Below are 56,671 nucleotides of genomic sequence, written 5' to 3' on the forward strand. Positions count from 1 at the left end.
GCGCAACAAGATCACCGATCTGGCGGTGAAGCTCGTCTCCGCATCGCATGAAAGCGAAGCGTCAGAACGCTGGTGGTCTCTTTCAGGGCATCCGAAATTCTCGGAGGGTGGGAAATTCCTCGGCTATCGCGGCAGCGCGAAGGATATCACCACTGCCTATCGCCGGGCGCGCGAAGATTCGCGCTTGGCCGAATACGATTCGCTCACCGGTCTGGCCAATCGGCACCGAATGAACCGCAAGCTGGAAAGCACGCTGGCAGGCTTTCGCGCCGCCAAACGCGCTTGTGCGCTGTTGATGCTCGATCTCGACAAGTTCAAGCAGGTGAACGACACGATGGGGCACCAGGCAGGGGATGATCTCCTGCGCCAGGTCGCCGACAGGCTGAAGAGCATCGTGGGCGAGAAGGCAGAGATCGGCCGCCTCGGCGGTGACGAATTTCAGGTCATGCTTCCCGATCTCGACGACCGCGGCACGCTCGGAGACCTGGCCGACAAGATCATTCAGATGCTGTCATCGCCGTATCAGATCGAAGGCAAGCGCGCGATCATCGGCGCGTCTGTCGGCATCTCGATTGCACCATATGACGGGGTCGAGGCCGACGAGGTGATCCATGCGGCGGACCTCGCGCTTTACGCGGCGAAGAACAGCGGCCGCGGTACTTATCGGTTTTATTCGGCCGACCTAAGGGATGTCGAACAGGAAAGGCAGGTACTGCTCGACGATCTGCGTGAGGCGCTGGCCGTCGGCCAGCTGCAAATGCACTACCAACCCGTTGTGCGGACTAGCGACAACAGGGTGGTCGCGTTCGAGGCGCTGATGCGGTGGGAGCATCCCGAGCGAGGCAACGTCCCCCCGATGAGCTTTATCCCGGTCGCTGAAGAGACCGACCTCATCAATCGCATGGGCGAATGGGCCCTGCAGCAGGCGTGCAAGGACGCGCTAAAGTGGCCGGAGAATGTGCGCATCGCGGTGAATGTGTCGGCAAAGCAGTTCGTCAACAAAGGCTTCCCGGCGATCGTCACGCGGGTTCTGGCCGATACCGGCATCGCACCCGATCGGCTCGAGCTGGAACTGACCGAAACCGTCTTCATGGGCGATACCGAAACAACGACAGCGACATTCAAGACTTTGAAGGCGCTGGGCGTGCGCCTCGCGCTCGACGATTTCGGCACTGGCTATTCCTCGCTCAGCTATCTGCGCAACGCCCCCTTCGACAAGATCAAGGTCGACAAGAGCTTCGTAGATACCTGCACGCAGAAAGACGAAAACAGCGCGAAAATCATCACCGCGATCATCGGTTTGTCGGATGCGTTGGGAATGGACGTGACGGTCGAGGGCGTCGAAGCTTTCGACCAATTCAATCTCGTCTGCGCCAAAGGTGCGAAGTATATCCAGGGCTGGATCTATTCGAAGGCGCGACCGCAATCGGAAGTGCTTGAAAAGATTGCCAGCGGCGGCTTCGCAATCGAGCCGAGCGGCCCCGACACCTATCGGCCCGAGCGCCGCAGCGTGTTCCGCCGGATCGGTGTGATCCATGAAGATCACCGTTACGATGCCGTTATGCGGGACCTTTCGCAGACGGGATCGCGCATCGAGGGGCTCGTTGGCGTGCCGATCGGTGCCGGGCTGGTGCTTGATCTTGGCGGCGGTCAACTCGTCGTATCGACCGTCCGGCGGTCTGAAGGCGCGATGATCGGCGTCGAATTCGAAACGCCGCTGGTGAGCGATGGCGCCGGCGGTCTCGTCACGCGCAACCGAGTATCGCCCTACGCCCTGGCCAGCGCTGGCATGCCTCTGGCGGCTCTGCCGCCCGGCAATTATCCCAGCACGTTATTGGGTGGTGACAAAGACTCCAAGCCGCAATTCATGCAGGTACAGGTCCACCGCGGCTGACTGCGTGGGGAGCTATTACCGCAGGCTCACCACATTGTCGCTGGCGCGCGGATCGGGGCGATCCCCGCGATAGAGACTCGCCATCGGCTCGTCGGTGACGATCGCCGCTTCGGTTGCGCCGAAACCGTTGAATGCCGTCTTCATCGCAGCGCCGTACGCGCCGAGCATACCGATCTCGATATAGTCGTCGGCCTTGATGTCGTCGGGCAGCAGGAATGGGCCCGCCATGTAGTCTGCATCATCGCAGGTCGGGCCGTAAAAGGCGAATTCCGCTTCAGGTTTGATGAGATCGTCCTCCAGCGCACGCACCGGGAAACGCCAGGCGACATGTGCAGCATCGAACAGCGCGCCATAGGCGCCGTCATTGATGTAGAGTTCGTTGTCCCGCCGTTTCTCCACGCGCACGATGATGGATGAGTATTCGGCGCACAGCGCCCTGCCCGGCTCCGCCCACAGTTCTGCCGAATACGAGATCGGCAGCGCTTCGAAATGGCGATGGATTAATGCAAAATAGTCTTCGAGCGGTGGAGGCTCCATGCCCGGGTAGACGCTCGGGAAGCCGCCGCCGACATCGACGATATCGACCGTAACCGCAGCCTCGGCAATCGCGGCACGGACACGTTCCAGCGCCTGCACGAAGGCGAAGGGCGTCATCGCCTGGCTGCCGACATGGAAGCAGATGCCCAACGCATCGCAGTGCTGGCGAGTCGCCTGCAGCAGCGGCCTGGCATCAGTGAGATCGGTGCCGAATTTTGCCGCCAGGGAAAGCTGCGAATGCTCCGACGATACGCGCAGACGGACGAGCAAAGCGAGATCCTTTGCCGCCTTGCCAGACGCATCCGTGGTCGCCTCGACAATCTTCTCCAGTTCCTCGATCGTGTCGAGGCTGAATGTCTTCACGCCGTGCTCGAAATAGGCTTCGCGAACGGCGCGTGGCGTCTTGACGGGGTGCATGAAGCACAGCGCCGCGTCGGGCAGCAGGCCGCGCACGAGCCGAACCTCTCCTATGGAAGCGACGTCGTAATGCGTCACGCCACTGTCCCATAGGATCTGCAACAGGTCGGGAGACGGATTGGCCTTCACCGCATACATCGCCTTGCCCGGGAACTTCTCGACGAAGAAGCGGGCGGCGCGCGCTGCGGCGTGCGGGCGGGTGAGGATGACAGGTTCGTCAGGCGCGAGAGCGCCGACTACAGCCTTGGCATCAGGAAATTGGCGCAACTCAAGGGACCCCCTAGCTTCTCAACCGACAAGACACTGCCTTGCGGTGGGTGTCCCCTGGGGCAGCGAGGCCGCGCATATAAGCGCAGCGCGTTCAAGCGCAAGCGAAATCAGGTGAGCGGCGCACCTTTATCGATCTGCCCGCCAGGCACTTGTGCGACGGCGTCCTTCTCGTCTTCGTCGAGCCAACGCAGATCAGCTTCATGAAAGCCGACAAGCTCCGCGCGCATTGCCCGTCTCGCAAGACACACTAATGCGCGCGAAGCATCGACGGAACAGTGAGCGATCAGTCCTCTTTGGGCTGACGGAAGACGTTGACCCGCACAGGACCCTCATAAGAGAACGCGCTGGCAAGCTGAGCTTCGACGCCTGAAGTCCAGTTCGCTGCGCCGTAGCCATACCACATTGTGTTGGTGACGGTTGAAGTCGCAATGCCCTCGATAGCCGAGCCGATACGGGCAGGGTTGCTCGTGACGAGCACGTAGCGCTCGCCGTCCTGCGGCATGAACTGCACCGAATAGGTACGGCCGCTCATGTGGCTGCGCATGTTGTAGTGCTCGGGCGTGAAGCTGCGCATCTGCGAGCCATCCGCACCGAGGATTTCCACGTGCGGAGAGAATAGTGCCGCCGGGCCGACGACGGAGCCGACCTCGATCGGTGCGTTCCAGCGCGTTTCCGGCAGGGCGAACACCGCGTATGGCCCGCTTACGCCCGACATAGTGAGGCACGGAGACGTGCTGTCGAGCTGGTGATCGACCAGCCAGACGGCCTTATCCTTCTCCGGCACGACGCTGACTGCATTGGCGAAGCTCGGCGTTTCGGGGCACGCGGCAACCGGTGCATAGCTGGTAACCGGGCGCTGGATGGGCGGAGCGGAAGCGCAGGCGGCCAACAGCGACAAGACCGTCGCTGCTGCCGCGCTCGAACGAAGCGCGCGCTTCACCGGATCAGCCCGATTGCGGCATCGACCACAGTCGCCAGCGCATCGTCGATGCCTTCCGCGAGAAGCTGCGGATTGGTGACCATGTCTTCACGATTGGCGAAAGCGTAAGCCGGGTTCGGCGACAGCGCGATCACGCCGGCGGGCGAGTCTACCCAGTTCAACGCTATGCGGTTTTCTAGCAGCGTCGCACCTGTCGTCGCATCGACCATGCGCACGTCTGCCAGAACGGCGGGGCGCCAGGCATTGCCGCCCGCCTGCATATATCCGAACTGCTGGATGACGAGATCGAAATGCGCCTGCGTACCGGCCGGGCCGACCGGATATTCGACCAGGAATTCACGCTTTTCGCGGTCCGGGCCTTCCACCACGCTGGCGGTAACGCCGGTGCCGGCGAAGCGTTCGACGATCAGCGCTTCGAGCGTTTCTTCCGGCGTATAGCCGATGGTATCGAGCGCTTCGTTTACGGCGTCCTTGCGGCTCGCCTGCACGCCGGCATCGATGAGACCGCCGATCAGGCCGAAGTTCGACATGGTCGATGCGGCCTGACGCGCAATCACGTTTTCTGGCAGCGCGTCGTCGGCGACGGCAACCCGCGTTACCGGCACGTCCGGTGCGGTGTACGGCGTACCGACATAGGTGGACGCACACGCGCTGAGCGAGGCCATCGCGCCGACCGCGACAAGCAACTTCAATTTCATGATGGTATTCCCTCCAAGAACCTGCACGAGCGACCCCCTCGCCGCGCTCGGTATGAAATCGCAAATAAGCCGATTTTTGGGGCCGTCAATCGGTATCGAAAAGCTTGGCCCAGCGGCGCTTGTTGCGGGTCTTCCAGTGGCCGCGGTGATAAGCGTCGCTGGCTAGAAGCGGCATAACCGAACCGGCTTCCGCAAAGACCATCTGCTCGATCGCGGTCGAGACCTTGCCCCAGCTTGCCGCCTCCTGCAGCGTGGAGGAGGAGCACGCGCCGTCCCGCACGTCGGCAACGGTGACCTGCACGGCATATTTGTGGACAGAAACGTCCTCGTGGCCCAGGATCTCGGCACACACCACCGTATCCTGAATGAAGTTCTTGGGCACCCCGCCGCCCACCATCAGCAGGCCGCTTTCGCCGCCCTTGATCTTGATGTCGGTCAGCTCCCGGAAGTCGGCCACCGCGTCTATCATCAGATAGGGTTCGCCCGTCTCCATCTGATCGACCTGGTGCTTCACCAGGCCGAACCCGGCGGAGCTATCCACGAAAGCAGGGCAGAAGATCGGCACATCATGCTCGTAGGCGAGCTTGACGAGGCTGTTCTCCTTCTTGCCGTTCTCGACCAGGTACTTGCCCATTTCGCGAATGAAGGCGCGGCTGGAGTACGGCCCGGGCGGCAGGGCGTTGGCGATCTTGTTGATGGTGAAGTCGCAGTCCTGCAATTGCTCTTCGTCGATATAGGTGTCGTAGATGCGGTCGATATAGAGGCTGCGAAGCGTGTCGTCGTCGGGCACTTCGAGCGCCTGGTAGTGCTTGTGTCCAAGCCCTTCGAAGAAGTCCATGTCGACGATGGTAGCGCCGGTCGCCACCACGCAATCGACCATGTTGTTACGGATCAGCTCTGCATAGAGATCCATGCAGCCGCCCGCGCTGGTGCTGCCTGCGATGACGAGGAAGATGGTGCAGTCCTTGTCTTCCAGCATCTGGTTGTAGATGCCCGTCGCCTTGGCGAGATCGCGGCTGGTGAAGCTCATCTTGCCCATCTGGTCGATGATCGGGCGCGCATCGAAGCTGGTGATGTCGATATGCTCGACTTCGGTCGAAAGCAGCTCCGCCTTGCGCGTGTCGTTGATGGGCTGATCGGTCATGAGCGTGTGTCTCCTGTCGTGCTGTCCCGAGAACGGGCCGTGCCCGCCCCCGTTCCACCGATTGCAGCGAAAGCCAAGAGGCTTTCGGCCCGATCGACGGTGGGGGGTGTGACAAGTGTGACAGTGTCCTGGAGCAAATATTCGCAGCTCTCGCAGCTGGCCTCCGAAGCGCGGAGTTCTGCGGGTGCGAGGGAGATTCTCAACATGATTGCCGCCTGCCACGCGTGACAGGGTGTAGGAAAGCGCGATAGGCCGCACCGCATGGAAACGAGCCAACGCCAGCCGACCCGTGAAGGGGTTATCCGCGCCGCCGAAAAGGTCGCCGCGATCTTGCCGACGACCCCGCTGCTGCCCTTTGAGCACGAGCGTGTGACAGTGTTCGCCAAGGCCGAATGCCTACAACCGATGGGCGCCTTCAAGATACGCGGCGCGTGGCATCGCTTGTCCGATCTGTCGGACGAGGAAAAGAGACGCGGGGTCGTCGCCGTGTCGAGCGGCAACCATGCGCAGGGCGTCGCCTGGGCTGCACGCGAGCTGGGCATCGACGCCACCATCGTGATGCCGCAGGACGCGCCGCGCGTGAAGCTGGAGAGGACGCGCGGCTACGGCGCCCAAGTCGTCACCTATGACCGTATGACTGAGAACCGGGAAGCGATTGCAAAGGCGCTGTCGGAGGAGAATGGCGCGACCTATGTCCATGCCTTCGGCGATCCTTGGGTGATCGAGGGACAGGGCAGCACCGGAATAGAGATCGCCGAGCAGATGGGCCGCCAACCCTCCCGCATCGTCGCCTGCTGCGGCGGTGGCGGGCTGTCTGCAGGTCTCGCCCTTGCCTGCCCCGACGCCGCGATCGTGCCGGTCGAACCGGAAGGTTGGGACGATATCTGCCGCAGCCTCGAGATCGGCGAGATCCAGAACGTCGGCGAGAGCCCTCCGCCGACAGCTTGTGACGCCTTGCAGACTTTGGCCACCTTCCCGCTCAATTTCGGCGTCCTGAAAGAGCGGTGCCACGAGTGGGCGCGCGTGTCGGAAGCCGAAATTCGGAACGCGCAGCGCTTCGCCTTTGCGCAGCTTCGCCTCTTGCTCGAGCCGGGCGGCGCAGCAGCGCTGGCGGCGGTGTTGTCCGGCAAGGTCGCGGTGGATGACGCGACGGTCGTGATCCTGTCCGGCGGCAACACCGATGCGGAGGCCTTTGCGAAGGTGCTGGGGACGACGGATTAGGTTGCGATTGACAATCTAACCTCGCGCGCCAAGCGTACTCATGTCGTTTGGGGAGGAAATGTCGATGCAGGCCGCTATCATCACGCCCGCGCTCGTCCTGGTGCTGTGGTCCATCGTCATGCTGTTCTGGATGGCATTCACACGCTTTCCCGCGATGAAGCGCATGCGCGCCGAACGCGGATCGAGCGGCATGGTCAGCAGCAAACGCGCGGGCGGACGCGGACAGGATCTCGAAGGCCTGATCCCGGACCGGGTGAACTGGAAATCCCACAATCACACCCATCTGATGGAACAGCCGACGCTGTTCTATGCCGTGATCGCCATGCTCGCCATTCTCGGCCCGACCGCCGACACGGTTCTCGCGGCTTGGCTCTACACCGTGCTGCGCATCGTGCATTCGCTGTGGCAGGCTTTGATCAACACTATCCCGATCAGGCTGATGATCTTCACCGCGGCCAGTCTCGCGCTTCTCTACCTTACCGTCCGCGCGCTGATGGTGGCAGTGTCGTGAACCTGCTGCAGCCTGTCATCGTGCTCGCCGCATGGACGATGGTCATGTGGTTGTGGATGTATGTTACGCGCCTTCCAGCCATGTCGAAAGCGGGCGTCGATCCGGACAGTCTGGCCAGGGATCCGCACGCCTCGCTCGACACGGCTTTGCCGCCGAAGGTGCAATGGAAAGCACACAATTACAATCACTTGCACGAAGCGCCTACGGTTTTTTATGCCTTGGCGCTGGCATTGGCGCTGCTCGATCTGGCGGCTGGCCTGCCCCAATGGATAGCCTCCTCCGCAGTCGTGCTCGCATGGGCCTATGTGGTCTTACGTATCTTGCATTCGCTGGTGCAGGCGCTGATCAACAAGGTGGTACAGCGCTTCGCCATCTTCTCGCTATCCTCCCTCGTGCTCATCGCACTGGTCGGACTGGCGATAATTGCGGCCTTTTAGGGGTTACCGCCTAAGTAACCATTGAAGGATCCTCGACGGGCGGCATGCCAGAAAGGCAGTGCGCGCGAATACGAGGAGGCTTTCATGGCCTACATACTGGTTGTCGACGATGACGATATCGTCGCGGAATATGCGGCAAAGGTGCTGATCGGCGCGGGCCATGCCTGTGGCTGGGTAAGCGACGCCGAGGAAGCGCAGGAGCTTCTGAAGAAGCGTCGGCCAGACCTGATCCTGCTCGATCAGAACATGCCCGGCGAAAACGGCACCGCCCTGCTGCGCCGCATTCGCAATTCGCAGACGCATTTCGACGTGCCCGTCATCATGCTGACCGGCGTGCAGGGCGTGAAGGAAGAACAGATCGCCTATTATGCCGGCGCGCAGGATTACATCCGCAAGCCGTTCACCGACAAGATGCTGATCTACCGTGTGAGGGAAACCCTGCTATCGCGAGAGGGTCGGGCCCGGCAGAGCGTCCGGGCGAGGTTGACCGATTACGAAGACGATGCTGGCGCTCGCCAAGCGCGCTTCATCTGATCAACGCTCAACACCGGCAAGATCGCCGACGAAATTCTCCGTCCAGCGCTGCACATTCTCTTCGCGCACCGAAGTGATCAGCTTCTCGTAACGCGACTTGCGCTCTTCCAGCGGCATGTCGAGCGCGATGCGGATATTGTGAGCGATATCGTCGGCGCTGTGCGGATTGATCAGCAGCGCGCCCTCCCCATCGCAGTCGAATTGCTGGGCCGCGCCTGCAAACATCGACAGGATCAGCACGCCGGGATCGTCGGGATCCTGCGCCGCGACATATTCCTTGGCGACAAGGTTCATTCCGTCCCGCAGCGGCGTGACAAGGCCGATCTTGGACGCGCGGTAGAAGCCGAACAGCTCTTCCTGCGCATAGCCGCGGTTGACGTAGCGCACCGGCACCACATCGACATCCGATCGCGCGCCGTTGATCTGGCCCGCCTTCTGTTCCAGCGTCGCGCGGATCTGCTGATAGCTGCCGATATCCTCCCGGCTGGGCGGCGCGATCTGGATGAAGACGAGATCGCGCGTGCGTTCAGGATGACGGTCGAAGAAGCGGCTGATGCCGTCGAGCCTTTCGGGCAGACCCTTGGAGTAGTCGAGCCGGTCCACCCCGATCATCGCCGTGCGCCGCCGGGTGGACGCCATCAATCGCTGCTGCGCCTGGCGCGCCTCGCCCGTATCGCCTTTCGACATGAAGTGATCGAAATCGATACCGATGGGATAGGCGCGCGCGATCGTGGTCTTTCCCTCCAGCGTCACCGCGCCGGTTTCCGGGGCGACATCGGCGCCGAGCTCCTTGCCGCAATAATGCAGGAAGCTTTCGAGCCACGTGTTGTTCTGGAAGCCGAGCAGGTCGTAGTGCAGCATCGCTCGCACCAGCCGCTCGTGATAGGGCAGCGAGACGAACAGATTGGTCGGCGGCCAGGGCGTGTGGAGGAAGAAACCCATGCGGTTCTCGATGCTCATCGAACGCAGCCGCTCGCCCAGCGGCAGCAGGTGATAGTCGTGCACCCAGACGCTGTCTTCGGGCTCGATCAGCGGCAGCGCGCTTTCGGCGAAGCGTTCATTGACCCGCTCATAGCCCTTGCCGAATTCGCGTTCGTAGCGAGTCAGGTCGATGCGGTAGTGGAATAGCGGCCACAGCGTGCTGTTGGCGTAACCGTTGTAATATTCCTCGACGTCCTGATGCTCCAGATCGATCGTCGCGGTCGTCACACCTTCGGCCGAGCGGACGTAATTGATGCTGCCGGTGAATTTGTCGGTTTCCTCGCCGGACCAGCCAAACCATATACCTCCATTGGCCTTCAGTGCGGCATTGAGTGCGCCTGCCAAGCCACCTTGCGCGCCGGGAACCCCGCGCGCCTTGGGGACGGCGACGCGGTTCGATATGACGACAAGTCTCGGCACGGGGTCTCCCTTCCGGCCCGTCTTCAGCGAACCGTGTTCCAGCTCTTGGATAACAGGCCGGCGCAGTTGATCGTTCCGACAAGGGAGTAGGTCTGCGGGAAATTGCCCCACAGCTCGCCGGTCTCGAAATCCATATCCTCGCTCAGCAGGCCCGACTGCGTGCGATGGCTCATCATGGTGCAGAACAGCTCGCGCGCCTCGTCCTTGCGGCCCATCAGCGCGAGCGCCTCGATCAGCCAGAAGGTGCAGATATTGAAGGCGGTTTCCGGCGCGCCGAAATCGTCTTCGGCCGCGTAGCGCAACATGTGCTCGCCGCGCCTCAGATTGCGCTCGACCATTTCGAAGGTCTGCAGGAAGCGCTCGTCATCGGGAGCGACATATCGCAGCTCCAGCAGCTGCAGCAGGCTGGCATCGAGATAGTCGCTTTCGAAGCTGGCGCCGTAATGGCCACCTTCCCCGTTTTCCTTCCAGGCCTTGTCCTCGATCTTGTCGGTGATTGCCTGCGCCCGCTCCCGCCACAGTTTCGCCCGGTCAGCCTTACCCAGATGCTCGGCAACCTTGGCGAGCCTGTCGCACGCCGCCCAGTTCATCACTGCGGAGTAGGTATGGACCTCCTCGCGCGTGCGGAATTCCCACAGGCCCGCATCCGGCTGGTCGTGCATCGCCCAGGCCTGCTCGCCAACCTGCTCGAGGCTGGCGAAGTCGGCATCGTCGGCGATGCGAAGCAGGCGGCGGTCGAAAAAGCCCTGCGCCGTCGGCAGGACGATCTGACCATAGCAATCGTGCTGCACCTGCTTGTAGGCGGCGTTGCCGATGCGCACCGGACCCATCCCGCGATATCCGGCAAGATGCGCGGCGGTCGTCTCGTTCAGTTCGCCCTCGCCCATCACCGAATAAAGCGGCTGGATCTGCCCGCCCTTGCATCCGTCCACGATGTTGCGCAGGTAACCGAGATACTTCTCCAGCACATCCAGCGCGCCAAGGCGGTTCAGCGCCTGAACGGTGTAATAGGAATCGCGGATCCAGCAGTAACGGTAATCCCAGTTCCGCTCCGAATGCGGCGCTTCGGGGATAGAAGTCGTCAGCGCGGCGACGATCGCACCCGTTTCCTCGTGCTGGCATAGCTTCAGCGTGATGGCGCAGCGGATGACCTCGTCCTGCCATTCGAACGGCGTCGCCAGCCCGCGCACCCAGTGCTGCCAGTATCGCCGCGTGGACTGCTCCATACGGCGAATACTTTCGCGCAGGTTCCCGTTGAACGGCTCGTCCGGGCCGAGGAAGAAATGCGTGTCGTCCTCGATGCGAAACGTGCGCCCTTCCAGGATGTATCCGATCGGCGCATCCGTGGAGAGGCGCAGGGCCTGTCGTCCGACGAGATACCGGATGTGATTGGTGCCGCTGGTCGTTTCTGCCGGGGCCGCCCCGTAATCGCGCATCGGCCGCAAAACGATGCGGATGCGCGGATTGCCCGCGATCGGCCGCACGATGCGCGAAAACGCAACCGGGCGATACATCCGCCCTTTCTGTTCGAAGCGTGGCGCGAAATCGAGAATCTCGACCGCGCTGCCATCCTCCGCCTCCAGCGTCGTGACGAGGTTCGGCGTGTTGCGGATATACTCCTGCCGCGCGCTGATTTGGCCTTCCAACTCGAACCGCCAGACGCCGGCATCCTGCCTCTGACCATTGAGCAGCGCGCAGAACACCGGATCGCCATCCACACGCGGTACACAGCCCCAGACAAGCGCGCCCTGTTTGTCGATGAGGCCGGAAACCTGGCAATTGCCGATGGGCCAGAGTTCGAGATCGCTTTGCGGCGCGGTGCTATCGGAAGTGCTCACAGCCCCAACCATTGGTGCACTGCAGCAGGGTTCGCAAGCGCGTATTTCGCGTTCTCGCTCGGGCGCTCGCCCACGGCGATGCCAACCCCGCCGAGGTCGGTTGCGGCGCGCATCCCATCCTCGTCGGTGACGTCATCACCCACGAATACTGGATGCGAGCCTTTGAAGGGCTCGGTTTCCATGAACGCGCGCACCGCATCGGCCTTCCCCCCGCCCCGCGCGGTAAGCTCAATCACGCGCTTGCCGCGCTTCACCTGCAATTCATGCCGCTCGGCGAGCTTCTGTGCGAAAGCGAGGCCGCGGTTTTCCAGGCTTGGATCGCTGCGATAGTGAAGCGCCACGCCATGCGCCTTGTCTTCACGAGAGAAGCCCTCCGCAGCAGCGAAGTTCGAAACCTCGTCCAGCACGTCTTCCGCCAGCGCTCCGGGAACATCGCCCACAACACCGCCATCGGCATCGCGGCAATGGCTACCGTGAGAACCCGCACAGGCCAGTGTCACGCGCCCGAGATGCCCCTCCAGATCATCGATCGCGCGTCCGCTGACGAGCGCGACACGGCCATCGTGCCGCTCGGCCAGCGCGGCCAATTTGTCGAGCAAATCGGATGGCACCTCGATCGCATCGGGCGTGGGCGCAATATCGACGAGCGTTCCGTCGAAATCGAGAAAAAGGGATATCGGCTTGTCGGCCGCCAGCGTTTCCAGTCGAGGCGGCGAAGGAAGATCCTGCGTCATCGCGGCCTCGATAAGACAGCTTCGGGTCTGCGGTCAAAATGAGACGGCGTCAGGACGGTCGAAATTCCTCGATCAGGGCGCCGGGGCCTTCTAGCTCGTCCTTCTCCCGCCGGGCGATGAAAGGACATTCCCGGACCCAAGCGTCATTCTCCACGCAATCGAGCATAAAATGCGCCAGGTCCGCTCGGCGCGTGCGCAGAGTGCCTTCGGGTAGCCCGCCCTCCTCGACGTTGTAATCGCGCGTCAACTCGCGATCGAGCAGCCAGCCGGGGCGCACCGCCGTCCATGAGATATCGTCCGCGACGCGCAGCACGCGCTCCATTTCTGCCATCTGGCGAAAGATTCGACGCAGCGGCGTAACTGCGGCCTGAAACCACATCGGGATGTCGGTGTCGTGATCGGCGAAAGCGGCGGAGATAACGACGAGGCGCTTCACGTTTGAGCGGCGCATGGCTTGCACCATCCGCACCGCACCCTCCGTATAGATCGGCGGTGGATTGATCAGCGTCGCCGGGTCGCGCGGCACCCCGATCGCGGAAATCACCGCGTCGCAGCCATCCATCAGCGGATCGAGATCGGACTCGAGCACGTCCGCTTCGCGCCGCTCATACTGCATGTCGGGCGCGGGATCCTCGTCCCACGAACGCTCGGCCGCACGCATGTCCACGCCCGCATCGAGTGCCTGACGCAGAATATGCTGGCCGACACCGCCGGTCGGCCCGAATAGAAGATATCTTGCCATACGCCGATAACGGCGCAGCGCTATCTAAGTGCCAGACGAAAATGAATGTTTGTGAATTGGTAGCGGAGGAGGGACTTGAACCCCCGACACGCGGATTATGATTCCGCTGCTCTAACCACCTGAGCTACTCCGCCCCAAGGGCGCGCCGATACGCGATCGCGCGTCGACAGGCGGCGCATTTAGGCAGGGGCGCGGGCGCGGTCAACATGCGAATGGTCAGCCGCGGAAATTGAAGCTCCTGATGTGCTCCCACGGGCCGCCTTCGTACGAATACAGGCCTAGACCCTTGAACGCGAAATCGCGCGGCTGCACTTGCGGGGCGAGTTGCGCCTGCAGCGCCTTCGCCTCCTCGATACTGACCTTGTTCTGGATCGTCACATGCAGGCGCGGCTTGTGTTCGTCTTGCGGGGTCAGCATGCCATGAAAACGGTCTTGCAACTCACGCCACAGCGCAATCATTTCCTCGCTCTCCAGCTTGAGAGCAGTGCCTTTCCCCAGTTTCATGATGCCAAGCAAGCGGGCGGGCACCGGGGCGTGTTCCTTCGCCATAGACGCGAGGCATTGCTTCACCTCATCCTCGCAGCTCGGTGGCAAGGCGTGGAACAGCGTCACATGCGCTTCGAGATAATTGCGCTCCGCCGGGAAATGCGCATCGCGCAGGCGCGTCGCCCAGCTGTGCAGGTCGTCGGGAAGCAAAGCGGTTACGATGAGCGGAGAATCGGGCATTCAGCCTCACCAAAGGATTACGCCGCGAACAGTTCCAATTGTTCCTGTTTGGGCGCGAGCATCGCGCGAAGGTCTGTTCTGTCGGTAAGGGTGAGCGGCCGCCAATCCAGCGCGACGATGAAGGGCCGGACCTTGGTAATCGACACGGTCAGCTTCGCTACATCGTCCAGCCGCAGCGTGCGGTGGCGGCGTGAGGCGATGATCTGATTGACCGCTTTTACTCCTAGTCCAGGAACGCGCAGCAGCATTTCCCGGCTGGCGCGGTTCACATCGACCGGAAAACTTTCCCGGAATTTCAGCGCCCAAGCCAGTTTCGGATCGATATCGAGCGGTAGATTTCCATCCGCCTCCGTTGCCTGCATCACTTCGCGCGGCGCGTAACCGTAAAACCGCATCAGCCAGTCCGACTGATAGAGGCGGTGCTCCCGCATCAAGGGCGGGCGCTTGAGCGGCAGCACGGCGGACGCGTCTGGAATCGGGGAGAATGCGCTGTAATAAACGCGGCGCAGCTTGAAACTGTCATAAAGGCGACTGGCCTTGCCGACGATATCGGCATCGCTCGCTGCATCGGCGCCGACGATCATCTGTGTCGATTGTCCGCCCGGCGCAAAGCGTGGCGCATGTTTGAAGCGCTTCTTTTCGTCCTTTGCCTGACGGATCGCCATCTTCACACCGCCCATCGCGCCTTCGATCTGGGCGGCATTCTTGTCCGGTGCGAGGCGCGTAAGCCCGGCATCGGTGGGCAATTCGACATTGATCGATACGCGATCTGCGTAAAGGCCCGCCTGGTGCACCAGCTCGGGATCGGCCTCCGGGATCGTCTTCAAATGGATGTACCCGCGAAAGTCGTGGTCTTCGCGCAGAATGCGCGCCGTTTCCACCATCTGCTCCATCGTGTGGTTGGAGCTCTTGATGATGCCGGAGGACAGGAACAGTCCTTCGATATAATTGCGCCGATAGAAGGTAAGCGTCAGGTCCGCCGCTTCCTGCGGCGTAAAGCGCGCGCGGCGGACATTGCTGCTCTTCCGGTTCACGCAATAATGGCAATCAAAGATGCAATGATTGGTGAGCAGGATCTTCAACAGCGAAATGCATCGGCCGTCCGGCGCATAGGCGTGGCAAATCCCCATGCCCTCCGTCGAGCCGATACCTTTCCCACCGGTGCTGTTGCGCTTCGACGTGCCCGACGACGCGCAGGACGCATCGTATTTCGCCGCGTCGGCGAGAATTTCCAGCTTCTGCAAAGTGTCGAGCGCGGGCATCCGTTCGATATATGTTCTTTTGACCCGCGAGCCAATAGGATAATGTTAAGTCCGGAAATTCTTCGCGAGGTAATGCTTCGGTAACCACGCTTGCAAAGGCGATCTTAACCACGCAGCGGTGAAGCCTTTCGCCAATCACTTGGGGGGTCGTCAATTTCATGAAACTGTTCGCGCGTGCCAAGCAAGATGCGCTTCCCGAGAGGCGTTCGGGGCCGAGAACACGCGTGGATTGCCTGGCGAAGATGCTCATGCCGAGCGGGGATCGACCGGGCCGCCTGTTCGACATTTCCGCAAATGGCGCGCGCTTTCACACAGAAGTGCCGCCAGCCAAGGGGAGCAGCGGCATTCTCGACTGGACGGTGCACGAAGCGTATTGTCACGTCACATGGTCAGCACCCGGAATGTGCGGCGTGACTTTCGATAAGCCGCTGAATGCGAAAGCGCTTCGGGACACGATAGATGCCGCGGCGGCAGGCGCGCTCGGTGCCGCGTCCGCCGATAACGATGTCTCGCCGCATCCGAGCGGACAGGCCAGGCCGACACGCCTCCCCTGCTGATCGCGCCGCCGGGAACCCCCGGCTTCCAAACAAATTGTATGGACAAGCGGCGTGCGTGAGCGCGCCGTGCGTACCGGGCCCCTCTGGCGAGCTTGCGCTCGCGATGTCGGACGCAGATTGTGCGGATCGCTCGCGTTCCGCTGGTTCTATCGCGTGCAGGGGCCGGAACACGATCCTCCAACCTTGCATGCATCGAAGTGGAGAGAATTCATGAAATTGTCTACCTCGGCGGCCACCGCCCTCGCCCTGCTCACCGCGCCTGTAATGGCGCAGGACAAGGACTGGAATTTCAGCGATGGCGTCGATGACGAGCGCTGGTCCCTGCTCAACACCGATTACGCCCTTTGCGATGCCGGACTGAACCAGTCGCCGATCGATCTTGGCACGCCAAACGCCGTCGGCGACGTGCAGCTTTCTCACAATTACGGCCCTGCCAATGGCACGATGGCGCTCGGTGAAGAGAAGGTGCAAGTCAATTTCGGCGAAGGCATGGGCATGAATTCTGGCGGCACCATGTTCAATCTTATCCAGGTGCATTTCCATACGCCCGCCGAACACGCCATTGATGGTGAGCGCCAGCCGCTCGTTGCGCACTTCGTGCATGCCACGGATGACGGCAAGCTCGGCGTGTTGGGTGTAACCTTTGCCGAAGGCGCAGCCAATCCGGCGCTCGCGCAGATCATGCCGCATCTGGGCGATGCAAGCGTGCACAACGGCATGGAAGTGAGCTTCGACATCACCGACATGGTGCCCGAAGACCTCGGTGTCTATCGCTACATGGGCTCGCTCACCACGCCGCCTTGCAGCGAGGGCGTGAACTGGCACGTCGCCGAAACCGTGCTGAGCGCGAGCGCAGAGCAGATCCGCGCCATATACGACGCGCTCGGCCCGAGCGCGCGTTCGCTCCAGCCGCAGGGCAATCGCCTGGTGGTCGCTCCTGTCAACTGACGCATCACATGAATAACGAGAAACGGGGCGTGGGAAACCGCGCCCCGTTTTCGTGCCGGCCATCGATCGCGCAAGCTTCCGGCACCGTTCGCGGCTTTGCGCATTGAAGCGCCATGGACATCGTTGCGCTGCTTTCCGATCCCGCCGCCTGGCTGGCCCTGCTCACGCTCATCGCCCTGGAAGTCGTCCTCGGCGTCGACAACCTCATCTTCATCGCGATCCTTTCAAACAAGCTGCCCGAGCATCAGCAGCAGCGCGCCCGACGCATCGGTCTCTCGCTGGCGCTCATCATGCGCATCGGAATGCTGATGCTGATTGGCTGGATCGTCACACTGCAGGAGCCGCTATTCGATCTCGGCATCGTCGGCCCGCCCGTGGAGGGCACGAACAAGGCCAGTTTCGAAACGGCCTTCTCGGGCCGCGATCTTATCCTGCTGGCGGGTGGGCTGTTCCTGCTTTGGAAAGCCACAAAGGAAATCCATCACTCGATGGAGCCGGCGGACAATAGCGGCGATCTGCTCGACAAGACGCCGGACATGAAGGATCTTGCAAAAGCAAGCTTCGGCTCCGTTATCGCGCAAATCGTTGCCATTGATCTCGTCTTCTCGGTCGATTCCATCCTTACCGCCGTGGGCATGACCGATGAAATCCCGATCATGGTCACCGCCGTCGTGATCACCGTCGGCGTGATGATGGTCGCCGCAGATCCGCTCGCCCGCTTCATCGAGAAAAATCCGACGCTGGTGATGCTCGCCCTCGCCTTCCTCGTGATGATCGGCCTGGTGCTGATTGCCGACGGGCTCGGCTTCCATGTGCCCAAGGGCTACATCTACGCGGCGATGGGATTCAGCGTCGGCGTGGAATTGCTGAACATGGTACAGCGCAATCGCCGGGCGCGCATTGCAGCGGAGAAAAGAGCGGCGACCTAAGGCGCGGAACGGTGCCCTTTCTTGTCCGTTATTCGGGCAAAGGAGAACCCCATGAGTGACCGTGAAGAATTGAAGACCGACTTCTGGAAATCGCTGGCCGACAGCCCCTTCGTATTTCTGCAGCGCGACGCTGCGCCCGAAGATGCCATTCCAATGACTGCGCAGCTGGACAAGGATGCCGACAGCACGATCTGGTTCTTCACCACCAAGGACAACAGCCTTGCCCAGGGCGGCCCTGCCACTGTGACCTTTGCCAGCAAGGGCCACGACATGTTCGCACGCATAAAGGGCACTCTGAGCGAGGAACACAGCCGCGAACGGCTCGAGAAGCAGTGGAGCAAGCCCGTCGAGGCCTGGTACGAAGGCGGCAAGGACGATCCGAACCTGCTGATGCTGCGTATGGACCTCGGCAAGGCGGAGATCTGGGGCGACCTTGGCGCGGTCGACACCGTGAAAATGCTGCTCGGCTTCGACGTGCGCGAAGACGCCAAGGAAGAAAACATCGAGACGGTGCTCTGACACCGACTGAATAACGCGGACAAACGTATGCGTTCGTCACGCGCGTGAGAGCCGCCGCTCCGTAGGGAACGGTGGCTCTCTTCATTTGCGTCGTGTCAGTCGCCGAGCAAGCCGGGTACGAGGCCGAGGAGCAGCACGAGGCCGACGGCAATCGGGCATAGCCAGGCGACGAGGAAGCGCCACAGCATGAACATGCCGCCATCGAGGCCAGTCTGCTGTTCGATCAGGCGGCGGTCCGCCATCCAGCCGGTGAAGATCGCGACCAAGAACGCGCCAAGCGGCAGCATGATCTTGCCGGTCACGCCATCCAGCGCATCGAGAATGTCGTTCTCGGCAAATACGTCCCAAAAAGCCAGAGGGCGCACATCCGACAGGATATTATAGCCCAGCGCGCAGATGACGCCGATACCGAAAGCAACGAGGCCAACCATGATGGCAGCGATCGGGCGCCGGATGCGGAAACGGTCGATCACCCAGGCTGTCGGCCCTTCCAGCAGAGAGATCGAGCTCGTCAGCGCCGCAAAGAAGATCAGCACGAAGAAAACGAGGCCGATGAGCGATCCGGCCGGCATGGAGCTGAATGCGATGGGCAGCGTCTGGAAGATAAGCGCAGGCCCTGCCGCCGGGTCGAGCCCGACGGCGAAGACGATCGGAAAGATCATAAGGCCGGCCAGGATCGCGACAAGAGTATCGGCCACGGCGATCATAGCGGCCGTCGGCGCCAGATTTACATCGCGGGTAATGTAGGCGCCGTAAGTCAGCAATCCACCGGCGGCGAGGCTGAGCGAGAACAGTGCCTGTCCCAGCGCCTCGTTCAACGCGATCGGGTTAAGTTTGCTGAAGTCGGGGGTGAACAGGAATTTGACGGCCTGCGCAAACTCTCCCGTAAAAGCGCCGTAGGTCGTTACGATGACGAGCAATACGAAAAAGGTCGGCATCAGCCATTTCGCCGCTTTCTCGATGCCGTCGCTGACACCGCTGGCGACGATCCAGATCGTCGCGCCCATGAAAATCGCGTGCAGCAGGATCAGTTTGCCTGGGCTGGCGAAGAGATCGCCCATCCGACCGGTGATCTGTTCCTGCGTTTCTCCGGCGAAAGCCACCGAGAAGGGCGCACCGGAGAACAACGCACCGAACCAGTCTTCGCCTGCGACAAACACGTAATTGATAACCCAGCCTGCGACGACCGAGTAAAAGGACAGGATTAGGAAACCAGCCAGGATCTGCAGCGCGCCGACACCCTTCCAGAGCTCCGACCGCTTGGAGTGCACGGCGACATTTCGCACCGATCCGATTGCGTCCTCTCCACCGGCGCGGCCCAGCAGGATTTCCGAAAGAACTAGCGGCAATCCGAGCAGGATGACAAAACCGATATAGACGAGGACGAAAGCGCCGCCGCCATTCTCGCCCGCAAGTGTCGGAAATCGCCAGATATTACCGAGCCCGACAGCCGCTCCGACCGCTGCCAGAATGAAAGCGCTACGCGACGACCAGTGGTCGCCGGTCGATCCGGCTTGCGTGAGTGCCATGTGGTGTTTGTCCTCCGACCCCTTTGATTTCAGACCTTTTGCATCGAAAATGGAGTCGCGTCGAGGGGGCTGTCTGATAAAGAGCGCGCATGTCCACCACCTTCACGCTCGACACCGCCACCAGCCGCGCCAATCCCACCCCGCAGCCGATGCGGCGTCTCACCGTGCCGAAAATTCGCGCGCGCAAGTCGGATGGCGTCACGCAGGAGCCCGTGGTGATGCTTACGGCATATACGGCTCGCCAGGCGCAATTGCTCGATCCGCACTGCGACATGCTGCTTGTCGGCGACTCGCTGGGCCAGGTGATATATGGACTGCCCTCCACCATTCCGGTGACAATGGAGATGATGGCGAACCACGCTGCCGCCGTCGTGCGCGGTAGCTATCACGCCGTGGTCGTCGTCGACATGCCGTTTGGCGCGTACGAAGCCTCACCCGAAACCGCATTCGCAGCTGCCGCCAGGTTGCTGAAGGAAAGCGGCGCGGCCGCGGTGAAGCTGGAAGGCGGGGAGGCGATGGCCGAAACGGTCGCCTTCATGACCCAGCGCGGCATTCCGGTGATGGGCCATGTCGGGCTTACCCCGCAGGCGGTGAACGTGCTCGGCGGCTATGCAGCGCGCGGGCGCAGCGATGCAGAAGCGGACAAGATCGTCGGCGATGCGAAGGCCTTGGATGAAGCAGAAGCTTTCGCCATCGTGGTCGAAGGCGTGCTGGAGCCGATCGCCATTGCCATAACACAGGGCGTCTCCTGCCCCACCATCGGCATCGGCGCATCGGCGCAATGCGACGGGCAGGTGCTGGTGACCGAAGACATGCTGGGCATGTTCGAGCGGGTGCCGCGCTTCGTGAAGAAATATCACGATATTGGCTCGATCATTGAAGAAACCGCTGCCACATACGCCCGCGAAGTGCGCGAACGCAGCTTCCCCGGGCCGGACCAGCTTTACCAACCCAAGGGTTGATAGCGCGCCCCGCGCCCTTCCCGACCATCGACGACCCGCCTACGACGCTCCAATGGCAACGCTCCTGCGCTTTTACACATTTTCGCTCGTTTTCACGGCAGCCTGCTTCGGCCTCGGCCTGTGGTATGGCATCGCCACTGCTGACGATCTTGGCGACGTCCTGAAAGTCCTGTGGATCATCCTGATCCTCTCGATCCTCGAAATTTCACTGAGTTTCGACAATGCCGTCGTGAACGCGACAGTGCTGCGGGAGATGGATCCGGTCTGGCAGCAGCGCTTTCTGGTGTGGGGCATAGCGATTGCCGTGTTCGGCACGCGCATCGTCTTCCCGCTCGCCATCGTGGCTATCGCGGCGAATATCGGCCCGGTCGAGGCGATCGATCTCTCGCTCAACGATCCGGAGCGTTACGAGGAGATCGTGTCGGGAGCGCATATCGGGATCGCCGGATTCGGCGGTGCCTTCCTGTCCATGGTCGGCCTGAAGTTCTTCTTCGACAGTGACAAGAATGTGCACTGGATCGGCGCGCTGGAACGGCAATTGGTCAAGGTCGCAGCACTGCCCGCGCTGGAGATCGGCCTACTGCTGGTGGTGATTTGGGCGGTTGCGGCGCAATTGCCGGACGCCGAGGCGCTTACTTTTCTAATCGCTGGCGTGCTGGGCCTCGTCACCTTTATCGCAGTCGATGCGCTGGGCGAATGGCTCAACATGCGCGAAGAAGCAAAGCGGGCGAGCGGCGCCGTCGTGCGCTCGGGGCTTGGGGGCTTTCTTTATCTCGAAGTGCTTGACGCCTCGTTCAGCTTCGACGGCGTGATCGGCGCTTTTGCTCTTTCCAACAACATGGTCATCATCGCGCTCGGCCTCTCCATCGGCGCTATGTTCGTGCGTTCGATGACGATCCACCTCGTCCGCAAGGGCACGCTGGCGCAATATCGCTATCTCGAGCACGGTGCCTTCTGGGCAATCATCGCTTTGGGCGCGATCATGTTGACCTCGGCGATTTTTCACATCCCCGAGACAATCACCGGCCTCATCGGCGTGGTCCTGATCGGCCTAAGCCTCTGGTGGTCGGTCCGCCACAATCGCCGCGAAGGCTGTGCGGTGGAGACGATCACCGTCGACTAGCGCGCCACTCAGGTCTGCAGATCGTACTGTTTGAGCAGATCGTACAGCGTCGGTCGACTGATGCCGAGCATCTTGGCGGTGCTGGAAATATTGCCTTCGCTGCGAGCGAGAGCGTGGCGGATCATCTTGCGATCCGACTGTTCACGCGCACTTTTCAGATTGAGCGCTTCCGGTGTTTCATTATCGTCGCCGTTGAGGTCGAGATCCTCTGCTCCAATCAGCTTGCCATCGGCCATGATCACGGCGCGCTTCACGCGGTTTTCCAGTTCCCGCACGTTTCCCGGCCAGCCCCAGGCGTCGATCGCCGCCAGCGCGTCGGGCGCGAAGCCGGTCACCGCCGGATTCATTTCGTCGGCAAACCGTTTGAGAAAGGCTTTGGCGAGTAGCCCCGCATCGCCGGGGCGCTCGGCCAGCGAGGGGATCTTTATCACCACTTCGGCCAGACGATAGAACAGGTCTTCGCGAAAGCGGCCATCGCCGATCATCGCTTCCAAGTCCTGATGGGTGGCGCAAACGATACGGGTATCGACCGGAATGGATTTGCGGCCGCCGATCCGCTCGATCGTGCGTTCCTGCAGAAACCGCAGCAACTTCACTTGCAACGGCAGCGGGATGTCGCCGACTTCGTCCAGAAAGAGCGTACCGCCATCGGCCAGTTCGATCTTGCCTTCGGTCGTTTTCACTGCGCCTGTAAACGCACCCTTTTCGTGCCCGAACAGCTCGCTTTCAAGCAGGTTTTCCGGGATCGCCGCGCAATTGATGGCGATGAAGTTCCCTTCCCGCCGCTGGCTTGCATCGTGCAGACCTTGGGCGAGCAGTTCCTTGCCTGTGCCGCTCGCGCCAAGCAACATGACGGAGACATTGGTATTGGCGACCCTCTCGATAGTGCGGGCGACCTTCACCATCTCCGGCGCCGACGTGATCAGCCCGCCCAGCACGCGGTTGCCGTCACCCGACTTGGCCGCGAGCGTGCGGTTCTCTTCCTCGATTGCATGCAAGTTGAAGGCACGTTTCACAATCAGCCCGAGCTGCTCGATATCGACGGGCTTCTGGTAGAAATCATACGCTCCGCGTTCGACCGCCCCCAGCGCACTCTCGCGCGCGCCATGTCCCGAAGCGACAATGACCTTCGTATCGGGCTTGATGGCCATGATCTCGTCGAGGACGCGAAAGCCCTCGGTCGTGCCATCCGGATCAGGCGGCAGACCGAGATCGAGCGTCACCACGGGCGGCTCTTCGGCGCGCAATGCGGCAATGGCGCTGTCGTAGTCGCCGGCAATGCGCACGTCGAATTCTTCATACGCCCATTTCAGCTGCGCCTGCAGGCCTTCATCGTCCTCGACGATCAGCAATTTGGGTTTGGTCTCGGCCACTACGCTACCTCTTTCTTTCGATCCTGCATCTGTTGGAGCAGGTCCAATCTCTGATCACCGGGCAGGAAGATCGCGAAGCGCGTCCCCAGCCCTTCGCGCGATTCCACATCCAGTCGCCCGCCCATCGCGCGCACCAGTTCGCGCGCCTCGAAGGCGCCGATGCCGAAGCCGCCCTGTTTCGATGAGTGGAACGGCTTGAACAGGCGCGTGCGGATGAATTCGGGCGACATTCCCTCACCCGAATCGACGATTTCAATCAGTGCGCCGTTTTCCTGCGGGACCAGGCGAAGCTGCACCGGCGTTCCGTCGTCGACCGCCTCGATGGCGTTCTGCACGAGATGAACGAGCGCCTGTTCCAGCGCCTCAGGATCGGCGCGCACCATCAGGTCGTCCTCGGCAATCAGCGTGATCGAACCCGGCTGGGTGTGATAGCGTGCGGCGATATCGCGCAGCATGACGCGCAGCGGCACAGGCTCGATCGCGCCATCGGTGTGGCTGCCATACCGCCCGAGACGTGCCAGCAATCCCTGCAGCTTGTCCGTCGAATTGCGCAGAGTAAGGATCATGTCCGCGCGAAATTCCGGCTTGTCCGCGTGCTTTTCAGCGTTGCCGGCTAGCAGCGAAAGCTGGCTGGCAAGGTTCTTGATGTCGTGCATGACAAAGGCGATGCGGCGATTGAATTCGTCGAAACGCTGCGCGTCGCCCAGCGCATCCTGGCTCGACTGTTCGGCCAAGTAGCTTGCGAGCTGCCGTCCGACCACGCGCAGCAGATCGAAATCTTCCCAGTCCAGGCGGCGGGTCAATGGCGGGCGCGCAAGCAGCACGACACCGACGAGCTTTTCGTAATGCAGCAACGGGACGAGCGCCCAGCTTTGTTCATGCGTGAACAGCCAGGGTGGGCACGCTGCCGGGGGGATGCCCTCATGATCGCCGCGGCGAATATCGTCGAGATCGATGATGAATTGGCTTTCCTCGAAAAAGCGCGCTCCCGCTTCGTCGAAGGCTAGCGCGGGCACATCGATATTCGGCCATTGCCAGCGCGCTGCAAGGGCAAGGCCGCCCTCTTCGCGCGGCGTCAGCAGCAGGCCGGAAGGGCTGTCGGTAATGTCAGCCACCGCCTGCACGGCACGTTCCAGCAGCGGTGGCGCCTGCGGCCCGGCGCGCCCGATCGTATCGGTAAAGCGCAGCCATTCGGAGCGGTAATCATAGCGATGCTGAAAGAGGTTCTTCGATAGCGTCACGCGCAGCCAGCCACGCAGGCGCTTCGACGACATCACGGTGAGCGCAACGACGCTGGCGAGCAGCACGAAGCCGGTTTGCAGGATCTTGCCGTAATCGCTTCCGGCATAAGCGAGCCCCTGTGCGAGGACGACCATCACCACCAGATACGCGCCGATCAGCAGAAGCGAGAAGGACTGGAAAGCGAAGCTGCGCGACGGGCGGAAGCGCAACTCGCTCTTGTTCCGCAGGAAGCCGACGGCGAGCAGCGTCGTCACGACGAGCAGGGCCAGCGCGCGGAAATCCTCGAGCAGGTCCGGCGTATCCGAGCCCAGATAGGCGATGGTGTAGAAATTGAGATCGTAGAGGAAGATCGCGCCGAGCGCGGCGGACGGCCAACGCAGGGCCAGGCGCGCCTGTTGCGATGCCCCGGCAAACAGATTGTGCACCAGCACGAGCGCGCCGATGCACCACAACAATCGCAGGGTCAGGACGATCTGTACGATCAGCGCTTCGGCCTCGGGCTGTGCCTGACTTTGCAGCCGCGTACCGATGATGGCTAGTTGCGTCATTTCGATAAATGCCAGGGAAGCAACCACCGGCCTGATCGGGCCGAGCCTTTTGTCCCGGTCATCGTGACCGAACAGGCGATAGAGCATCCACAGCCACGCGAGATTGCTCGTGACCAGAGCCGTATGCGTGATAGGTTCCGCGCGACCGAAGCCCGCCACGAAAAACGCCCATAGCGCGGCAAAACCCAGCGCAGCAGCGGACGCCTTGATCGCCGGGCCGCGTGCGCGTCCATTGGTTGCGAGCCACAGCGAGAGCGACGTCGCCGCAATCGCCGCCGCGAGATATGTCAGGAAGACGATGAGCTCCCATGCAATCCCCATCATCGCGCTCCCTCTGGCCAGAGGATGACGCGCAGTGTCTGCAGCATGATCAGCAGGTCTAGAAAGGGCGTGTAGTTCTTCGCGTAATAGAGATCGTATTCGAGCTTCTGCCGCGCGTCCTCTATGCTGGCGCCATAGGGATAATTGATCTGCGCCCACCCGGTGATGCCGGGCTTCACCATGTGGCGCTCGGCGAAATAGGGCAGTTCCTGCTCGAGATCGGCGACGAATTTCGGCACTTCGGGACGCGGTCCGACAAAGCTCATATGCCCGGTCAGCACCGTCCAGACCTGCGGCAGTTCGTCGATACGCAATTTGCGGATCAGGCCGCCGACCCGGGTAATGCGCGGGTCTTTCTTCTCAGCCCATTTCACGCCGTCCTTTTCGGCATCGGTGCGCATGGAGCGCAGCTTCACCAGTTCGAATTTCTGCCCGTACAGGCCGACGCGCGTCTGCCGGAAAAAGGCGGGACCCTCGCTGTCCAGCTTCACGATAAGCGCGAATAGCGCGATCAGCGGAAAGGTCAGAAGAAGCAGGAGACCGCTGGCAAGGATATCGAAAATGCGCTTGGCCACGCTGGAGATCGCGCGCCCCGAGGAGAAACCGTCCGAAAAGATCAACCAGCTGGGATTCAGAGTGTCGAGGTCCACACGGCCGGTCTCGCGCTCGAGAAAGCTGGAGAATTCATTGACGTGGACGCCCGCCGTCTTGACCCGCAACAAGTCTTTGAGTGGCAAGGCATTGCGCCGCTCTTCCAGCGCCAGCACCACTTCGGTTGCGCCGAGATTGGCGACATAGGCGGAAAGATCGCCGATGGCCGACCGGTTCACGGCCTGCGCCACCTGCGGCGTCGTCTCCGCCATGTTAATGTAGCCCACGACGGCAAATCCGCTTCCCTCGCGCGCCGCAAGCTGCTGCAGGCGCTCAGCCCGGTGACCGGCACCCAGAACCAGCACGCGCCGCCGGAAGGCATGGGTGCCGAGAATGCCGCCGACGATCAGCCGGTTGAGCACCAAGGCGATCGTGGCCAGCACCATCGCGTAAAGCAGGATGGAGCGCCAATAGGTGCTGCCGGGCAGCAGAAAGTCGATCAATGCCAGCGCAAGGATGGCGAGGCTGACGGCGACCAGCAGACGCGCGCAGGCAAACCGCATGGAGCGCAGCGCCTCCGCACCGTAAACGCCGACCGCGATCATCGCCGTCTGCGTCGTCACGGCAAAGCCGATCAGCGCCAATGCGCGGGCACGCAGCGGCCCCGCTTCGGTACCGATCTGCGCGCTACGCAATTGCCATGCGACATCGGCCGCGATCAGCAGGAGCACGAAGTCCAGCAGGCCGAGCAAAAGCACGGCATGCGGGATATAGTGCTTGAAGAGACGGATCATCGCACCACCGGTCCTGCCATCCGGAGGGATTTCCGGATTGCAGGACGGAATTAACGACGACCTATGAAATGTCGGTAAACTTTACACCAGAGTGTAAAATGCCGGCGTAAATCACTCGCCGGATAGGTTGTCCGCCGCGTCCTGCGCCGCTTCGCCGGCCTGGCTGGCGGCATTACCGACGCTGTCTGCGGCCTCGCCCACACTGTCTGCCGCGCCTGCGACCGCTTCGTCCTTCGCTGCTTCGGCCTCGCCCATCTGATTGAAGATCAGCAAGGCAAGTCCGCCCAACACGACAAGGATGAGGATCAGCGCCTATTTGCTGCTGCCGCCCGAACGGGTTTCCGCATCGCGAGTGATGGTCGTCGTAGTGTGGGTATTGCTCGCAGCGTCGCGGGTCTCGGTGGTGCGTTCTTCCACCATTGCAATTCTCCCGAAATTTGCAGCTGAACCACCGGGATATCATCCGGTTCCCACGGCGTTGGTAAGCGCGAATGGTCACCGCACCTGCAAGCTTCACATGCCGTAGGTCATCGCCAACAGGACGCTGAGCGTCACGACCATGATCAGCACCAGCGGCACGCCGGCCTTCACATAATCGCCGAACTGGTAGCTTCCTTCCGCCATGATCAGCATGTTCGTCTGATAAGCGATGGGTGTTGCATAGCAAAGGTTGCAGCCGAACAGCACGGCGAGGATCAGCGGTTCCTGCGGCAGGCCGAGCTCGGTCGCGATGGCGAAGGCGATCGGCGTGCCGACCGTTGCCGCCGTTGCGTTAGACGCGAAGTTGGTGAGAACCGTGACGAACAGCATGATCGCCGCCAGCACGCCAGCCGGTGGCAGGAATTGCAGGCCAAGTGCCAGCGACTCCCCCAGCCAGCCCGCCGCCCCACTGTCCAGGACGAAACGGCCGATGGCGATACTTGCTGCAACCAGCACGATCACCTGCGCAGAGAGCGCGCGGCCAACCCGGTCGAACTTCACGCAGCCGGTCAGGAACATGAGGATGGCACCGCCCAGGGAGGCAATCGCGATGGGCAGCACGCCGATGGAGGCGAGCCCCACCGAAACGCCCATGATCGTGGCGGCAAGCAAGGCCTTGGAACGCCGCGGCACTTCGCGCGCGCCTTCGAGCTGGAGCAGGCTGTCCGCTTGCGCGAAGGTGTTGATCGTGCCGGTCAGCCCCATCACGAGCAGCACGTCCCCCTCGGCGAGCCGCATGTCGCCCGACGCATCGACCGCATCTTCGGCGCGCAGCGGACGGTTCGGCTTGTGGATACCGAGCACGGCGACGCCGAAACGGTCGGCGATGCCGGAGGTCGCCAATGTGCGATCGATGAGCCGGGAATCCGACGTTACCACCATTTCGACCACCTGGATGTCTTCGCCAAGCCGCTTGGCCTCGCGCTCGACCTCGTCGACGACCCAGCCCGGCGCGATCTGACCCTTGAGAACCCGGATAGCATCTTCCAGCGCATCGTGCGTTCCTGAAACACGCAGCTTCTGTCCCGTCTCGAACGGCCCGGCGGGCCGCTCTTCGAAGCGGAAATCCTCCGGCAGCGTGTCCACCACCTCATCGAAATGGCGCCCGGCAAGATTGCTCGACGGCGGCACGCGCAGCCGCGTGACGAACATGCGCTGCGCTTCGCTGACTTCGGGTGTATTGTCCCGCATCATGCGCGGCATGACGAGCCAGATATAGGGAAGCGCGATCAGCGAAGCGGCGAGGACGATGGGGGTGAAGTGGAAGACACCCATGCGCGGCATGCCGAGATCGACGGCAATGGCGACGACGAGGATATTTGTCGAAGTGCCGATAGTGGTCGCAAGCCCGCCAAGCAGCGATGCGGCGTTGAGCGGCATCAGCGTCTTCGATGCGGGCATCGCGCCGCGCAGCGCCAGGGTCACGAATATCGGGATCAGCAGCACCAGCACCGGCGTATTGTTCACGCCCATCGACAAGGCGAAGGCGATCAGCAGGGAGAAAAGCAGGCCAAGCTGCAGGTTCAGTTTGAAGACACGCTCCAGAAAGCGGGCCGCAGGCTCCAACGCGCCTGTTACCACCAGCCCTCGGCCCATCACCATCAGCGCACAGATAGTGATGAGAGCGTAATGGCCGAAACCGCTGAAGGCGAGTTGCAGCCCGTCGGTCGGCTGCGTGTGCGGCATGGGGTAGAAGTACAGTCCAACCGCAATGATCGCGATCGCCAGCAGCGACACGATCTCTATCGATATCCGGTCGCGCACGAACAGGTAGAACACGGCGACCGTGAGAGCCATCGCGGCCAGCGCATGAAGGGATGGAGCTTCGATCACGGTTCCCGCATCCGTTCCCAAAGCTGGCAAGGGATTGCAAGTTTCTTCTGCCCGCGAGGCAGCACGAAGTGTGACACAGAAGCGGAAAAATGTGCACCTTGGCCGGGCGCGCATTTACGGATGGGAAGCCTTCATCCGGCCTGCGCAAGGCGTAACCTTCCAGATCGGCACTATACGCTATGATGGTCGAAACCGGCATACACGCCACGATGCAGCGTCGTCATTCTGTAGGAAAGTGGCTGGTACCCCTGGCCGGACTCGAACCGGCACTTCGTGAGAAACTCGATTTTGAGTCGAGCGCGTCTACCAATTCCGCCACAGGGGCCTGCGGTTGCGAGCCGCGAGTAAAGCTACTTGAGCGCTTCCGCAATCATCTTGTGAAGGCGTGAATGCAACTGGTCGTTTCCAGCAATCACCTGTTCGTCGCAGATCGGCTGGGAGCGTCCGCGATAGTCTGTCACGAAGCCGCCGGCCTCGCGCACCAGCAGGCACCCGGCAGCCGTATCCCAAGGCGAAAGGCCGCTTTCCCAGAACCCGTCATACCGGCCTGCGGCAAGCCAAGCGAGATCGAGCGAGGCCGCGCCGAAGCGGCGAATGCCAGCGATATTGGGGCCGAGCGCGCCGAAGATCCGGCTCCATTCGGCAAAATTGCCGTGGCCCTGATACGGCGTGCCCGTGGAAATCAGCGCCTCGGAAAGCTGGCGCCTGCCGGAAACGCGGAGGCGGCCATCATGCAGCCATGCGCCGCCAGACTTTTCCGCCCAGAAGGTTTCGTCCGTGATCGGCTGGTAGACGACGGCGGAGGTGATGTCGCCCCAGTCGTCGCTGCCCAGCTTGCGCTCCTGCACCGCGATGCTGATCGCGAAATGTGGAATGCCGTGGAGAAAGTTGCTGGTCCCGTCGAGCGGATCGATGATGAAGCGCGGCTGGCCTGCCTCGCCTTCGAGCTCGCCGGCCTCCTCCATCAGAAAGCCCCAGCCCGGACGCGCGACTTTCAACTCGTCCCACAGCGTGCGCTCGGCAGCCTGATCGGCCTTGGACACGAAATCGCTCGGCCCCTTGCGGCTGACCTGGAGATGCTCGACCTCGCCGAAGTCGCGGCGCAAGCGGCCACCTGCCTTGCGGGCGGCCTTTTCCATGACGCGAACGATACCTGGAATTGCTGGCATGGGACTTAGCCGGCCTTCCCGACATATGTCTGCTCATACACATCGACGACGATCCGCGTGCCGCTTTCGATATGCGGCGGCACCATGATGCGCACGCCATTGTCCAGCACAGCGGGCTTGTAGCTGGAGGAAGCTGTCTGCCCCTTCACCACCGCATCCGCTTCGACGATATCGGCTTCGATCTGGGCGGGAAGCTGCACGCTGATTGGGCGTTCTTCCCACAGCTCCAGCTGCACCTGCATTCCGTCCTGCAGGAACGGACGCGCATCGCCCAGCAGGTCGCTCGGCAAATTGATCTGTTCGTAGCTGTCCGTGTCCATGAAAACGAGCATGTCGCCGTCTTCATAAAGGAACTGGTATTCCTTCGTATCCAGTCGCACCTTCTCGACCGTGTCGGCGCTGCGGAAGCGGACATTGGTCTTCCGGCCGTCGATGAGGTTCTTCATCTCGACCTGCATGTACGCCCCGCCCTTGCCGGGCTGGGTGTGCTGGATCTTGGCGACTTTCCAGATGCCGCCTTCATATTCGAGGATATTGCCGGGACGGATATCGACGCCGCTGATTTTCATGGGATGCTCACATGCCTGAATTCGTGGGATTGCGCGCGCCCTAACGCCATGCGGGCAAGGCGGCAAGCGCGGCGGTTCATGACGATGCAATCCACAGCTGCTATGGACGGCGCATGATCCGCTGGCTCTCCCTATTGGCGATCCCCGCCCTCGCCGCTGCGCCGGTTGCCGCGCAGGAGATGATCGGGACGATCGAGCGCGGCGTGTATCGCTGCGAACTGCCCGGCGATGCGGGCGGACCTGCCAGCATCGCGCAGCCGGAAGAAAGCTTCACCATTCTCAGCGCATCGCGCTATTCCTCGCCGCAGGGCAACGGAACGTATCTGCGCCGCGGAAGCCGCGTCACGATGACGAGCGGCCCGCGTAACGGGACCACCTACGCAATCGTGGGGGACGGCTTTCTGCGCAAGATCGAGAACGGCGAACCCAGCCGCCTGCGCTGCATTCGCAGCGATGTCTGATCAGGATGCCGGTTCGAGCGCCTGCCTGCGCTGGCGGGTTAGCAGCGGATAGGGATTGACCGATGTGGATGGCTCCCACCATTCCGCTTCGGCAGTGGTGCGCATCACTTCGAAATGCAGGTGCGGCGCTTCCGGATCGGCATTGCCGCTCGATCCCACCGTGCCGAGCCGCTGCCCGCGCCGCACGGTCATGCCTTCGTTGAGGCCCGGCGCATATTCGTCGAGATGGGCGTAGTAATAGATCGTCTCACGGTCTTCGGAGCGGATATAGACGGTGTTCCCACCCTGGTCGGACCGGAACAGGCGTTCGACCGTGCCCGGCGCCACGGAGACGACGGATGTTCCGGCTTCGGCCATGATGTCGATCGCTTCGTGCAACCGCGTGCCGCCGCCGCGTTCGTCCTCGAAATTGTCGGTCAGGTCGCTTGCGCTGACGCCGAGGACCGGGATCATGAGATTGGACGCCTGCTCCTCCGACTGTACCGAAGGCTCGGTGCGATCGCCGGGCGTGGTCTGCGCAGCCTGCGTTCCCTCGGAAGCAGGCGGGTCGGCCTCTTCCTGCTCATCGAGTTCGGCGGCGATTTCGGCGCTTTCCTCGCGGTCCATGATCACGGCGCCCGCCATGATCCACCCGGCCGAAACGACCGTTGCGGTGATCACGGCGACCTGGAGTTTTTCTACGAACGGTGATGCCATCAGGCTTCGAATATCACTTCTGTATCGGTGTTGACCATACCTGCTAGTCTGGCGGCGTCCCAATTGGTCAACCTTACGCAGCCACTGCTCTGCGCGCGACCGATGGTTTCAGGGTCCGGCGTGCCGTGAATGCCGTAGTGTTCCTTGCTGAGATCGATCCATACGACGCCCACTGGGCCGTTCGGGCCGGGCGGAAGCGTGTATTCCTCTCCCTCGGCGCCATCGCCATTCAAGACCTCCGGGTCGTAGGAATAGGGCGGATTGTACGCCTCGCCCACGATGTCCCATTCGCCCAGAGGCAGCGGGAATTCGCTCGATCCGGAGCTGACGGTGAAGAGAGCGACCAGCTCGTCGCCCTGATATGCTTTCAACGTCTTGCCCGCTTTGCTGACGACGATGCGATCGACCTCCGGTTGATCGCTGCCGACGCCGAGGCTGGCGAGCGTGCGCTGCCAGTCGGCATCCTGGAGGCTGCCGGGCGAGATGCGATCTGCGCCGATATTGGGAACGCGGATCTGCTGGCCTGCACGGAAAATCCCGTCATTCTCGGACTCGCTGTCGGAGGACGTGCCGGTGGCAGTGGGCGAAGGCGAAGCGTCGTCCTCCGGCGTGTCCATGCCTGCCGGGCGACCGTTCGGGTTCAATTCCTGCAGCACCTCCACCGTCGTGTGGAAGCGTTCGGCCAGCCGCTCGTCGAGCGATTTGTAGCCGAGCCGCTCCATTTCGGCCTTGGCCCCCGTGTCTTCGGGAATGTCGTAATATTCCGCATCGCCCCAGCTCGCCGGGATGGTCACGACGCGGGTGGCCGGGATGCGCTCCCAGCGCGCCAGCGCGGACTTCGTCGGCTCGTCCAGCTTGCCGGTCACGTCGAGATCGTTCGCCTCCTGAAAACCGCTGAGCGCGTTTTCGGTGCTCATGCCCATCTTGCCGTCGATCACGCCGGGGCCGAAGCCTTCCCGATCGAGCACGACCTGCGCCTGCATGATCGGGCGCTCCTCGCTGTCGGGGATTTCGTTATCGCGATTGGCGTCGGCCACCGATCCATGGTCCTGGCCGACCGACATGTAGCGCTCATCCTCGGAGGCCATCGAGTCCGCCTGATTGTCGTCGCTCATCGGCTCGTAGCCAAGATCGCTATCGGCGTTGGCGGAGGCTTCCGTCTCGGTTTCCTCGGCATTGTCCGCACCGTCCATGGAACATGCGATGAGCGGCAGAGCAGCGATGATGGCGAGAAATTTGCGTGACATTCAAGACCTCCTGAGACGGGCCTTTTCAGTGCCCTTGCATCCTCAACCCGCGAGAACGCCAATCTTTCCTGCCCGTGCGGCTATTCGCCGAAAAGCCAGAAATGGTGCATGAAATACACCTCGCGCAGCAGGAACGGTGCCTTGGTGCGCCAGCTGCGATAGCGCGTGGTGGGCGTCGCGCTCGATTGCGCCGCAATGCCGAGTGTCTCCGCCATTTCCATCGCCCGGCGCATATGCAGCGGGTCCGAGACGATGATGGCGGTCTCCAGCCCCTCCAGGTCCATGATCGCCTTGGCATTGCGCAGGTTCTGCATCGTGGTGCGCGACCGGGTCTCGATCAGGATCGTGTCTGCGGGAACGCTCGCATCGCGCGCCACCGCTCCCGCCGCTTCGCTCTCGGCCAGCGCGTCCGCAGCGCTCCTGCCGCCGGTAAACAACAAATGTCCGACCCGGCCTGCTTCGTAGAGATCGAGCGCATGGGAGATGCGCTCACAAAATACCGGGCTTGGCTCGTCGCCGTGAACCGCCGCGCCGAGCACGATGGCGACGTCGGCTGTCGCGGCAGGATCTTCGGTCGGTCCCGCACCGATCCAGTAAGCGACCGCGCCGAACCAGCCGACCAGCAGCGGGAGCATCGCGCGGAGGAGCTTCGTCTTCACCGCAGCTTTTCGGCGAATGCTTTCACCGCTGCGACTTCGTCCGAACCCCACACCGCATTGCTCACCGCGAGGAAATCCGCACCAGCTTCGACCAGCGGTGCGCAATTATCCGGCGTAATGCCCCCGATGGCGACACAGGGAATCTCGAACAGGCCGCTCCACCATTCGAGGACATCGACTTCGGGCCGATGGTCGCTGGCCTTGGTTTCGCTCGGGAAAAAGGCACCGAAAGCAACATAGTCCGCCCCGGCCTCGCCCGCTTCCATCGCCAGGTGGCGGCTGGCATGGCAAGTGACGCCGATCTGCACGTCGCGGCCCAGCTCCTCGCGTGCCTCACGAATATCGCCGTCGCCCTGTCCAAGATGGACGCCATCGGCCTTCAGCCGCTTGGCGAGCGGAACGCTGTCGTTGACGATGAAGCCCACATCACGCGCGGCGCAGATTTCCTGCAACGGAGCCGCAAGCCGGGCGGCCTCGTGCTGGTCCACATCCTTCACGCGGAATTGGAAGGCCGTTGCCAGCCCTTCGCCCGCCGCCAGCGCACGATCCAGCCGGTCGGGAAAATCGCCGACCACGTCTAGCGGCGAGATAAGGTAGAGCTGGCAGTCCGCCATCAACAGGTTGAGGCGTCGTAGATCGCGTCGATCGCATCACCCAGCGCTGCATCGAATTCCTCGTCGGACATCTGCGCGCGCAGCTCTTCCAGCAGGGCGCGGCTGAAACTGGCGATCATGCCGGGGTTCTTCGACAGCTCGCGGCAGGCGTCCTCGCGCGAATAACCGCCGGACAGCGCCACGACCTTCAGCACTTTGGGGTGCTCGATCAGCTCGCGATAATGGTCCGCCTTCACCGGGATGGAAAGCTTCAGCATCACCTGCTCGCCTTCGGGCAGGCGATCCAGCTGCGTCAGGATTTCGGACTTGAGCAATTCCTCGCCCTCGGCCCGGTCCTCGGCCTGGATATTATATTCCGGCTCCAGCATCGGCATCATGCCGTGGGCGATGACCTGGCGGCCGACCTCGAATTGCTGCGCCACGATTTCAGCGATGCCCTGCGCATTGGCGGACTGAATCACGGAGCGTTCCTTGGTGCCGAAAACGCCCAGCCCCTTGGCCTTGGTCAGCAGATCGTCCAGCGTCGGCATCGGCTTCATCAGCTGAACGCCGTTCGCTTCGTCCTCCAGCCCCTTGTCGATCTTGATGAACGGCACCACGCCCTTGTCGATCAGCGCCTGCGGAGTGGGCCTGCCGCCGACTTCGCCATCCATCGTCCGCTCGAACAGGATCGCGCCGACCACCTTTTCGCCGCCGAAAGCGGGCGAGGAAATGATGCGGCTGCGCATTTCGTGGATCTTGCCGAACATCTCTTCATCGTTGGACCATTCGTCGTCCGACACGCCGTAACCGCGCAGCGCCTTGGGCGTCGATCCGCCCGACTGGTCCAATGCGGCGATAAAGCCGTCTCCGGCGGCGATCTTGGCGGTCATGTCGGCGGTTTTCATTCGATGCTCCCTATCGAATTTGTGTGGTTGCCGTGGCTCCTATGCGGGCGGTGATACGGATGCAAGTTGATGAAACACATCCACGGGGGCATGTGCAGATGGCGATGGCGCAAGCACATCGAGCGGTCTGTAGGAAAGCGAAAATCTTCGGGCCGAGGCCACCACGTTTGCAGGGAGAGAAATCATGACATTGAGCGACAGGCAGACGCAAATTTCGGAGGGCTGCGAGATCGATTTTTCGGACCTGAAGGCGGTGCTGTTCAACGCCACGCTCAAGCCGCCCGCAGAGGCATCGCACACCGACACGCTGCTCGATGTCGTGGAACAGATTTTCGAGCATCAGGGCGTTTCCACGAAGCGCCATCGCCTCTCCGCCTACAATCTCGCGCCGGGCGTCTACCCGGACATGACGGAGCATGGCTGGGAGGAGGACGACTGGCCGACACTAAGCCCCGACGTTTTCGAAGCCGATATCGTCGTTCTCGGCACGCCGATCTGGCTGGGCGAGAAAAGCTCCATCGCGCAGACCTTCATCGAGAAGCTTTACGCGCATTCGGGCGAGACCAACGACAAGGGCCAGTATCGCTTCTACGGCAAGGTGGGCGGCTGTGTCGTCACCGGGAACGAGGATGGCATCAAGCATGTCGGCATGGGCGTGCTTTATTCGATGCAGCATGTCGGCCTCACCATTCCCCCACAGGCCGATTGCGGCTGGATCGGCCCCGCCGGCCCCGGCCCGTCCTATGGCGATCAACAGGACGATGGCACCCGCGCCGGCTTCGACAACGAGTTCACCCAGCGAAACACCACCTTCATGGCGTTCAACCTGCTGCACGCGGCACGCATGCTGAAGGATGCCGGCGGTTATCCTGCGGTGGGCAATGTGCGCACCGAATGGGATTGCGGCGTTAAGCCGGGCTGGCCGAACCCGGAATATCGCTAGACATGTTCAGCCTCGCGTCACCCGGCCCGGTGCTTTCTGGCCGCATGATACGCGCCCTGCCCTGCTTCGCCGCTGTCGCCATCCTGTCCGCCTGCGCAACCACGCAGCAGGTGGCGCAGCCTGCCGGAAGCGCGATTGCGCTTGGCGAGAGTGTGGCGGTTGAGGAAATGTCGGTCACGCCGCTGCGCGTGGTCGAGGATTCCCGCTGCCCGATAAATGCGCGCTGCGTCTGGGCCGGGCGCTTGGTGGTCGAAGCGGCGATCCGAAGCGACGGGGTCGCCGAAACTCGCGAAATGACGCTGGGCGAACCTGAGTTGATGGGCGGGCAAAGCGTCCTTCTGTCGGAAGTGCTTCCCCGGCCGAGCACGCAGACAATGCCCGTCGCGCCTGGCGATTATCGCTTCGTGTTCACGAACGGGTCCAGCGACTGATCAGTGCGGCTTCTTCAGCGCCGCCGTCAGATTGATGGCGATGGAAATGCGTGTGCCGTCGCCATGGAACGGCCGCACCGCATGTTGCAGCCAGCTGGGAAACATCACGATCATGCCGGTCTGCGGGCGGACCGAAATCTCGCTCGCCATCGGCCTGCCGTTCGCATCGCGCATTCGCAGATCGGGGGCGTTCATCCGCACCATCGGCATGCGCGGATCGAGCAGCTGCAATTCCCCGCCAAGCGCCGGGTCGTCGCTACCCGCATAGCCATCGTCGACATAGGCGACGAGCGACCAGTAGCTGCCGGGATGCGTGTGATATTGGTTCGCATGGTCCTTGCCGCTGACATTCGCCCACAGCTCCGGGATCCAGCCGAAGCGGCTTGCGTCCGGCGACACCGCGTCCAGCGTCGCCTCGTCCGCCATGCCCATCGCCTTGAAGACGAGCGCCTTCGCCGCTTCTCCGCCCCATTCGAGCATGTCGGTGTTGGAATGCCAGCCGCCGAGATTGGAAATGCTCAAGCCATCCGGATCGCGCCCCCGCTCCGCCTCAATAAGCTCGCGCAGCATGGCAACACCCGCCTCGCTCTGCAGCCGGTCGATGACGAACGGCGTAGAGAAGAGATGGCGAGCGGTGGGCATTACGCGCTCAGAGCGGCAACGCCCGGCAGTTCCTTGCCTTCCATCCATTCGAGGAAAGCGCCGCCTGCGGCCGAGACATAGGTCATCTGGTCGGCAACGCCTGCATGGGCGAGCGCGGCGACCGTGTCGCCTCCGCCCGCGACCGAGATGAGCGAACCGTCCTGCGTCAGCGCGGCAGCCGTGCGTGCAAGCGCGACGGTGGCCTCGTCGAAGGGCGGCGTTTCGAATGCGCCGAGCGGACCGTTCCAGACCAGCGTGGCGCAGGTCTTGAGCACATCGCCCAGCGCCTCGACCGCCTGCGGGCCGATATCGAGGATCATCTCATCCTCGGCGACCTCATGGACGTTGCAGGTACGCAGGCTCGGCGGGTTGGCGGCAAATTCCTTCGCCACCACCACGTCGTAGGGGAGGTGGATCGTGCAGCCGGCCTCGTCGGCCGCATCCATGATGGTGCGCGCCGTGTCGGTCAGGTCGTGCTCGGCGAGACTCTTGCCGACCTTCACGCCGTTCGCGGCGAGGAAGGTGTTGGCCATTCCGCCGCCGATGATGAGATGCTGGACACGGCGGCTGAGATTTTCGAGCACGGCGAGCTTGGTGCTGACCTTCGCGCCGCCCACCACGGCAGCGACGGGCGGCGTCGGATTGCCGAGCGCCGCGTCGAGCGCCTTCAATTCCTTCTCCATCGCGCGCCCCGCATAGGCTGGCAGCAGATGCGCCAGACCTTCCGTGCTGGCATGGGCGCGGTGGGCTGCGGAGAAGGCATCGTTGACGTAGAAATCGCCATGCGCGGCGATGGCCTTGGCGAAGTCGGGATCGTTCGCTTCCTCGCCGGGCCAGAAGCGAGTGTTTTCGAGAAGACCGATATCGCCGGGGCCGAGAATGTCGATCGCCTGCGCGGTGACGGGGCCGGACACCTCGGGAATGAACATGATCTCACGCCCGATCACGCCCGCCACATCGCCCTGCACGAAGCTGAGGCTCATGGTCGAATGCCGCTCGCCCTTAGGCCGCCCATAATGCGCGAGAAGCAGCACTTTCGCGCCGCGATCCGCCAGTTCGAGAATGGTCGGCGCGACGGCGCGGGCTCTGGTGAGGTCGCTCGCCTGCCCGCCTTTCATCGGCAGGTTGAGATCGACCCGCACCAGCGCACGCTGGCCGGTCAGGTCGTCGGGCAGATCGTCGAGTGTCTTGAAATCGGGCATTTTGCGCTCCTTCTCCCCTACCGTGCACGGGAGGGGCAGTGAGACTTGGCAGCTTGCCTGCCTAGTCGCAGCCGGGTGGGCCTTGCAGGCCCATGCCCACCCCCAACCCCTCCCGCGAGCGGGAGGGGAGAACTGTTACAGAAACTTCGCCATCACGCCCGCGGTGTCGATCATGCGGTTCGAGAAGCCCCATTCATTGTCGTACCAGCTGACAACGCGCGCCAGCTTGCCTTCGAGCACCGCGGTCTCCAGCGAGTCTACGGTGGAGCTGGCCGGGTGGTGATTGAAATCGCTGCTGACAAGCGGCTTGTCGGTATAGTCGAGCACGCCCTTCATCGGGCCGTCGGCGGCGGCTTTCAGCGCGTCGTTCATCTCTTCCTTGGTGGTGTCGCGCTTGGGCGTGAACACCAGGTCGATCAGCGAGACATTGGGCGTGGGAACGCGGACGGAGGAGCCGTCCAGCTTGCCCGCAAGTTCGGGCAGCACCAGACCGACCGCGCGGGCCGCGCCCGTCGTGGTCGGGATCATGTTCTGCGCCCCGCCACGCGCACGGCGCATGTCGCTGTGCATCTGGTCCAGCATGCGCTGATCGTTGGTGTAGGAGTGGATCGTGGTCATGAAGCCGCGCTCGATCCCCACCGTGTCATGCAGCACCTTGGCCACGGGCGACAGGCAGTTGGTGGTGCAGCTGGCGTTGGAGACGATGACGTCTTCCGCCGTCAGCACATCATGGTTCACGCCGTAGACGATGGTGGCCGAGACGTTCTTTGCAGGGGCGGAGATCAGCACGCGCTTGGCACCCGCATCGAGATGCGGCTTGGCCGCCTCGTGGCTCTGGAAGAAGCCGGTGCATTCGAGCACGATATCCACGCCCATTTCCCCATGCGGCAGGTTCGCCGGATCCCGCTCATTGGTCACCGCGATGCGCTTGCCGTTCACCACCAGCGCATCGCCATCGACCTCTACCGTGCCGGGGAAGCGGCCATGCGTGCTGTCGAAACCGAACAGCAGGGCATTCGCATCGGTATCGGCGAGATCGTTGATCGCGACGAGATCGAGATCGTGATCGTCCCGCTCCAGAATGGCGCGCGCCACGAGCCGCCCGATGCGCCCGAAACCGTTGATCGAAACTTTCGTCGCCATGGGAAATGCTCCTGATTAGTCGTTGAGTTTGTTCATGATTTGCGGAACGATCTTGTCCGCGGTCAGGCCGAAATAGTCGAACAGGTCGCTTGCCGGGGCAGATGCGCCGAAGCGGTCGATACCGATATTGAGGCCGTTCGCCATGGTGTAGCGTTCCCAGCCGAAGGTCGTCCCCGCCTCGATGCTGACCCGCAGGATTTCCGATGGATCGACATTGGGCAGAATGTCTTCCTTATAAACCGCGTCCTGCTCATCGAACAGTTCGGTGCACACCATCGAGACGACATCCGCGCCGATCCCGTCCTGCTCCAGCCGGTCCGCGCATTCGAGCGCGAGATGCACTTCGGAGCCGGTTGCAATGAGGATGACGCGGCGCTTGTGGCCCGCTTTCTTGAGGCGGTAGGCACCGCGCGCGCAGCAGTCGACTTCGTCCGGCGCATTGCGGACTTGTGGCAGGCCCTGTCGGCTCAGCGCCAGGACCGTGGGCCGATCCGTCTGACGGAGCGCAATTTCCCAGCATTCGGCCGTCTCGACCGCGTCGGCAGGGCGCATGACGAGGATGTTCGGCATGGCGCGCAGCGATTGGAGATGCTCGATCGGCTGGTGCGTCGGCCCGTCCTCGCCGAGCCCGATACTGTCATGCGTCATCACGTAGACGACCGGCACCTGCTGCAGCGCGGAAAGGCGGATCGCGCCGCGCGCATAGTCGGTGAAGATCAGGAAGGTGCCGCCATAGGGGATGATGCCGCCATGCAGGGCCATGCCGTTCATGGCCGCAGACATGCCGAATTCGCGAATGCCGTAATAGACGTAGCGCCCCGAGTAGTTCTCGGCCGTCATCGCGCCGATGCCGCCCGCCTTGGTGTTGTTCGAGCCTGTCAGGTCCGCGCTGCCGCCGATCGTTTCGGGCAGCTTGCCGTTGATCTGATCGAGCGCCATCTCGCTCGCCTTGCGGGTCGCGACCTTTTGCGGGTTCTTCATCAACCCCTGGGTGTAATTGCCGAGCGAGAACTTCTCCGGCAGCTTGCCCGCCATGCGCCGCTCGAATTCGGCCTTGTGCTCGGAGGCATCAAGGCGGCCCTGCCATTCGCCATGCGCGTCTCCGCCGCGCTCCCCGGTGGCGCGCCAGTCGGCGAGAATGTCGTCGGGCACCACGAACGGATCGTGTTCCCAGCCCAGCTCCTTGCGCGCGGCGGCGATCTCGTCCTCGCCAAGCGGTGCGCCGTGGACCTTGCTCGTGCCACCCTTGTTCGGCGCGCCCTTGCCGATCACCGTCTTGCACGCCACGAGCGAGGGCTTGCCGGTTTCGGCGACGGCTTCGTCGATGGCGCGGCGAATGTCGGCAGCGTCATGCCCGTCGCACTGCGTCACGTGCCAGCCGGTGGCGCGATAGCGAGCGGGAATGTCTTCGGAAGAGGATAGCGACACCTCGCCATCGATTGTGATATTGTTGTCGTCCCACAGCACGATCAGGCGACCGAGGCCGAGATGGCCCGCAAGGCCGATCGCCTCGTGATTGACGCCTTCCATCAGGCAGCCGTCACCCGCGACGACCCAGGTGCGGTGATCGACCAGATCGTCCCCGAAAACGGAATTGAGATGCCGCTCCGCCAAAGCCATGCCCACGCCCATCGCCAGGCCCTGCCCCAGCGGGCCCGTAGTCGCCTCGACGCCATCCAAAAGGAAATTCTCGGGATGGCCCGCGCACGGGCTGCCCAGCTGGCGGAAATTGCGGATGTCGTCCATCGTCGGCGCGTCGTAGCCCGAGAGGTGAAGCAGCGCGTAGATCAGCATGGAGCCGTGGCCCGCGCTCAGCACGAAGCGATCGCGGTCCGCCCAGTGCGGGTCGGCGGCGTCGAATTTCAGATAATCGGACCACAGCACGGTGGCGACGTCGGCCATGCCCATAGGCATGCCGGGGTGCCCGGAATTGGCCGCCTGCACGGCGTCCATCGAAAGGGCCCGGATGGCATTGGCCATATTGGTAAACCGGGTCTGCTCGTCGCTCATCGAATGCTCCGTAAGGCGCGCCCGCGACAGGCGAGCGATTCGGTTGCAGCGGTGTGTGATGGGGGCGGCGGGCAAGGTCAAGCAGAGCACCGGGACGGGCGGTGGCGAAGGTCGGCCAGGCCGTGAGGATTATTCACAGCTTTCGCCGCCAAGGCTTTGCCGCAGCACGAAACACGCCTAATCCTGTGCTGCATGAGCGAGGACGCAATTGCAAAACGCGTGGACGCGGCGCTGGCGCGGATCGACGCGGCTGCCCGGCGGATCGAGCAAGCGGCCGCGGCTCCGCAACCGGGCGACGATGGTGAGCTGGCGAAAAAGCACGCCGCACTTCGGCGCGAAGCGGGCGAGGCACTCCAACAGCTCGACCGACTGATCGGGACGATCGAGGCATGAGCAATGTCACTCTCGAAATCGCCGGTCGCAAATACACCATCGCCTGCGCGGAGGGTGAGGAGCAACACATCGAGAAGCTCGGCCGCTCCATCGACACCAAGCTTGCCGCGCTGGAAGGACTCCATGGCCAGACGCCCGAACGGGTGATGCTTTACGCCTCCCTGCTGCTGGCGGACGAGTTGCACGAGGCGTCGAACGGCATGGCCGCACCGACGCCCCCCTCCGAACCGGCAGTGGATGCCCGGCAGGCGGAGGTGCTGGAAAAACTGGCCGACCGCATGGAAGATATTGCCATGCAGCTTGAGACTGGCGGCGCGGCCTCCTAAGTGGTGCATGGCGGGACTGCCCGGCACGAGCCGTTCGAATATCCCTGAGGCTATAAGCAATCCAAGGGAGCTGTCCCTGCCCGGCGCACCAGTTCGGCTGTGGCGTCGGTGCATATGGCGCCCACCTGACGTTTTGGCGTCGGCGGATTTCCCGGAAAACGACCCATGGTGGTCCCGCCACTTTCCCCTGCGCTACCGAGCCGAGGCCCCCCGCGTGACAGACATTTCATCCGAAAAGGCGGCTCTCAGAAAGCGCCTGCGCGACGTTCGCCGCGAGAATGTCGCCGCGCTTCCCCCTCAGGTGAGCGCGCTCGTTTTCCGGCGACCGCCTGCCTCCGTGCTGGAAATGATCCCGTCCGATGCGGTGATCGGCCTCTATCGCCATTTGCATAGCGAGGCGCCCGCAGCGGGTTATGCACGCTTTTTCGCGGAGCAGGGGCACACCATCGCCCTTCCCCGCGTCGGGGAGGATCGGACCATGGCCTTCCACGTCCACACCGACCCATTCGGCGAAAGCGACCTGGAGGAAAAACCGCCCGGCGTCTTGCAGCCCTTTGCCGATGCCAGGATCGTCTCGCCCGACGTGTTGATCGTGCCACTCATCGGCTTTACCGACCGCGGCGAAAGGCTCGGCCAGGGCGGCGGGTTCTACGACCGCTGGCTCGCCGATCACCCCGAAACGCTGGCGATCGGCCTTGCGTGGGACGTGCAAAAGGTGGACGCGCTGCCAACGGAGGCGCATGATCGCAAGATGTCGGCCATCATCACCCCCACCCGCATCTACGGACCATTCGCATGAGAACGGAACCTACCTGGCGCATTCCCGTCGGCATACTCGGCCTGTGCGCCGCGCTGACGGTGTATTCGATCCTCATCGCCATCTTCGTGCCGCCACTCATCGAGGCGTGGCACAATATCGCGCAGATGCTGGTCTACCTCATCCTCGGCATCGTCTGGCTGCTGCCGCTGCGCAACTTCCTGATCTGGATGGAAACGGGCCGCTGGGGTTGAGCGTTGGGGCACCATGCCCGAACTTCCCGAAGCCGACGCCAATCGCCGCCGCATCGCCGAGCAATGCCTCAACCGCACGATAGAGGCAGTCGAGCTGGGCGACGATATCGAGCATGTCGAACTGCCCGGCGACAATGAGCGCCAGCGACTGGTCGGGCGGCAATTCACCGAGACACATCGCCACGGCAAGCTGATCTTCGCAGGATCGCAGACCGGACCGTGGATCTGCGTGCATCTGGGCATGACCGGTAAGCTGCTGCCCTTCGATGCCGATGAGCGGGACGCGCCCGAATACACGAAGTTTCTCATCAGGTTCGAAGGCGAGCGGCGGCTAGCCTGGCGTTGCCCACGCAAGCTCGGCTGGGTGCGCGTGGTGAATTCCCCGGACGAGGAAATCGAGCGCATTGGATTCGGGCCGGACGCGCTCGAAATTTCGGAGGGCGATTTTGCCGAGGTGATCGGCGGGACCAACGGATCGATCAAGGGTGCCCTGATGTCGCAGCAGAAGCTGGCGGGGATTGGCAATCTCTGGTCGGACGAAATCCTGTTCCAGACAGGCGTGCATCCCGAAACGACGGCGAGCGAGCTATCCGAAGACACGCTCTCCACCATGTTCGACAAGATGCGCAAGGTGCTGACGGGCGTGTGCGACGTGAACGCGCATTACAGCGAATTGCCGCGCACATGGTTGATAGCCGATCGCAAGGACGGCGCGGACTGCCCGCGCTGCGACGGGACGATCAAAAAAACGAAAGTCAGTGGCCGAAGCGCCTATTGGTGCGACAGCCATCAGGCTTCGGATTGAAGGAAAGTCCCAAGTGGCGCGAGTGACGGGACTCGAACCCGCGACCCTCGGCGTGACAGGCCGATACTCTAACCAACTGAGCTACACCCGCGCATCTAAGCGGCTCTAGCGCCTCTTGGGAGCCGCGCATCTAGTGGAGCACCTATACGCTGTCAACACGCCTTGCGCCGCTTTTCGAACCCTTTTTCCTACCCTGCCAAAATCGTGGCCGGAGCCTCTATCCGCTTCTTCACTTCCTGCACGAAAGCGGCGGCATCGTAGCCGTCGACGACGCGGTGATCGCAGCTGATCGAGATGTTCATCAGCTTGCGTTTGGCGATCGTCTCCCCGCCTTTGCCGTCCGGCACAAACATCGGCCGTTCGACGATGCGATTCGGGCCGATAATGGCGACTTCGGGTCGGTTGATGACAGGCGTGGTGGCGACGCCGCCGAGCGGGCCGAGCGAGGTGACGGTAAGCGTGGAGCCGGAAAGCTCTTCCGATTTCGCACTGCCATCGCGCGCGGCCTCGGCCAGGCGGACGATCTCGGTCGCCAGTTGCCAGAGGTTCTTCGCCTGCGCGTCGCGGATGAGGGGGACCATAAGGCCGTTATCGGTCATGGTCGCCATGCCGAGATGCACCGAGCCGTGGCGGGTGACGACCTTCGCCTCGTCATCGTAACGGGCGTTTATCATCGGGAAATCGGGGAGCGTCTTGCAGATCGCAGTAATCAGCAGCGGCAGCATGGTGAGCTTGGGCTTATCGCCCTTGTTCGCATTCAGCTGCGCGCGGGTTTCCTCGAGAGCGGTGACGTCACATTCCTCGACATAGGTGAAATGCGGAATGTTGCGCTTGGCCGCAGCCATGTTCTCGGCAATGCGCTTCCTGAGGCCGATGACCTTGATCTGCTCGTCCGAACGGGTGGGCGCGGAGCCGGAATAGCCGCCGGAATAGGCGATGAAGCTGTCGAGATCGGCATGGCGAACGCGGCCGTCCTCATGCGGCTTCACCTGCGCGAGGTCGATGCCGAGATCCTGCGCGCGCTTGCGAACGGCGGGACTGGCGAGAACCTTTGCGCTGGCCGGAGCGGGCGCCTGTGTCGGCTCGGTAACGGGCGGCGGGGTCGGCTCGGGAGCCTTTTCCGCCGCATCTTCCTGATCGCTCGCATCGGGCGTTTCCACCTCGATGCGCTTCTCGACCTCGGGATCCTTCGGCGCGGGCGCTTCGTCCTGGTCTACCTGCTCGACATCGTCGGGCACTTCGCCTTCAACCTCGACTACGATCAGCGGACTGCCGATCGCGACCATGTCGCCCGCTTCGCCGGCGACTTCCAGGATCTTGCCGGTAACGGGGCTTTCCAGCGGCACGGTCGCCTTGTCCGTCATCATGTCGACGAATTCCTCGTCCTCTTCGATGCGGTCGCCGACCTTCTTGTGCCAGGCGACGATCTCCGCCTCGGTGATGCCTTCGCCGATATCCGGCATGGGGAAGGTGAACTTTGCCATCAGGCGTTTCCTCTCTTCATCGTCATTGCGAGGAGCCGCAGGCGACGCGGCAATCCAGTTACAACGGGACTGGATTGCGTCGCTCCGCTCACAATGACGCAAATGGTCGGCATCACTCGCTCAAAATTGTGTCGATGGCCTCGCCGATGCGGACGGGACCGGGAAAATACGCCCATTCGAGGCTGTGCGGATAGGGTGTGTCGAAGCCGGTCACGCGCTCGACCGGGGCTTCGAGATGGTAGAAACAGCGTTCGGTGACCAGCGCCGAAAGCTCCGCACCGAAACCGGATGTGCGCGTCGCTTCATGCACGATGAGGCAGCGGCCGGTCTTCTTCACCGACGCCTCGATCGCCTCGATATCGAGCGGGACGAGCGTGCGCAGGTCGATGATGTCGGCCTCCACGCCCTTCTGCTCGCACACGGCCTGAGCGACGTGGACCATGGTGCCGTATGTCAGCACGGTCAGCTCCTCGCCTTCCGTCACGGTGCGCGCCTTGCCGAGCGGGATCTTGTAGTAGCCTTCCGGCACCTGCGCGTCCTCGCGGCCCTTCCAGCTCTTGGCGGGCTTGTCGTAAAAGCCGTCGAACGGGCCGTTATAGATGCGCTTGGGCTCGAAGAAGATCGTCGGATCGTTGTCCTCGATACAGCTGATGAGCAGGCCTTTCGCGTCGTAGGGCGTGGCCGGGATCACCGTCTTAAGGCCGGAGACATGGGTGAAGATCGCCTCCGGGCTTTGCGAATGGGTCTGCCCGCCGAAAATGCCGCCGCCGAAGGGCGAGCGTACCGTCATCGGCGCGATGAATTCACCGGCCGAGCGGTAACGCAGCCGCGCCGCTTCGCTGATGAGCTGATCCAGCCCGGGATAGATGTAATCGGCGAACTGGATTTCGGGCACCGGGCGCAGGCCATAAGCGCCCATGCCCACGGCCACGCCGATGATGCCGCATTCGGAAATCGGCGTGTCGAACACGCGGGTCTTGCCGTATTTCTCCTGCAGGCCGGCCGTGCAGCGGAAGACGCCGCCGAAATAGCCGATATCTTCGCCCAGCAGGATGACGTCTTCATCGCGGCCAAGCATCACATCGAGCGCGGAATTGATCGCCTCGATCATGTTCATGTGCTTGGCCTCGCCGCCATCGATGGCGGGTGCGGTATCGGTCATCGCCTCGCTCATTTCTTGAGGCCCTCCGGAAACTTGATCTCGCGCTCGCGGATCGCCTGCTCGCTCTGCTCTTCCAGATGCCAGGGCAATTCCTCGAACACGTCTTCGAACATGGTGGCGAAAGGATGGTGCAGGCCGTGGCCGAGAATACCATTCTTTTCAGCGGCCTTCTGCGCGTCCTTCACCATCTGGTCGAGCTCGGCATCCTGCGCTTCCTGCTGCTCTTCGGACCATTCGCCCAGCGCGATCAGGTGGTTCTTCAGGCGCATGACCGGATCGCCGAGCGGCCACTCGTCGCGCTCCTCCGCACTGCGATAGGCGCTCGGATCGTCGGAGGTCGAATGCCCTTCGGCGCGATAGGTGAAATGCTCGATCAGCGTCGGCCCGCCATTGCTGCGCGCACGGTCCGCCGCCCAGCGCTCGGCAGCATAGACGGCGAGCGGGTCGTTGCCGTCCACCCGCAGCCCCGCCATGCCGTAGCCGATCGCCCGCGCGGCGAAGGTCGCCCGCTCCGCTCCGGCAAAGCCCGAGAAGGAGGAAATCGCCCACTGATTGTTGATGACGTTAAAGATGACAGGCGCATTATAGACCGTGGCGAAAGTCATGGCGGAGTGGAAGTCACCTTCCGCCGTGCTGCCTTCGCCCACCCAGGTGGCCGCAATGCGGCTGTCGCCCTTGCTCGCGCTCGCCATGGCGAAGCCTGTCGCCTGTGGCAACTGGGTCGCCAGATTGCCGCTGATGGTGAAGAAGCTCAGACGCTTCGAGCAATACATGATGGGCAGCTGGCGGCCCTTCAGCTTGTCGCCCTTGTTGGAATAGATCTGGTTGATCATCTCTTCCAGCGCGTAACCGCGCGCGATCAGGCAGCCCTGCTGGCGATAGGAGGGGAAGATCATGTCGTCGCCGGCCAGCGCATGGGTGGCGCAGACGCTCGTCGCCTCCTCGCCGGTGCACTTCATGTAAAAGCTGGTCTTGCCCTGCCGCTGGGCGCGATACATCCGGCCGTCGAATGCGCGCACCAGCGCCATTTCGCGCAGCATGCGCCGCAGCGTATCGGCATCCAGGCGCGGATCCCACGGCCCGTGCGCCTTGCCGTCATCGCCGAGCACGCGGATGAGGTCGTCGCAAAGCGGATAGGTCTCCTTCGCTTCGCACGCTTCGTCGGGGCGCGGCTGGTCTCCAGGCTGCGTAATGCCGAGATCGCTGAAATCGACCGCATCGCCGGGGCGATAGCGCGGTTCAGGTACATGCAGAGCGAGCTTCGGGCGATTGCGTCCCTGCTCGTCCGTCGCGTCTGCCATGCCTCTCTCCCTAATGCTCTAGCGGCGCGGACCGATATTGGTTTCGTCTGAAACCGTCAATCTCTGTGCAGCGTCAGACCGCCACCGGCGCGCGCAACACGCCCTGTGGCTCGTAATCGCGCACCGCGAAATCCTCGATCGCGTAGTCGAAGATGGTGTCCGGCACCCTCGTAATGGCAAGCCGCGGCTCGCCCACCGGTTCCCGCCTCAGCTGCTCCTCCACCAGCTGCGTGTGGTTGAGATAGAGATGCGTGTCGCCCCCGCTCCACACCAGCTCACCCGCTTGCAAACCGGCCTGCGCCGCCATCATGCGCGTGAGCACCGCCGCGCCGACGAGGTTGAACGGCAGGCCGAGCGCAACGTCGCAGCTGCGCTGGTAGAGCAAGCAGTTGAGCCGCGCGTCCGTGCCCTGCCCCACGACGTGGAACTGATAGGTCTTGTGGCACGGCGGCAATGCCATCCGGTCGAGCTCGGCGACGTTCCAGCCTTCGATGATATGACGGCGGCTGCCGGGATCGGTCTTCAGGCTTTCGACCACCTGCGCGACCTGATTGATTCCCGGCCCCTTCTGATATTTGCCATCCGGCCCGTATTCATAGGTCGGCCAGTCGACCCATTGCTTGCCATAGACCGGGCCGAGATCGCCCCAGTTTCGCGCAAAGGCGGAATCCTCGACAATCCGCGCCTCGAACTCCTCCTGCGCGATATCCTCGCCCGTCGCCTGACGATACTTTTTCAACGGCCAATCGCTCCAGATCCGCACGCCCTGCTGCAGCAGCGGGCGGATATTGGTGCTGCCGGTGAGGAACCACAGCATCTCCTTCACCGCAGCCTTCCAGAAGACGCGCTTCGTCGTCAGCAACGGTATGCGATCGTCCGAAAGGTCGAAACGAAGCATCGTGCCGAAGATCGATCGCGTGCCGACGCCGGTGCGGTCCACGCGCTCGTCGCCGTGCTCCCAGATATGGCGCATCAGATCAAGATATTGCCATTCGGGATGGCGGCCGGGCGTGCTCATGCCAATGGCGCTAGCAAAGGGGCCTGCGAGTCGCCAGCGTCACAGCCCGTGATAGCTTCGATACCAGTCGACGAAGCGCGGCACGCCATCATCGATGCTGGTGGTCGGTGCGTAGCCGAGATCGCGCTGGATCGCCTCGATATCGGCATAAGTGCGGGTCACGTCGCCTTTCTGCATCGGCTGCCAATCGATCTGCGCCTTCCGACCGCACGCATCCTCCAGAAGGCCGATCACCCGCATCAGCTTTTCCGACCGGTGATTGCCGATATTGTAGAGCGCGTGCGGCTTGGCCGAACCGCCGGCCTTCACCAGCCCGTCATCCTTCGGCGGCGCATCGAGCGCGGCGACGACGCCGCTGACGATATCGTCGATGTAAGTGAAATCGCGCCACATTTCACCCTTGTTGAAGACCGGGATGGGCTCTCCGGCAAGGATGCGCTGGGTGAAAATCCACATCGCCATGTCCGGCCGCCCCCAAGGTCCATAGACTGTGAAAAAGCGCAATCCGGTAAGCGGGATGCGGTAAAGATGGGCGTAGCTTTCGCTCAGCATTTCGTCCGCGCGCTTGGTCGCCGCGTATAGGCTTACGGGGTGATCGGCGCGGTCGTCCACGCTGAAGGGCAGCGTGTCGTTTCCGCCATAGACGCTGCTGGAACTGGCATAGACCATATGGCCGATTTCGCGGTGGCGCGCGATCTCAAGCATGTTGGCATGGCCGACGATGTTGGAGTGGATATAGGCCGCCGGATTTTCCAGAGAGTACCGCACGCCTGCCTGCGCGCCGAGATGGACGATAGCGTCGAACCTCTGGCCTTCCAGCGCCGCAGTCAGCGCGCCCATGTCGGCAAAGTCCAGCTCGTGGAAGGCAAACTTATCGCCCGCCTTTTCGATCTCGGCCAGCCGTGCGCGCTTGAGCGAAGGATCGTAATAGTCGTTGCAATTGTCGATGCCGATCACCGCATCGCCGCGCGCCAACAGCGCCTGAGAGAGCGCCGCTCCGATGAAGCCTGCAGCCCCTGTAACCAATACGTTCATGACGTCGCTTTCGCCCCTTCCCGCTCCCTGTCGCTCTTACAGCGCACGCGGCGTGAAGCAATGGCGCGAAGGAAGGCAAAAGCCGGTTGCCAGCCCCCGGCCGTGCCCCTATAGGGCCGCCTCTGCCTCGCGGGGGTTCGCCCTCGCAAGCATCCGGTCGGGGAGTAGCTCAGCCTGGTAGAGCACTGTCTTCGGGAGGCAGGGGCCGGAGGTTCGAATCCTCTCTCCCCGACCATTATCGCATCCGGAACCGTTACCCGCGCGGCGCGCTGACTCCCTGGTACAGGGAGTTTTTGGCATGGCCGCACGCGCATATTGGACCGGACAGATCAGGCTGGCGCTGGTCTCGATCCCGGTGGAGATATTCTCCGCCACGAAGTCCGGGGCGAAGATCCGGTTCAACCAGATTCACGAACCCAGCGGCAAGCGCGTATCCTACGAAAAAGTCGTGCCGGGCATCGGCCCCGTAGATCGCGACGAGATCATCCGCGGATACGAAGTTTCCAAGGGCAATTACGTCCTGCTGGAAGACGAGGAGATCGAGGCGGTCAAGATCGAGAGCAAGCGGACGCTAGAACTGGTCCAGTTCGTCGATGCCTGCGAGATCGATCCGCTCTATTTTGAAAAGCCCTATTATGTCGCGCCGCAGGACGAGCTGGCGGAAGAAGCCTTCATCGTTCTGCGCGAGGCGCTGCGAAAGGCGAAGAAGGTCGCGCTTGGCCAGCTTTCCGTGCGCGGGAGCGAGAAGCTGGTGGCGATCAAGCCCTGCGGCAAGGGCCTGCTGCTCGAAACGCTGCGTTATGCCGATGAAGTCCGCAAGGGGCAGACTTTCTTCGACGAGATCGACGATGGCAAGCCGAAGAAGGAATTGCTCGATCTCGCCACTACGCTGATCGACCAGAAAAGCGCGCCCTTCGATGCGAATGAATTCGAAGACCGTTATTCCGATGCGCTGCGCAAGCTTATCGACAAGAAGGCCAAATCGAAGAGCGGCAAGGCGGTGATCGAAGATGTGGACGAGCCTGGCACCGGCGGCGGCTCCAACGTCATCGACCTGATGGCGGCGCTGAAAAAGTCGGTCGACCAGAAGCCTGCAAAATCGACGGGCCGCCGCAAGAAATCGGCCTGACATGGCACGTTCCGATCCGCTTGCCGAGTACAACTCCAAACGCGATTTCGAGAAAACGCCGGAGCCCTCCGGCAAGCGCGCGCCGAGCGCAAACGGCAATCGCTTCATCGTCCAGAAGCACGATGCCACGCGGCTGCACTGGGACTTGCGGCTCGAAATAGATGGCGTGCTGAAAAGCTGGGCCGTGACCAAGGGCCCCTCCCCCGATCCAGACATAAAGCGGCTCGCCGTGCGGACAGAGGATCACCCGATGTCCTATGCCGATTTCGAGGGCACGATCCCGAAAGGCGAATATGGCGGTGGCACCGTGATGCTGTGGGATTGCGGCACATGGGAGCCGATCGCGGGCAAGAGCGCGAAGGACCTGGAGAATGGTCATCTGCATTTCTGCCTGTCGGGTGAGCGGATGAAGGGCGAATGGCTGCTTATCCGCCTGAAGAAAAAGCCCGGCGAGAAGCGCGAAAACTGGCTGCTGCGCAAATTGCAGGACGAATATGCCGAGCCGGGTGACGGACTGGTCGAGCGAGAGCTGACCAGCGTGCTGACGGGTCGCTCCATGGCGGAAATCGCATCGGACAAGCAGGGCGAATATGCGCTGGCAGGCAAAAAGGACGACGCCTTTCTCGCGCAGATGGAAAAGGCCTCCGCGCACAATTCTCGCAAGCGTAAATCGAAGGCCTCTGCGCCGCTTCCGAAATTCCGCAAGCCGCAGCTGGCCACGCTGGTGGACGAGGTGCCCACCGGCAATGGCTGGATGCACGAGATCAAGTTCGACGGATATCGCGCCTTGGTGGCGGCCAGGGGCGGCGAGGTCCGCGTCTACACGCGCAATGGCAAGGACTGGACCGACAAGTTCGCGCCATTGGCACAGGCCGTGGCCGCGCTCCATCTGCCATCCTGCCTGATCGACGGTGAGATCGTCGCGCTGGACAGTGACGGCAATCCCGACTTCTCGACGCTGCAGAAAGTGCTGAAGCGCGGCAAGGGCGCGCAGGGCGCAACCGACGCGCTGCAATTGCATGCCTTCGATCTGCTGGAGCTTGGGGGGCAGGACTTGACCGACCTTCCAAACATCGAACGCAAGGAGCGGCTCGAGGCGCTTTTCAAAAACGCCGCCGATCCCGTATTCGTCGCCGACCATGTGATCGGCAGCGGCGAGGCGCTTTACAAGGCGATGTGCGATGCCGGTCAGGAGGGCATCATCGCGAAGAAGGTCGATACACCCTACCGATCGCGGCGATCGAAAAGCTGGGTGAAGGTCAAATGCATCCGGCGGCAGGAATTCGTCATCGTCGGCTGGAAGGCGTCGACGGCGAAAAATCGCCCCTTCGCCTCGCTTCTGATGGCGCAGCATGAAGGGGGCGAGCTTGTTTACAAGGGCAATGTCGGCACCGGTTTCACGGCGGACGATCTGGACGAGCTTGCGGGCAAGCTGAAACGGCTGGAGCGAAAGACCCCTCCGGTCGAGATCGACAAGGCCAGCGCGCGCGGCGTGACCTGGGTTACGCCGAAACTTGTCGCCGAAATCGCTTTTGCCGAATTCACCGCGGGCGGAAACATTCGGCACGGCAGCTATCTTGGCCTGCGGGATGACAAGCCTGCCGCGAAGGTGAAACCGGAACAGCCCTCGCCCACGTCGCGGGATGACGCGGTCAATATCAGCAGCCGCGAGCGGGTCATCTTCCCCGATAGCGGCCAGACCAAGGGCGAGCTTGCCGATTATTACGAGGCGGTCGCGCCGATCATGCTGCCATTTGCCGCCAGTCGACCGATCAGCCTGGTGCGCTGTCCGCAAGGCCGCGCGCGCAAATGCTTCTTCCAGAAACACGACAATGGCGGCCTGGGCGATGCGGTACGCTCGGTGCCGATCCGAGAGAAGGATGGCGGGCGCGAGGACTATATCTTTATCGACGATGCCCGCGGCCTGTTGCAATGCGTGCAGATGGGAACGATCGAATTTCACGGTTGGGCGAGCCGCAGCGGCGATGTCGAAGCACCGGACCGGATGGTCTTCGATCTCGATCCCGACGAGGGGCTCGGCTTCGATGACGTCAAGACGGCAGCGCGCGACATTCGCGATCGCCTTGCCGATCTTGGCATTGTGAGCTTTGCCATGCTCTCCGGCGGCAAGGGCGTGCATGTCGTCGTCCCGCTCTCCCCTGGCCATTCCTGGGACGCGCACAAGGATTTCGCCAAACGCTTCGCCGAAGCGCTGTCGCTCGCCGAACCGGAGCGTTTCACCGCGACGATGAGCAAGGCCAAGCGCAAGGGCAAAATCTTTATCGACTGGCTGCGGAACCAGCGCGGTAGCACCGCCGTCCTACCTTATTCAGCGAGAGCTCGAAGCGGCGCGCCGGTGGCGGTGCCGGTGGCGTGGAACGAACTCAGGAAGCTTGAGGATGCGAAGCTTTTCTCGATCGACGACGCAACGAAATTGATCCGCCGAGCAGGCTCCAAGTCCCTGGCCGGATGGGGCATGGCAGAGCAGCGACTCCCGGATTTGTAAGGCAGTTCGGGAAAGCACCTGACAAAGATCAAGAAATGTTGGATGGTGCCCGCAAGAGCGGTGGAGGGCTCGGCACTATGTTTTCGCCAGATCACGCCAATTATCCCAACACCGGACGGTTTCTGGCGGGCAGGCTGCGGCATGAAATGTCCGAAGACGAACGCGCCGGACTTGAAACCCTCGTCTCCGAGGTGAAAGATCACAAGAATGGCGACCGACTGATCGCTCGGGGCGATACGTGCAATCATTCCACAATGCTGATCGAAGGGTTCACTCTGCGCACGCTGGAAGCCGACGATCGCCGCCACGGCGTGAGCTTCCATGTGCCGGGCGACTTCATCGACCTGCATTGCTTCACCCTGAAGAAACTCGATCACAATATCGATTGCGTGGGTCCGGTGAAGGTCGGCCTCGTCCCGCATGAGGCCATCGCCGACGTGATGAAGGACAAGCCGCATCTGGCGCGGTTGCTGTGGTTCTCCACCCTGCTGGATGCCGCAATGCACCGCGAATGGATTTTCAAGCTCGAACGATTGACGACGCCCAAGCGCATCGCGCACATCTTCGCCGAGATCTGGCGGCGGCTGCAGATGGTCGGCATGGGCTTCGACGACGGGTTCGAGACGCCACTGCGCCAATCCGACATCGCCGATATGTGCGGCGCGACCGCGATCCACACAAATCGCGCCCTGTCATTCCTGCGGGAAGAGGGAATCGCGAACTTCCAGCGCGGCGAGGTTCGCATCAAGAGCCGCGAGCGACTGGAAGCCTTCGCTGAATTCAGCCAGGATTATCTCTACGGAGATGGCGACCTCTCGCTGGCAGGCGACGGCATCAAAGCCGCGTGATCGGTCGGCACGAAAACGAACCTTTTTCGCAAGCTAGACCTTCGTCCTAGCTTTTTGCGGATCGCTCAAATTTCCTCGTTGAAAACGGCTTTTCAGCTAACATCCGTCAATTTTTTGGCACGTGGCCGTTTACTAATTCTCGTCGCATGGACGCGTTTCGTGGACAGAACGATTTTGCCAGCTATCCGCACACCGGCCACTTCCTGGCCGGTCGCTTGCGGGAGCGCCTGTCTGCATCCGATCTCGATCACCTGGAAAGCCTGGTCCACGGAATCGAGCAACATGATCACGGCACGCGGCTAATAGCGCGCGGACAGACGACCGATCGCTCCATGATGCTGATCGAAGGTTTTGTTTTCCGCACGATCGAAAAGGGCAACAAGCGCTCTATCGTCGGTGTGCACGTGCCGGGCGATTTCGTGGACTTGCACGGTTTCGCGATGAAGCGGCTCGATCACAATATCGATGCCGCGGGGCCGGTGAAGATCGGCTATGTCGAACATTCCAAGCTGCGAGCGGTGATACAGGAGCGGCCCGCCCTGACCCACGCCTTATGGTTTGCCACACTGCTCGATGCCGCCATCCACCGCCGGTGGATTCAGATGCTCGGCAATCTGGAGGCCCCGCGCCAGATCGCGCATGTCTATGCGGAATTGCACACCCGGCTCGGCCTGATCGGTTATCCCGAAATGCGGGTGCTGCGCACGCCTTTCACCCAAGCGGATCTGGCCGATATGTGCGGGGTTAGCGCCATCCATGCCAACCGCGCGGTCGCCAAGCTGCGCGACGCAGGTGTGGGCGAAATTCGCCGGGGCGATCTCTTCACCCGCGATTGGGACGCGCTGAAAGCCTACGCGCATTTCGAGCCGGCATATCTGTACGGCCAAGGCCCCTTATTCCTGCGCGAGGAACTGGAATAAGAAACCTTTTTGTCGTTCAGCCTCCTTCAACACACGCCGGGCGATATCGTGGAGATCCACATCGGGGTGTTCCCGACCGTGTATGATTGGACTTGCTCGATGTGGAAGCCGCGATGATCGCTTCTAGAAACGTTCCCTGCGCGATTGCGGCCTTTCTAAACATTTTATGAGAAGTCATTTTTTCGACCGTACGTGTGAGGGTGACAGCTTTCGCCACGTTGAAATCCTGTCACAGTATCGCTAATCCCATTCACGACAGCGGGCCACGGCGATCCTTGGCTCGGAATGGGACCGCAATAACAAAAGCAATGATTAAGAATTCGGTCCGCTTTGCAGCCCGATATTGGGAAAGCGTCATGATGGACGCTTTTCTCAATTTCGCCCAACGTCTCAGTGAGCTGCCGCGCCGCGCCAAGCAGGCAATCGTCGCTAGCATCGATGTGGTCATGTTGGTCGTGGCGACATGGACGGCATATTCTCTCCGGATGGACGAGTGGTCGCTGACGTCGCCGGCGATCCAAATAATGCTGCTGGCCTCGATTATCCTAGCACCGCCTACCTTTTACGCCGCCGGCGTTTATCGCACCATCTTCCGGTTCGCCGGAGTAGGCATGCTGGCGACGCTGGCCAGAGCATTCATCGTCTATGGCGCACTCACTTTCATTGTCTTCACGCTCATTGGTGTAAAGGGTGTGCCACGCACACTGGGCGTGCTTCAACCAATCACTTTTTTCATCCTCGTCGGCGGCGTTCGGATTAGCATCCGCTTCATCATAATTGACGTGCTTCGCCGTGGACGCTTCGACGGCGCATCGCGACGCACTATGATCTACGGGGCGGGAATAGCCGGACAGCAGCTGGCGAATGCCCTGAAGATTGAACCCAACACGAAGCTAGTCGGCTTCACCGACGATGACCCACGCCTCGCAGGCCAACGGCTCGACGGCCTTACTGTGTATAGCAAAGGAAACCTCGCCGAGACAGTCGCGCGACTTGAAATTGAGG

At 62.4% G+C, this 56,671-nt stretch carries 56 protein-coding genes and 4 tRNA genes (2 of these 60 only partly in view); 25 read left to right on the forward strand and 35 right to left on the reverse strand.

The window, feature by feature from the left end; all coding sequences use genetic code 11:
• Positions 1-1,894: the 3' portion of a putative bifunctional diguanylate cyclase/phosphodiesterase gene (locus D6201_RS04245; protein WP_120047687.1), read on the forward strand. 305 nt of this gene lie to the left of the window's left edge; the window shows 1,894 of its 2,199 coding nt (coding positions 306-2,199); its start codon lies off the left edge, out of view; the stop codon is at positions 1,892-1,894.
• A 15-nt stretch (positions 1,895-1,909) separates the two neighbouring features.
• Here D6201_RS04245 and D6201_RS04250 read toward each other — a convergent pair whose 3' ends face one another.
• From D6201_RS04250 to D6201_RS04265, 4 genes are all read right to left on the reverse strand, one after another.
• On the reverse strand, positions 1,910-3,115 hold the full coding sequence (locus D6201_RS04250) for a type III PLP-dependent enzyme (RefSeq protein WP_120047688.1): 1,206 nt from the start codon (positions 3,113-3,115) through the stop codon (positions 1,910-1,912).
• Positions 3,116-3,401: 286 nt separating this feature from the next.
• On the reverse strand, positions 3,402-4,058 hold the full coding sequence (locus D6201_RS04255) for a hypothetical protein (RefSeq protein ID WP_120047689.1): 657 nt from the start codon (positions 4,056-4,058) through the stop codon (positions 3,402-3,404).
• Complete coding sequence (locus tag D6201_RS04260) at positions 4,055-4,756, reverse strand: hypothetical protein (protein ID WP_133303938.1); 702 nt, start codon at positions 4,754-4,756, stop codon at positions 4,055-4,057. Before D6201_RS04260 ends, D6201_RS04255 begins: the two co-directional genes overlap by 4 nt.
• An 85-nt stretch (positions 4,757-4,841) precedes the next feature.
• Positions 4,842-5,900: a 1,9-bis(guanidino)-5-aza-nonane synthase gene (locus tag D6201_RS04265; protein ID WP_120047691.1), complete on the reverse strand. Its 1,059-nt coding sequence runs from the start codon at positions 5,898-5,900 to the stop codon at positions 4,842-4,844.
• Positions 5,901-6,161: 261 nt separating this feature from the next.
• Between D6201_RS04265 and D6201_RS04270 the strand changes: the two genes are divergently transcribed.
• The 4 genes from D6201_RS04270 to D6201_RS04285 all read left to right on the forward strand — a co-directional run bounded on the left by D6201_RS04270 (position 6,162) and on the right by D6201_RS04285 (position 8,603).
• Positions 6,162-7,121 (forward strand): threonine ammonia-lyase, encoded by a 960-nt coding sequence (locus D6201_RS04270; RefSeq protein WP_120047692.1) that lies wholly within the window; start codon positions 6,162-6,164, stop codon positions 7,119-7,121.
• Between the two features lie 64 nt (positions 7,122-7,185).
• Positions 7,186-7,632 carry an MAPEG family protein gene (locus D6201_RS04275; RefSeq protein WP_120049194.1) on the forward strand — a complete coding sequence of 149 codons (447 nt, stop codon included), beginning with the start codon at positions 7,186-7,188 and terminating at the stop codon, positions 7,630-7,632.
• Positions 7,629-8,069 (forward strand): MAPEG family protein, encoded by a 441-nt coding sequence (locus D6201_RS04280; RefSeq protein ID WP_120047693.1) that lies wholly within the window; start codon positions 7,629-7,631, stop codon positions 8,067-8,069. Before D6201_RS04275 ends, D6201_RS04280 begins: the two co-directional genes overlap by 4 nt.
• Before the next feature lie 84 nt (positions 8,070-8,153).
• Positions 8,154-8,603, forward strand: a complete 450-nt coding sequence (locus D6201_RS04285; RefSeq protein ID WP_133303939.1) for a response regulator — start codon at positions 8,154-8,156, stop codon at positions 8,601-8,603.
• Here D6201_RS04285 and D6201_RS04290 read toward each other — a convergent pair whose 3' ends face one another.
• The 7 genes from D6201_RS04290 to D6201_RS04320 form a co-directional block, all read right to left on the reverse strand.
• Positions 8,604-10,004, reverse strand: coding sequence for an alpha,alpha-trehalose-phosphate synthase (UDP-forming) (locus D6201_RS04290; protein ID WP_120047695.1), 1,401 nt, complete (start codon positions 10,002-10,004; stop codon positions 8,604-8,606).
• A 23-nt stretch (positions 10,005-10,027) separates the two neighbouring features.
• Positions 10,028-11,842, reverse strand: coding sequence for a glycoside hydrolase family 15 protein (locus D6201_RS04295; RefSeq protein ID WP_242447418.1), 1,815 nt, complete (start codon positions 11,840-11,842; stop codon positions 10,028-10,030).
• Complete coding sequence (gene otsB, locus D6201_RS04300) at positions 11,839-12,576, reverse strand: trehalose-phosphatase (RefSeq protein WP_120047697.1); 738 nt, start codon at positions 12,574-12,576, stop codon at positions 11,839-11,841. The genes D6201_RS04295 and otsB overlap by 4 nt, the downstream gene beginning before the upstream one ends.
• Positions 12,577-12,625: 49 nt before the next feature.
• On the reverse strand, positions 12,626-13,318 hold the full coding sequence (locus D6201_RS04305) for an SDR family oxidoreductase (RefSeq protein ID WP_120047698.1): 693 nt from the start codon (positions 13,316-13,318) through the stop codon (positions 12,626-12,628).
• Positions 13,319-13,375: 57 nt separating this feature from the next.
• Positions 13,376-13,452 (reverse strand) — tRNA-Met (locus D6201_RS04310).
• A gap of 82 nt (positions 13,453-13,534) precedes the next feature.
• A complete protein-coding gene (locus D6201_RS04315; RefSeq protein ID WP_120047699.1) occupies positions 13,535-14,044 on the reverse strand; it encodes a 2'-5' RNA ligase family protein in 510 nt (169 codons plus the stop codon).
• Between the two features lie 17 nt (positions 14,045-14,061).
• A complete protein-coding gene (locus D6201_RS04320) occupies positions 14,062-15,306 on the reverse strand; it encodes a putative DNA modification/repair radical SAM protein (protein WP_120047700.1) in 1,245 nt (414 codons plus the stop codon).
• A 158-nt stretch (positions 15,307-15,464) separates the two neighbouring features.
• On the opposite strand from D6201_RS04320, the gene D6201_RS04325 reads away from it, so the two are divergent.
• From D6201_RS04325 to D6201_RS04340, 4 genes are all read left to right on the forward strand, one after another.
• The gene (locus D6201_RS04325; protein ID WP_120047701.1) at positions 15,465-15,863 is read left to right on the forward strand and encodes a PilZ domain-containing protein; all 399 of its coding nucleotides are present in this window, start codon (positions 15,465-15,467) and stop codon (positions 15,861-15,863) included.
• A gap of 210 nt (positions 15,864-16,073) precedes the next feature.
• Positions 16,074-16,811, forward strand: a complete 738-nt coding sequence (locus tag D6201_RS04330; protein ID WP_120047702.1) for a carbonic anhydrase — start codon at positions 16,074-16,076, stop codon at positions 16,809-16,811.
• A 113-nt stretch (positions 16,812-16,924) separates the two neighbouring features.
• Positions 16,925-17,740 carry a TerC family protein gene (locus D6201_RS04335; RefSeq protein WP_120047703.1) on the forward strand — a complete coding sequence of 272 codons (816 nt, stop codon included), beginning with the start codon at positions 16,925-16,927 and terminating at the stop codon, positions 17,738-17,740.
• Positions 17,741-17,791: 51 nt separating this feature from the next.
• Entirely contained in the window at positions 17,792-18,259 is a 468-nt protein-coding gene (locus tag D6201_RS04340; RefSeq protein WP_120047704.1) for a pyridoxamine 5'-phosphate oxidase family protein, read from the forward strand.
• Positions 18,260-18,354: 95 nt separating this feature from the next.
• Here D6201_RS04340 and D6201_RS04345 read toward each other — a convergent pair whose 3' ends face one another.
• Positions 18,355-19,788, reverse strand: coding sequence for a sodium-dependent transporter (locus tag D6201_RS04345; RefSeq protein ID WP_120047705.1), 1,434 nt, complete (start codon positions 19,786-19,788; stop codon positions 18,355-18,357).
• A gap of 89 nt (positions 19,789-19,877) precedes the next feature.
• Between D6201_RS04345 and panB the strand changes: the two genes are divergently transcribed.
• Positions 19,878-20,750, forward strand: a complete 873-nt coding sequence (gene panB / locus D6201_RS04350) for a 3-methyl-2-oxobutanoate hydroxymethyltransferase (RefSeq protein WP_120047706.1) — start codon at positions 19,878-19,880, stop codon at positions 20,748-20,750.
• 52 nt (positions 20,751-20,802) lie between these two features.
• On the forward strand, positions 20,803-21,873 hold the full coding sequence (locus tag D6201_RS04355; protein ID WP_120047707.1) for a DUF475 domain-containing protein: 1,071 nt from the start codon (positions 20,803-20,805) through the stop codon (positions 21,871-21,873).
• Positions 21,874-21,881: 8 nt separating this feature from the next.
• Here the strand turns inward: D6201_RS04355 and prsR are convergent, their stop codons facing one another.
• From prsR to efp, 8 genes are all read right to left on the reverse strand, one after another.
• Positions 21,882-23,246: a PEP-CTERM-box response regulator transcription factor gene (gene prsR, locus D6201_RS04360; protein ID WP_120047708.1), complete on the reverse strand. Its 1,365-nt coding sequence runs from the start codon at positions 23,244-23,246 to the stop codon at positions 21,882-21,884.
• Positions 23,246-25,360, reverse strand: coding sequence for an XrtA/PEP-CTERM system histidine kinase PrsK (gene prsK, locus D6201_RS04365; RefSeq protein WP_120047709.1), 2,115 nt, complete (start codon positions 25,358-25,360; stop codon positions 23,246-23,248). Before prsK ends, prsR begins: the two co-directional genes overlap by 1 nt.
• On the reverse strand, positions 25,357-26,742 hold the full coding sequence (locus D6201_RS04370) for a TIGR03013 family XrtA/PEP-CTERM system glycosyltransferase (protein ID WP_120047710.1): 1,386 nt from the start codon (positions 26,740-26,742) through the stop codon (positions 25,357-25,359). Before D6201_RS04370 ends, prsK begins: the two co-directional genes overlap by 4 nt.
• Positions 26,743-26,853: 111 nt before the next feature.
• Entirely contained in the window at positions 26,854-27,015 is a 162-nt protein-coding gene (locus D6201_RS13055; protein ID WP_242447419.1) for a hypothetical protein, read from the reverse strand.
• A 240-nt stretch (positions 27,016-27,255) separates the two neighbouring features.
• Positions 27,256-29,055 carry an SLC13 family permease gene (locus tag D6201_RS04380; protein WP_193725688.1) on the reverse strand — a complete coding sequence of 600 codons (1,800 nt, stop codon included), beginning with the start codon at positions 29,053-29,055 and terminating at the stop codon, positions 27,256-27,258.
• A gap of 240 nt (positions 29,056-29,295) precedes the next feature.
• A tRNA-Leu gene (locus D6201_RS04385) sits at positions 29,296-29,380 on the reverse strand.
• A 25-nt stretch (positions 29,381-29,405) separates the two neighbouring features.
• A complete protein-coding gene (locus D6201_RS04390) occupies positions 29,406-30,224 on the reverse strand; it encodes an inositol monophosphatase family protein (RefSeq protein ID WP_120047711.1) in 819 nt (272 codons plus the stop codon).
• A 5-nt stretch (positions 30,225-30,229) separates the two neighbouring features.
• Positions 30,230-30,793 carry an elongation factor P gene (efp, locus tag D6201_RS04395; protein ID WP_120047712.1) on the reverse strand — a complete coding sequence of 188 codons (564 nt, stop codon included), beginning with the start codon at positions 30,791-30,793 and terminating at the stop codon, positions 30,230-30,232.
• A 113-nt stretch (positions 30,794-30,906) separates the two neighbouring features.
• Here efp and D6201_RS04400 point away from each other — a divergent pair, with 113 nt between their 5' ends.
• Complete coding sequence (locus D6201_RS04400; protein ID WP_120047713.1) at positions 30,907-31,254, forward strand: elongation factor P; 348 nt, start codon at positions 30,907-30,909, stop codon at positions 31,252-31,254.
• On the opposite strand, the gene D6201_RS04405 is transcribed toward D6201_RS04400, so the two are convergent.
• From D6201_RS04405 to D6201_RS04425, 5 genes are all read right to left on the reverse strand, one after another.
• A complete protein-coding gene (locus D6201_RS04405) occupies positions 31,255-31,950 on the reverse strand; it encodes a M23 family metallopeptidase (protein WP_242447420.1) in 696 nt (231 codons plus the stop codon).
• The gene (locus D6201_RS04410; RefSeq protein ID WP_242447421.1) at positions 31,950-33,197 is read right to left on the reverse strand and encodes a L,D-transpeptidase family protein; all 1,248 of its coding nucleotides are present in this window, start codon (positions 33,195-33,197) and stop codon (positions 31,950-31,952) included. Before D6201_RS04410 ends, D6201_RS04405 begins: the two co-directional genes overlap by 1 nt.
• Before the next feature lie 80 nt (positions 33,198-33,277).
• Complete coding sequence (locus tag D6201_RS04415; RefSeq protein ID WP_199798173.1) at positions 33,278-33,856, reverse strand: YdcF family protein; 579 nt, start codon at positions 33,854-33,856, stop codon at positions 33,278-33,280.
• On the reverse strand, positions 33,853-34,470 hold the full coding sequence (gene thiE / locus D6201_RS04420) for a thiamine phosphate synthase (RefSeq protein ID WP_193725689.1): 618 nt from the start codon (positions 34,468-34,470) through the stop codon (positions 33,853-33,855). The genes D6201_RS04415 and thiE overlap by 4 nt, the downstream gene beginning before the upstream one ends.
• On the reverse strand, positions 34,470-35,357 hold the full coding sequence (locus D6201_RS04425) for a fructose bisphosphate aldolase (protein WP_120047715.1): 888 nt from the start codon (positions 35,355-35,357) through the stop codon (positions 34,470-34,472). Before D6201_RS04425 ends, thiE begins: the two co-directional genes overlap by 1 nt.
• 184 nt (positions 35,358-35,541) lie before the next feature.
• On the opposite strand from D6201_RS04425, the gene D6201_RS04430 reads away from it, so the two are divergent.
• Positions 35,542-36,300 carry a flavodoxin family protein gene (locus D6201_RS04430; RefSeq protein ID WP_120047716.1) on the forward strand — a complete coding sequence of 253 codons (759 nt, stop codon included), beginning with the start codon at positions 35,542-35,544 and terminating at the stop codon, positions 36,298-36,300.
• A 2-nt stretch (positions 36,301-36,302) separates the two neighbouring features.
• Positions 36,303-36,731 (forward strand): hypothetical protein, encoded by a 429-nt coding sequence (locus D6201_RS04435; protein WP_120047717.1) that lies wholly within the window; start codon positions 36,303-36,305, stop codon positions 36,729-36,731.
• Here the strand turns inward: D6201_RS04435 and D6201_RS04440 are convergent, their stop codons facing one another.
• The 4 genes from D6201_RS04440 to tkt form a co-directional block, all read right to left on the reverse strand.
• A complete protein-coding gene (locus D6201_RS04440; RefSeq protein ID WP_120047718.1) occupies positions 36,732-37,373 on the reverse strand; it encodes a 2OG-Fe(II) oxygenase family protein in 642 nt (213 codons plus the stop codon). It abuts the gene before it with no gap.
• Complete coding sequence (locus D6201_RS04445; RefSeq protein ID WP_120047719.1) at positions 37,373-38,575, reverse strand: phosphoglycerate kinase; 1,203 nt, start codon at positions 38,573-38,575, stop codon at positions 37,373-37,375. Before D6201_RS04445 ends, D6201_RS04440 begins: the two co-directional genes overlap by 1 nt.
• A gap of 135 nt (positions 38,576-38,710) precedes the next feature.
• Complete coding sequence (gap, locus tag D6201_RS04450) at positions 38,711-39,718, reverse strand: type I glyceraldehyde-3-phosphate dehydrogenase (RefSeq protein WP_120047720.1); 1,008 nt, start codon at positions 39,716-39,718, stop codon at positions 38,711-38,713.
• A 15-nt stretch (positions 39,719-39,733) separates the two neighbouring features.
• The gene (gene tkt / locus D6201_RS04455) at positions 39,734-41,728 is read right to left on the reverse strand and encodes a transketolase (protein WP_120047721.1); all 1,995 of its coding nucleotides are present in this window, start codon (positions 41,726-41,728) and stop codon (positions 39,734-39,736) included.
• A gap of 192 nt (positions 41,729-41,920) precedes the next feature.
• Between tkt and D6201_RS04460 the strand changes: the two genes are divergently transcribed.
• From D6201_RS04460 to D6201_RS04480, 5 genes are all read left to right on the forward strand, one after another.
• Positions 41,921-42,121 carry a hypothetical protein gene (locus D6201_RS04460; RefSeq protein ID WP_120047722.1) on the forward strand — a complete coding sequence of 67 codons (201 nt, stop codon included), beginning with the start codon at positions 41,921-41,923 and terminating at the stop codon, positions 42,119-42,121.
• Entirely contained in the window at positions 42,118-42,447 is a 330-nt protein-coding gene (locus D6201_RS04465; protein ID WP_120047723.1) for a cell division protein ZapA, read from the forward strand. Before D6201_RS04460 ends, D6201_RS04465 begins: the two co-directional genes overlap by 4 nt.
• Positions 42,448-42,661: 214 nt before the next feature.
• The gene (locus D6201_RS04470) at positions 42,662-43,246 is read left to right on the forward strand and encodes a 5-formyltetrahydrofolate cyclo-ligase (protein WP_242447422.1); all 585 of its coding nucleotides are present in this window, start codon (positions 42,662-42,664) and stop codon (positions 43,244-43,246) included.
• A complete protein-coding gene (locus D6201_RS04475; protein WP_120047725.1) occupies positions 43,243-43,458 on the forward strand; it encodes a DUF2842 domain-containing protein in 216 nt (71 codons plus the stop codon). The genes D6201_RS04470 and D6201_RS04475 overlap by 4 nt, the downstream gene beginning before the upstream one ends.
• A 13-nt stretch (positions 43,459-43,471) precedes the next feature.
• Positions 43,472-44,263, forward strand: a complete 792-nt coding sequence (locus D6201_RS04480; RefSeq protein ID WP_120047726.1) for a DNA-formamidopyrimidine glycosylase family protein — start codon at positions 43,472-43,474, stop codon at positions 44,261-44,263.
• Between the two features lie 14 nt (positions 44,264-44,277).
• On the opposite strand, the gene D6201_RS04485 is transcribed toward D6201_RS04480, so the two are convergent.
• The 6 genes from D6201_RS04485 to D6201_RS04510 all read right to left on the reverse strand — a co-directional run bounded on the left by D6201_RS04485 (position 44,278) and on the right by D6201_RS04510 (position 50,263).
• Positions 44,278-44,354: transfer RNA gene (locus D6201_RS04485), tRNA-Asp, on the reverse strand.
• Between the two features lie 97 nt (positions 44,355-44,451).
• Complete coding sequence (locus D6201_RS04490; protein WP_120047727.1) at positions 44,452-45,747, reverse strand: dihydrolipoamide acetyltransferase family protein; 1,296 nt, start codon at positions 45,745-45,747, stop codon at positions 44,452-44,454.
• 112 nt (positions 45,748-45,859) lie between these two features.
• Positions 45,860-46,909 (reverse strand): alpha-ketoacid dehydrogenase subunit beta, encoded by a 1,050-nt coding sequence (locus D6201_RS04495; protein WP_120049199.1) that lies wholly within the window; start codon positions 46,907-46,909, stop codon positions 45,860-45,862.
• Between the two features lie 8 nt (positions 46,910-46,917).
• The gene (locus D6201_RS04500; RefSeq protein ID WP_120047728.1) at positions 46,918-48,210 is read right to left on the reverse strand and encodes a thiamine pyrophosphate-dependent enzyme; all 1,293 of its coding nucleotides are present in this window, start codon (positions 48,208-48,210) and stop codon (positions 46,918-46,920) included.
• Between the two features lie 73 nt (positions 48,211-48,283).
• On the reverse strand, positions 48,284-49,228 hold the full coding sequence (gene thyA, locus D6201_RS04505; protein ID WP_120047729.1) for a thymidylate synthase: 945 nt from the start codon (positions 49,226-49,228) through the stop codon (positions 48,284-48,286).
• Between the two features lie 39 nt (positions 49,229-49,267).
• Entirely contained in the window at positions 49,268-50,263 is a 996-nt protein-coding gene (locus D6201_RS04510) for an SDR family NAD(P)-dependent oxidoreductase (RefSeq protein ID WP_120047730.1), read from the reverse strand.
• Between the two features lie 158 nt (positions 50,264-50,421).
• Here D6201_RS04510 and D6201_RS04515 point away from each other — a divergent pair.
• From D6201_RS04515 to D6201_RS04540, 6 genes are all read left to right on the forward strand, one after another.
• A tRNA-Pro gene (locus tag D6201_RS04515) sits at positions 50,422-50,498 on the forward strand.
• 63 nt (positions 50,499-50,561) lie between these two features.
• Positions 50,562-51,392, forward strand: a complete 831-nt coding sequence (gene ku / locus D6201_RS04520) for a non-homologous end joining protein Ku (protein WP_120047731.1) — start codon at positions 50,562-50,564, stop codon at positions 51,390-51,392.
• Position 51,393: 1 nt separating this feature from the next.
• The gene (ligD, locus tag D6201_RS04525; RefSeq protein ID WP_120047732.1) at positions 51,394-53,898 is read left to right on the forward strand and encodes a DNA ligase D; all 2,505 of its coding nucleotides are present in this window, start codon (positions 51,394-51,396) and stop codon (positions 53,896-53,898) included.
• A gap of 35 nt (positions 53,899-53,933) precedes the next feature.
• Positions 53,934-54,746 (forward strand): Crp/Fnr family transcriptional regulator, encoded by an 813-nt coding sequence (locus D6201_RS04530; protein WP_242447423.1) that lies wholly within the window; start codon positions 53,934-53,936, stop codon positions 54,744-54,746.
• Between the two features lie 146 nt (positions 54,747-54,892).
• A complete protein-coding gene (locus D6201_RS04535) occupies positions 54,893-55,666 on the forward strand; it encodes a Crp/Fnr family transcriptional regulator (protein WP_120047733.1) in 774 nt (257 codons plus the stop codon).
• A 356-nt stretch (positions 55,667-56,022) separates the two neighbouring features.
• Positions 56,023-56,671: the start of a polysaccharide biosynthesis protein gene (locus D6201_RS04540; RefSeq protein WP_165853491.1), read on the forward strand. The gene runs 1,238 nt beyond the window's last position; the window shows 649 of its 1,887 coding nt (coding positions 1-649); it begins with the start codon at positions 56,023-56,025; the stop codon falls past the right edge of the window.

It is taken from the genome of Aurantiacibacter aquimixticola (assembly GCF_003605475.1).
Classification (GTDB): domain Bacteria; phylum Pseudomonadota; class Alphaproteobacteria; order Sphingomonadales; family Sphingomonadaceae; genus Alteraurantiacibacter; species Alteraurantiacibacter aquimixticola_B.

Bases quoted from the DNA above. Each gene is read 5' to 3' on its own strand.
- D6201_RS04260 (WP_133303938.1), bottom strand. From the start codon at position 4,756: ATGAAATTGAAGTTGCTTGTCGCGGTCGGCGCGATGGCCTCGCTCAGC.
- D6201_RS04265 (WP_120047691.1), bottom strand. From the start codon at position 5,900: ATGACCGATCAGCCCATCAACGACACGCGCAAGGCGGAGCTGCTTTCG.
- D6201_RS04270 (WP_120047692.1), top strand. From the start codon at position 6,162: ATGGAAACGAGCCAACGCCAGCCGACCCGTGAAGGGGTTATCCGCGCC.
- D6201_RS04275 (WP_120049194.1), top strand. From the start codon at position 7,186: ATGCAGGCCGCTATCATCACGCCCGCGCTCGTCCTGGTGCTGTGGTCC.
- D6201_RS04285 (WP_133303939.1), top strand. From the start codon at position 8,154: ATGGCCTACATACTGGTTGTCGACGATGACGATATCGTCGCGGAATAT.
- otsB (WP_120047697.1), bottom strand. From the start codon at position 12,576: ATGACGCAGGATCTTCCTTCGCCGCCTCGACTGGAAACGCTGGCGGCC.
- D6201_RS04305 (WP_120047698.1), bottom strand. From the start codon at position 13,318: ATGGCAAGATATCTTCTATTCGGGCCGACCGGCGGTGTCGGCCAGCAT.
- D6201_RS04315 (WP_120047699.1), bottom strand. From the start codon at position 14,044: ATGCCCGATTCTCCGCTCATCGTAACCGCTTTGCTTCCCGACGACCTG.
- D6201_RS04320 (WP_120047700.1), bottom strand. From the start codon at position 15,306: ATGCCCGCGCTCGACACTTTGCAGAAGCTGGAAATTCTCGCCGACGCG.
- D6201_RS04325 (WP_120047701.1), top strand. From the start codon at position 15,465: ATGAAACTGTTCGCGCGTGCCAAGCAAGATGCGCTTCCCGAGAGGCGT.
- D6201_RS04330 (WP_120047702.1), top strand. From the start codon at position 16,074: ATGAAATTGTCTACCTCGGCGGCCACCGCCCTCGCCCTGCTCACCGCG.
- D6201_RS04335 (WP_120047703.1), top strand. From the start codon at position 16,925: ATGGACATCGTTGCGCTGCTTTCCGATCCCGCCGCCTGGCTGGCCCTG.
- D6201_RS04340 (WP_120047704.1), top strand. From the start codon at position 17,792: ATGAGTGACCGTGAAGAATTGAAGACCGACTTCTGGAAATCGCTGGCC.
- D6201_RS04345 (WP_120047705.1), bottom strand. From the start codon at position 19,788: ATGGCACTCACGCAAGCCGGATCGACCGGCGACCACTGGTCGTCGCGT.
- panB (WP_120047706.1), top strand. From the start codon at position 19,878: ATGTCCACCACCTTCACGCTCGACACCGCCACCAGCCGCGCCAATCCC.
- D6201_RS04355 (WP_120047707.1), top strand. From the start codon at position 20,803: ATGGCAACGCTCCTGCGCTTTTACACATTTTCGCTCGTTTTCACGGCA.
- prsK (WP_120047709.1), bottom strand. From the start codon at position 25,360: ATGATGGGGATTGCATGGGAGCTCATCGTCTTCCTGACATATCTCGCG.
- D6201_RS04370 (WP_120047710.1), bottom strand. From the start codon at position 26,742: ATGATCCGTCTCTTCAAGCACTATATCCCGCATGCCGTGCTTTTGCTC.
- D6201_RS04390 (WP_120047711.1), bottom strand. From the start codon at position 30,224: ATGCCAGCAATTCCAGGTATCGTTCGCGTCATGGAAAAGGCCGCCCGC.
- efp (WP_120047712.1), bottom strand. From the start codon at position 30,793: ATGAAAATCAGCGGCGTCGATATCCGTCCCGGCAATATCCTCGAATAT.
- D6201_RS04400 (WP_120047713.1), top strand. From the start codon at position 30,907: ATGATCCGCTGGCTCTCCCTATTGGCGATCCCCGCCCTCGCCGCTGCG.
- D6201_RS04405 (WP_242447420.1), bottom strand. From the start codon at position 31,950: ATGGCATCACCGTTCGTAGAAAAACTCCAGGTCGCCGTGATCACCGCA.
- D6201_RS04410 (WP_242447421.1), bottom strand. From the start codon at position 33,197: ATGTCACGCAAATTTCTCGCCATCATCGCTGCTCTGCCGCTCATCGCA.
- thiE (WP_193725689.1), bottom strand. From the start codon at position 34,470: ATGGCGGACTGCCAGCTCTACCTTATCTCGCCGCTAGACGTGGTCGGC.
- D6201_RS04425 (WP_120047715.1), bottom strand. From the start codon at position 35,357: ATGAAAACCGCCGACATGACCGCCAAGATCGCCGCCGGAGACGGCTTT.
- D6201_RS04430 (WP_120047716.1), top strand. From the start codon at position 35,542: ATGACATTGAGCGACAGGCAGACGCAAATTTCGGAGGGCTGCGAGATC.
- D6201_RS04435 (WP_120047717.1), top strand. From the start codon at position 36,303: ATGTTCAGCCTCGCGTCACCCGGCCCGGTGCTTTCTGGCCGCATGATA.
- D6201_RS04440 (WP_120047718.1), bottom strand. From the start codon at position 37,373: ATGCCCACCGCTCGCCATCTCTTCTCTACGCCGTTCGTCATCGACCGG.
- D6201_RS04445 (WP_120047719.1), bottom strand. From the start codon at position 38,575: ATGCCCGATTTCAAGACACTCGACGATCTGCCCGACGACCTGACCGGC.
- gap (WP_120047720.1), bottom strand. From the start codon at position 39,718: ATGGCGACGAAAGTTTCGATCAACGGTTTCGGGCGCATCGGGCGGCTC.
- tkt (WP_120047721.1), bottom strand. From the start codon at position 41,728: ATGAGCGACGAGCAGACCCGGTTTACCAATATGGCCAATGCCATCCGG.
- D6201_RS04460 (WP_120047722.1), top strand. From the start codon at position 41,921: ATGAGCGAGGACGCAATTGCAAAACGCGTGGACGCGGCGCTGGCGCGG.
- D6201_RS04465 (WP_120047723.1), top strand. From the start codon at position 42,118: ATGAGCAATGTCACTCTCGAAATCGCCGGTCGCAAATACACCATCGCC.
- D6201_RS04475 (WP_120047725.1), top strand. From the start codon at position 43,243: ATGAGAACGGAACCTACCTGGCGCATTCCCGTCGGCATACTCGGCCTG.
- D6201_RS04480 (WP_120047726.1), top strand. From the start codon at position 43,472: ATGCCCGAACTTCCCGAAGCCGACGCCAATCGCCGCCGCATCGCCGAG.
- D6201_RS04490 (WP_120047727.1), bottom strand. From the start codon at position 45,747: ATGGCAAAGTTCACCTTCCCCATGCCGGATATCGGCGAAGGCATCACC.
- D6201_RS04495 (WP_120049199.1), bottom strand. From the start codon at position 46,909: ATGACCGATACCGCACCCGCCATCGATGGCGGCGAGGCCAAGCACATG.
- D6201_RS04500 (WP_120047728.1), bottom strand. From the start codon at position 48,210: ATGGCAGACGCGACGGACGAGCAGGGACGCAATCGCCCGAAGCTCGCT.
- thyA (WP_120047729.1), bottom strand. From the start codon at position 49,228: ATGAGCACGCCCGGCCGCCATCCCGAATGGCAATATCTTGATCTGATG.
- D6201_RS04510 (WP_120047730.1), bottom strand. From the start codon at position 50,263: ATGAACGTATTGGTTACAGGGGCTGCAGGCTTCATCGGAGCGGCGCTC.
- ku (WP_120047731.1), top strand. From the start codon at position 50,562: ATGGCCGCACGCGCATATTGGACCGGACAGATCAGGCTGGCGCTGGTC.
- ligD (WP_120047732.1), top strand. From the start codon at position 51,394: ATGGCACGTTCCGATCCGCTTGCCGAGTACAACTCCAAACGCGATTTC.
- D6201_RS04530 (WP_242447423.1), top strand. From the start codon at position 53,934: ATGTTGGATGGTGCCCGCAAGAGCGGTGGAGGGCTCGGCACTATGTTT.
- D6201_RS04535 (WP_120047733.1), top strand. From the start codon at position 54,893: ATGGACGCGTTTCGTGGACAGAACGATTTTGCCAGCTATCCGCACACC.